We start from the raw sequence: 57,024 nt of genomic DNA, 5'->3' as shown, positions 1-57,024 counted from the left end.
ATGGAATCTTAAAACAAGAGTTTTTATTGGAGGAATATCAGGTCGACATCCAAACAATGCAATTATTGGTGAAAGATGCTGTGCGAATTTACAATACGCAAAGACCTCATTATTCTTGCCACATGAGGACTCCTGAGCAAATGCATGAACAGAAAGAGATTGAAATCAGATCCTATAAAAACAAAGATAGATGTCGGGCTAGCCCGACATCTATCTCATAAAGCATATTAATTTTGTCCTAGTAAAAGCTGTAACGTTATTTCAGGACTAGACATTTCCAAACTAAAGTTGGATGTTACCATCCTATACGAAACAAATGGAGCCGCTAAAACTGATTATCAGGTGATTGAAAACAAAGACAAAAGTATTGCTCAACTTGTCAGAACATTACGAAAAATGTACAACTCAGAGCAGATTCTATTTTGCTTTGAAGATACAGGCGTTTATTCGTTACCGTTGGCTTGTTGTTTAAGTGATAACACGTTGTCGTATTGGCAGGTTCCTGCCATTGAAATAAAGCGCAGCAAGGGTATCTGCCGTGGTAAAAGTGACAAGACTGATTCAAAAGACATTGCTCTTTACGCCTATTCACACATGCATAAATTTAGGCCAAGTTCGTTATCTCCAAAATCAATCCAGAAGCTGAGAATTCTGTTTGCAGAAAGAGAAAAGATACTCAGAAGTCTATCCTCTTTTGAACGGACAAAAGAAAACCAAGACTATGTACCCAAAGAAGTTTTTCAATGCGTGACAGCCATAAATCGATCGGTACTATCTCAGCTTCACAAGGCTTTGAAACTTACCGAAACTAAAATGATGGAAGTGATCGAATCCGAACAACAGCTAAAACAAAAATCCGAACTTTTACTTTCTATCCCCGGAATCGGCATGCAAACAGCCATTTATCTGATGATTGCAACAAAAGCTTTTGAGTCGTTTGATAATTGGCGGCAATTAGCCTGTTATGCCGGAGTGGCTCCTTTTCCGTATCAATCAGGAACCAGCATCCATGGACGAACTAAAGTGCATCCCCTGGCTGATAAAAAGCTAAAAAGCCTACTTAATATGTGTGCCATTGTTGCTGTTCGTTATGACAAAGAACTTAAAGCATATTATCAACGTAAATTAACTGAAGGTAAGCCTAAAATGCTTACAATAAACAATGTCAGATGTAAATTACTTGGACGTGTATTTGCCGTTATTATATCGTGAAAAGCCTTTTATTAATACATTCAAATTTGCATCCTGATTTTTAACTCAAAAACCTTGTTTTTTATCATAGAATGCGGCGTGTATCATTTTTTTATTTATTGATTTAAATAAACTGTCAATTGATTTGTCTTCAATGTCAAAATAATTTATATTGTCAACAACTTTCCTTGTTAAATTGTTTTCTTCTACATTCTTTCCTAATTTTTCCCAAGCTTCTTTCCAAATGCTATTTGTTTCTAGCTTTTTTAATTTTTTAGTGGTTTTTTTTAATGGTAGTATGTGTGTAATCTGTTCATAATCATCATAAAAATCCATTAAATCAATGAAGTTTTTTGTAGATAATTCATTGATTTCGCATAGAAATAGATTGTCTGCGTCTTCAACAAACTCTTTGTTGTTTCTTATGATATCTAAGGATTCTTTATTGCACTTTCTCGTCATGTATTCAAAACATACTAATTCTTTGACGTCATTAATAAACCCTGAAGTATAGTGCATTATTGCATCTTTTTCATTTATGTGTCCACGTTCAATAAGAATTGTTGCTATTTCACAAAATGATTGTTTCTCGGAAATATCCTCAGTTCCGTCAAATGGATAACGAAAAATTTCGCTCTTTAAAAAGAAAGCAACATCTTCATCTTCTTCAATATTTGTAACTTCAAGCAATTCAATTAAGAAATAGAGATATCTTCCTTGTGTCCAACAATTAAATGTAGTTTCTTGTGTATCATACTCAAAATATCCAATATTAGCATTTGTAAGTCTATGAAAGTCTTTTAAAATTTTATCTCTAAAAGATTTTGATAAAGTTGGATCAACTTTAATTATTTCTATTAATTCAAAATTGAATAATTGTTCAAAATATATTGCATTTTTTATAATCAAATTTAACCAGTAGGTTTTCTTCCAAATAAAATTATCTATAAAGTCAATAATTGATGGATTTTGAAATTCTATTAGTGTGTATTTTTCTTCAGTTAATTCGTCAACTCCATCTTTAAAGGAAAACAAAGTTCCTTCTAGGCTTCGTATAGTATATTCAAAATCATCGTAACTAAATGACTGATATTCTTGGCTATTTTCAATTATTGAATTTACAGCTTTCTCTAAGTTCTTAACAGGTAATTCACCTTCTATTAAAAACCGGATTATAATAATTAATTTATAAAGCTTGTTTGGGAAATTGTCGTATACATCTTGCCATACTCTCAAGGGGTTATTAAGATTCTCAATAAAATAAGAATAATAACTATTATCTTCAATTTGTATATTTCTGAGAATATTTTCATCTGTTAGTTTTTCAATTATTCTAGGGTTATAGTTTTTATGGTCAATTATTTTTTTGTAATCAGAGTTAAGTAAATTATTTATGTATTTAATTGGTAATCTGCTATTATTTATATAATTATACAATATCTCAGTTCTAATCCTTCTCGTAAATGAACTTAGCTCAATTATATGTTTTGTTATTGTATTACTAATTTCATTAATTGGAAACAAGTCCTTATGGGCTTGGCGTAGTATATATTCTCGGGAGGTGATAATTAATTTCTTATTTGTTGACTTTTCTATTTTCTTTATCAAAAAAAGAAGGAGTTGAGCGTAATCATTTTTTTTATCCAGTTTGATATGTCCTAAAAAATCATCAATATAGAAAATGCAGGGATCTTCATTGTAAAGTAAAGATTCTGCCTCCTGAATCTTTCTATATGATAAGCCGATTAATTGATATTTATTAAAATATAAATAATGAGAAATGACGGCATGAGATAATGTCGTTTTACCAATTCCAGGATTACCAGAGATAATTACAATATTATTGGATTCAAGGTGATTAATAACTTGGTCATATTGCTCTATCGGTACAAAATTTACAAGAGAGAAAAGTAGTTCCTCGCCAATAAATCTTGAATGATTTAGTATTCCTAAGTGAAATATTTTTTGATGAACATTGATGCTTTTCATCCATAATTCAGGGTATTTGAATTCAATATGATGGTTTATTGGTAAACTTAATAAATAGTTTAAGTCGCTTGTAGTCAAAATGTTATTTGGATTAACCTTGTTTTTAAATACTTCAACGATTTTATCTTTATTAGCGACAGTAAGGTCAAGTGATATAACAAGTAAATAAGTTGAAAATTTCATTTTTTTTATCTTGTCGTTTTCATTCTTTAGTACAGAGATAAGATTGTTGAAGTTTTTATACCTCTTGCATTGAACGATTAGCATATTATTCTTCGATTCAGAATATCTAAAATCTATCCCATTGTCTTTTCCCTCTGCAAAATTTTCAAATATTCCATATTGAGTTCTGAGCAAATCCCTTGAAATTTGTTCAAATCGTAACGGTGATAATAGCTCTGTAAAATTATAATTGTTCATGATAGGTTTCTTCTTGTTTGGTTTTAAATAGCGGCGAACATCGATGTATTTTGTTTTATTACTACTTAAATTCCTGAAATAAGGATCTTCATCCAATACTGAAATAAAAGAGGATGTGTTCACATACACAACCCGTGAAAATATTGAGTTGCTTCATGTCTTCTTTTATTTTTCATAGATAAAAATAGCTAAATTGACAGGATGAGGCGGATTGCTAACCCGTGTCCTCTCATTGTTTTTTATATTGGTATTAAGCTTTCAAAACTACAAAAAACATCTCATAAAACAGCTTTTAGGTTAAAATTGATTTTATAAAAACGAAAAATGAAAGGTGGCTGGATCTTTCTTCATGTCTTAATGGTTAATGCATATTAGATTGTTTGTCAATTGAATAGTTGGTTGCCAGCTTTGCTGTGCCTTTGCTTCTGGAGAATTATTTGATCTTTTCCGCTTGCGGTTTTCAAACCTTTCCTTACCTTTGCCGTCGCATTTGGTGATTGTTTCCTGAGCGGGAGACAATCCAAAAGGGAATCCGGTGCGTTTGTCGCATGAACTATTCCGGAGCTGTACCCGCAGCTGTAAATCCCATAAACGTATCTGAAATTCCATTGCCACTGTTTACTAAAACGGGAAGGCGTCAGATACGGGGATGAGCCAGAAGACCTGCCAATGTTTTTATCAACCGGAACTTCGGGAAAAAGGTTCTATGGGCATGTCTCTTACTTCCATTTGTAGTCATACTCCGAGCTGTTTCCCGAGCATTTATTTACTGTTTACACAATGCTTAAACGTTTATTGCTCCTCGGATTCGTCTTTTCATTCGGATATGCGATGGTATTGGCTGTACCTGCCAAACGAATCATTTCTCTATCTCCCTCATTAACAAAAAACCTGCAATATCTCGGTGATGAACAGGAGCTGGTGGGTTGTACCAGTTATTGCAAAACTACCCGCAAGGTGAATGTGGTGGCTACTGCTGTCAAGGTGAACGTGGAAAAGGTGGTGTCGCTAAAGCCCGATCTGGTGGTGGCTTCGTCGATGACTCCTCCCGAGACCGTAGCGCAATTGAAAAAGTTCGGTATTCAGGTGGTGATGTTCCCCATGCCGAAATCGTATGCCGAAATTTGTTCGCAGTTCAGGCAACTGAGCCGGTTGGTGGGGCGCGAAGCCGTTGCCAACAAGGTGTTGCAGTCGGTGCAGCAGCGCATCGACCGGGTGAAAGCCCGCAAAGCCGATGGACGGAAGATTTTTATCCAGCTGGGTGTAGATCCTCTGTTTGCCGTTATTCCCAATACTTTTCTGAACGATTATATCACGTTGGCCGGTGGCCGGAACATTGCCGAAGGCATGAGAACCGGTTCCATCACCCGCGAAGCCGTGTTGCTGAAGAATCCGTCGGTGATTTTTATTGTCACCATGGGAAATATCGACCGGGAGGAAAAACAGCGATGGGAGAAATTCTCTAATCTTGAGGCCGTGCGTACAAAAAAGGTGATTGTCATCGACTCCAACATGGCGTGCGTACCAACACCCGTCACCTTTGCTGAAACGCAGGAGCTGATGATGAAGGCGTTGAAATAGTAAACAGTAAACAGTACTCAGTCGGCTCAATCGTAAATTGTAAATGAATAAATTGTCAATGAACAAGAACGGACTTATACATATATACACGGGTGATGGCAAGGGAAAAACCACTTCGGCCATCGGACTGGCGACCCGTGCGCTGGGCCACGGACAGAAGGTGTGCTACTGCTCTTTTCATAAAGACCCGGAAAAATACGGCTACAACGAAATGCAGAGCCTGCGTAAACTGGGAGCTGATGTTTTCAATTTTGCCAAGGGACATCCGCATTTGAATCGTTCGTTGGACGAGAATGTGATTCGGCAGGAGACGCACGAGGCGGTAGCGAAGATCAAAAACGAATTTTTTGCTGCGGGTTACGACCTTATGATTCTGGACGAACTGAATATTTCGGTACGCGACAATTATCTGGAAGAGAAACTGTTGCTCGACCTGATCAAAGCAAAACCGTCAACGCTGGAACTGGTTATTACCGGTCGGGGAGCTACGGATGCCGTGATGGAGCTGGCCGATTATGTGAGCGAAATTAAAAAGATAAAACACCCTTACGATCAGAAGATTCGTAGCCGGGAGGGAATAGAGTTCTAAATACATTAGGTGTTACAATTGATTTGCAGATTTCAATAGCAGACCTCTCCCCAACCCCTCTCCCGAGAGAGAGGGGCTATGTATCTGAAAAGTGAGTTGTATCTTGTATCATCACTGTCGTGTTCCTCCTCGCCTTCGGAGAGGAGGTTAGGAGGAGAGGTCAGAACTGAAAATTTGTTGCTGAATTATCAATAATGAAGGTATTCAAACTATATCGTGTCGGTTTCCTGGTACTGCTGCTGGTGTTTCTGATAGCAGCCTCGGTTTGGTCGTTGCTTTCGGGCGACATCAACATCTCGTGGAAGCAGTTGCCCTACGTGTTGCAGCATTCGGACAGCATGGAGTATTCCGTGTTGATGAACCTGCGCGTTCCGCGTCTGTTGCTGGCTTTTGCCGTGGGAGCATCGTTAAGCTTGTCGGGTGTTATTTTGCAGGGTATTTACCGCAATCCGCTGGTAGAACCCTTTACACTCGGAATCTCGGGCGGTGCTTCGCTTGGTGTGGCACTGATAATCGTATCGGGAACGGCATTGTCGCTGGGTAGTTTTTTACTTCCGGTAGCCGGTTTTGCCGGGGCATTCGTTACCATCTTTCTGGTGTATGTGCTGGGAATGGGCAAGAGTGCAGCCAATATCAACCGAATGTTGCTCACGGGCGTCATGATCAGTTTTGTTTGCTCGTCGTTGCTGATGTTTTTGCTGTCGATATCGACCACCGAAGATATGCACAATATAATTTTCTGGACAATGGGTTCGCTGGAACAACCCGACGGAAGACTTATTCGCCTGATGTTGTTCGGTAGTGTCGGGGTCTTTTTGCTGACGCACCTGTTTGCTCATGCACTCAATGCCTTGCGTTTGGGTGAAGATGAAGCGATACATCTGGGCATCAATGTAAAACTGACGATACGGGTGCTGTTTGTGCTGGCATCGTTGCTGACAGGCTTGTGTGTCTCCATTGCCGGTATTATCGGTTTTGTGGGCTTAGTAATTCCACACCTGATGCGGCGTGCCGTAGGATCGGACTACCGTATTTTGCTCTCGGCAAGTTTTCTGGGCGGCGGTCTGTTTCTGATCGTTTGCGACGTGTTGGCCCGTACGCTGATTGCGCCCAACGAACTGCCGGTGGGTGTGCTGACGGGGATTACCGGAGGCATATTGTTTATCATTCTTTTAAGCAGAAAGGGTTCGGCATGGAAGAAATGAAAGAACCACTGTTGGAGATCGACAGCTTATGCGGCGGTTATAAGAGCTTTCGGTTGCAAGAGGTCGCGTTTACGCTCAATAAAGGCGATTTTGCGGGCATTATCGGACCGAACGGTTCGGGCAAAAGTACGCTGATCAAAACGCTGCTTGGAGATTTGAAACGTTCGTCGGGAACGATGTTGCTTGAAGGAAAAGAGCTGAGTGCAATGCCGGTACGACAAAAAGCGCAGGCCATTGCCGTGGTGACGCAACACATTGAGGATACGTCGATGTCGGTATTGGAATATGTATTGCTGGGGCGCTTGCCATACCGCGAACTGTTTCAGTTTTTTGAAAAGAAAGAAGATGTGGCGAGAGCCGAAAAATATATGGAGCTTACGGGTATTCTGAAATACCGTGATCAACCGCTCTCGTCGCTTAGTGGTGGCGAACGGCAACTGGCGGCAATGGCCCGGGCGCTCACGCAGGAGCCGAAGCTTTTGTTGCTCGATGAACCGACCTCGCAACTCGACATCAGCCATCAGGTGCAGGTGCTCGATCTGGTGCGGGAACTCAATTGCGAACTTGGACTGACGGTGCTGATGATTATTCACGACCTGAATCTGGCCAGCTCTTACTGCAACAGATTGTTGTTGTTGGACGGCGGTAAGCTTCATACGCAGGGTGCACCCGACGAGGTGTTGCAGTTCTCCATCATCGAAGAGGTATACAAAACCGTGGTCGTCACCCGTCCTAATCCCGTTACGGGACGACCGACCGTTTTTCTGGTGCCGCGTCATCAGATAGAAAAATTGAAAAAAGAAAGAGTAATAAACGAATAGTTTTTCTAACCTTTTCTAAAGTTTAGAACTTTAGAAAAGGTAGATAAAAAAATAAATCTGTTCCAACCAGCCGATTCCGGATAGTGCTGAGAGGAACCACATTCAATTCAACTAATTATTAAAAACAAATGAGAAAACTGTTACTATCGGTTGCGGTTTTGACGGCAGGAGCTTCGGCTTTTGCTGCCGGACTTAAACCTCAGGACGGCGATTCCATTCGCTCATATCAAATGAATGAAGTGGTTGTAAACGCTTCACGTTCCGGAACTTTACTGAAAAGTATTCCACAAAAAGTAGAAATTATATCGGGAAGTACGCTCAAGTCGCTTCCTAACGACAATCTTGCAGAAGTGTTGAAACGAGCTACCAATCTGGATATTATACAATATCCGGGGTTATCGGCTCAGGTTGCCATGCGTGGCTTTTCGCCCAGCGCTCACAATCGTAGTGTAGTGCTCGTGCTTATCAATGGTGAATCGGCAGGTACAACCAATCTGGCGACTATTGCGGTCGATAATGTGGAACGCATCGAGGTGATAAAAGGCCCGTATGCCGTTTTGTACGGTTCTGATGCCATGGGTGGTGTTATTAATATCATCACAAAAAAAGCAGGTAAAAAATCGCAGGGAAGTGCATCTGTCGAAGCTGGTAGTTTCGGTTATAGCAAGCTGGGGGCTAACTTTACCGGTGTGGCGAATGATAAGTTCAGCTACGGTTTGGGCTACAGTCGCCAGCAACAGACTAAAGATTACCGGATTGGCCAACATAATTTCCTGAAGATGACTGAAGTCGATAAGTTGATCCTTGATAAGGCTTCGTACGGCGATGCAATGGACAACACTCAGTACGAGCTGAACGTTGCTAATGCGTTTGCCGACTATAAGGTGAATCCGCAGTGGAAAGTGCGTGCCGAAGGTAGCTATACCTATGCTTACGATGTGGAGACTGCCGGTAATTACTGGGGTTCATACGGACAGAGCAAAAAGGACGTGAACCGCCTGAACCTCTATGCTTCGTTAGAACAGCAAAATGCATTGAACCGCTTCCGTTTTGCACCTTACTACACCAACGATAAAAATCCGAATTATTCGGACAACACTGACGCCGGATTTATCAACTTTACAAGCTCAACCAAAGAATACGGTTATCAGTTACAGGACGGTTATAAATTTGGTAACCTCAATTTTACAGTAGGCCAGGATATTAAGGTGTACGACTATACGTCGAATAACTATTCGGCCAAAGGCGTTGAAACAGCGCCCTATAAACCCGATAACCGCTTTACCAACATTGCGTTGTTCGGACAGGCCGTTTACAACTGGAATGGTTTGAATGTGAATGCAGGTCTGCGTTACGACCGTTTTAATTACCATATCGATGCCAATGCTGCGTTGAATGCTCCGGATGCCAATGCCCATTACAATACTGTCAATCCGTCGGTAGGTGCGCAATATGCTTTCGCTGATTTCAAGGCTCACGCTTCTTACGGAACCGCTTTCTATGTGCCCGATGCTTATCAGATGTCAGGTAAATATACCATGAAATATACTTATGGCGGTGTTACCTATTCGACCGATTATATCGGCAACCCTGATCTGAAACCGGAGAAATCGCGTACTACCGATTTCGGGTTGAGTTATACCTCTGCGGCTGCAGGTTTGAAGCTTGATGTTACCTATTTTCATACTTTGTACGACAACAAAATTGTGAACCAATACGTGACTGCCGGTACTACGTTTACGAATGCCAACCAATCAACGATGAACGGTCTTGAACTTGTTTCCGCATTTAACTTCGGAAAGTTTATTGACTCGAAACTGTTGCTCGAAGCGTATGCCAACTTCACCTGGATGTTGAAAAATAATTTTACACAGATGGTTAAAGGTCAGGAGCAAACATATGATATGCAGTTTGCCCGTAAAACCAACGGCAACTTCGGATTGAACTATCAGTACGGCAAAGTAAATATGCGCCTGAACGGACGTTTGATCGGAACCCGTCTCGAAAAAGATAACTTCAGTTACCTTCGTCCGGGCATCAAATCGACCGATTACTATACTCATGGAGGATATGCAGCTTCCGACAAAATGTTGCAGTTGCCGGCTTATATGGTGTTCGATTATTCGATCGGATATGCCTATTCGCAGAAAGTCAATTTTGGAATTACCGCTTCCAACCTGTTAGATGAAAACTATACAGAGAAAGACGGATACAACATGCCGGGCCGTAGTATTGTGGCAAAACTGTCGTATGCGTTTTAAGAGAAGAAAGAGCAAAGACAATCTGAGGGGGAGGTTGTGGAATAACGTTGCAGGTATTTATATGAAATATTCGTGTTAATGTTGTGACACAACCAACAGAAAGTTGCTGTCTTTATTCTTTAATCTTTACTCTTTGTTCTAAAAAGAAATATGAAAACAAAAATATATACTCTTGTCTTGCTGTTGCTTGTAACGCCGGTCGTTTTATTCGGAGGAAGTAAAAAGGTACAGTCGGTGAAAAAAGAGATCACCGTAGAGATCGACTATGGGAAAGTACAGGCTCTGAAAACGGTCAAAGTAGCCTGGTTTCCCGGCATCGCGGTGCTCGGCGCTTTGCAGGAAGCTGCTGAAACGGAAACCCATCCCGTTGGGTCGTATGTGTTTGTGACGGCGATCGATCAGGTAAAGGGTGAACGAGGCAAAATGGCCTGGTACTACCGCATCAATGATAAAGTACCGAAAAAGCTGGCGCTTTATCAGACGCTGAAACCCGGAGACACCGTAAGCTGGCGGTATGTAGAGGATGTCTGCTCGTGGAAAGTGGACAATCCGTCGAAAGGCAAGTAGATCTGTTTTTACGCAGAAGGCGATTTCAAAACTATAGAGAGTTTGCGCTTCCGGCACTTGACTTCAAAATATGGCAATCGACAGATTGTGAGTGTGTTTTGAAGAAAATGTTTCGGGAGCGCAAATTTGCCGTTTAAATCTAAAATAGGAAACAACTTAATCTGCTGAAGTCAGATTGTCTTTACTCTTTGTTCTTTTATCTATTATCTAAAACAAATATGTCTCATATCATTTTCATCACCGGAGGTGCCCGATCGGGTAAAAGCCGCTTTGCGCAGGAGCTGGCCGAACAGCGTAGTGAAAATCCCGTTTATCTGGCGACGGCACGTGTGTGGGATGATGATTTCCGCAAACGAATTGAGCGTCATCAGAGCGATCGTGGTCCGCACTGGATCAACATCGAAGAGGAAAAACACCTCTCGTCTACACCTGTCGAAGGCAAAACCGTGTTGCTCGACTGTATCACCCTCTGGTTGACGAATATCTTTTTTGATAACGGGTTCGATATGGAAAAATCGCTGGCAGAGGCCAAAGCGGAGTGGGGGCTTTTTGTGACCAAAGAGATGGATCTGATTGTGGTGAGCAACGAGTTAGGAATGGGTGTACATCCGGTGGAAGAGTCGGCGCGTAAGTTCGCTGATTTACAGGGCTGGATCAACCAGCATATTGCCGCCATGGCCGAAGAGGTTTACCTGATGGTGTCAGGCATCCCGGTAAAAATAAAACAGCAATAATAAACACAAAGATGCAAAGTCACGAAGAGGTAATCAATATTTTTAGTGACTTCGTGTTTGAGAAAAACAACATAAAATGACTTTAAAGGAACAACTTCAACACAAAATTGACCTCAAAACCAAACCGGTGGGGGCTTTGGGTACGCTTGAACAGCTTGCATTACAAATCGGTTTGATTCAGGACACGCTGACTCCCTCATTGAATAATCCATCTTTGCTGGTTTTTGCTGCCGACCACGGACTTTCCGACGAGGGCGTAAGTCCTTACCCGAAAGATGTAACATGGCAAATGGTAATGAATTTCGTGGCCGGAGGCGCTGCAATCAACGTCTTTTGCCGTCAGAACAATATTAACCTAAAGGTAGTGGATGCCGGTGTCGATTACGATTTTCCGGCAGGAATCCCTGTCGTGAATGCTAAAGTGGCCAAAGGGAGTCGCAATATGCGTCGTGAACCAGCCATGACTGCGGATGAATGCCGTGCAGCCATCCAAAAAGGACGTGACCTTGTGACTGCCGAAGCCTCAAAAGGCTGTAACGTGATTGGATTCGGAGAGATGGGTATCGGCAATACTTCGGCTTCTTCATTGTTGATGCATCGATTCCTGAATATCCCTATTGAAGAGTGTATTGGAGCTGGTACCGGTTCGCAGGGTGAACATTTTACCAGAAAAACGTCCATTCTGAAAGAGGTGTCGGAAAAGTATAATCCGCAGACACCCGAAGAAACGCTGGCAGTTTTCGGTGGATTGGAAATAGCCATGATGGCGGGTGCTATGCTCGAGGCTGCCGATCGGAATATGATTGTTCTGGTGGATGGTTTTATTGCTTCAGCAGCAGCATTGTCGGCGGTAAATATTCAGCCGGAAGCGCGTCAAAAAATGATTTTCTGTCATTCTTCAGACGAGCGCGGACACCAGATGATGCTTGACGGAATGCAGGCAGACCCGGTATTGCATCTTAATCTTCGGTTAGGAGAAGGAACCGGTGCTGCATTGGCTTATCCTTTGGTACAGGCCGCCGTCAATTTCCTGAACGAGATGGCCAGTTTCGAGGATGCCGGAGTATCGAATAAAGAATAAATTGTTGGTATAAATAAAATTGGGACAAAAAGTATCCGGAATCTTTATTCTCTCGCTAATGCGGGATCTACACTACGTTTCGATTTGCTCTTTGTTCTTTTGTCTGATTTGATGAAGAAACAATTACATATATTTCTCAATGCGATAATGTTTTATACGCGCATTCCGGTTCCGGTGAACGTGCAGTATTCCGATGAAATACTTAACCGTTCGACCCGTTATTTTCCTTTTGTAGGCTGGGTGGTCGGAGGCGTCGGAGCTGGTGTTTACTGGGCGTTGAGCTTTGTAATGCCGGACGCATTGTCCATTCTGCTGAGCATGCTGGCAACCATTTTCGTGACAGGAGCTTTCCATGAAGACGGTTTTGCCGACTTTTGCGACGGAATGGGCGGTGGTTATACACGGGAAAAGATACTGACTATTATGAAAGATAGTCGTATCGGTACTTACGGAAGCATAGGATTGTTGGGAGTGTTGGCAACAAAATTTACGGCTTTGCTGTCCATTCACGATGTTTCAATTCCAGTTGTACTTTTGGCCGGTCATTCGTTGAGTCGTTTGATGCCGGTAACGGTGATTTATACTTCGAAATATTCCAGAGAAGATTCTACCAGCAAAACCAAACCTATTGGCAAGAAAGGGAAAGACTATGATTTTGTGATGGCGTTACTTTTTGGGCTGGGCTTACAATGGCTGATGCCGCTCTCTTTTGTGGCTTGTATCATACCGTTCATGCTACTCACCACCTTTATTTTCAGGCGGTATATCACAAAAAAGATAGGCGGTTATACAGGAGATTGTCTGGGGGCTCTTCAACAAATTGCCGAAGTGGAATTTTATCTCGGATTTGTTATATATCAAACACTTATAAAATAGAAATATTAAATATTCGCAAACTTTGCATGTGCAAGAAACATAAAAGTGGAACATGATCGTTTTTTATGACTGGTAGAGAACTCACCCCGAAGGGATAAATAAAAAATACCAAACTGACGGAAAGCTGTTTGAGTGAGTAGGCCAATTACAGAAGGTTGTTAATGAGAAACTATTTCATGGCTGAGCGAACGAGTTCTTTCCGTCTATGTTTTTGCTTACTTTTTGCGCCAAAAAGTAAGGCCTGCCGCAGGCAAAGAACTAATTGAGTCCGGCAATAAAAATGAAGTAAAATCTCCAATCAAAGAAAAAGCCAATATGACTTTATTCTACACCTTAATGTAGACAGCATATAATGCAAACGAAAATTGAACACATAGCGTTGTTGCTACAGAATAAGACTTTTAATGGCTGCTTATAGCGGTTAAATATATACGATTTAGCTAACCAATGATAGATGAAATGAGCATAATCCGGGATACTCTAACCAGAATGAATATTCCCGATTTCAGCTAATTTTGTTTGATTTTTCAAATTTGATTTATGAAACAGACAGTTGTAAGACATACTAAAGTAGATGTTCCTGCAGGAATTTGTTACGGGGTGACCGATGTGCCTTTGGCGAAATCAGCGCCTGATGAGATAGCGCGTATAACCCGGGAACTGCAGAAGGAACAATTCGATGCCGTATTCACCAGTCCGCTTAGTCGGTGTCGTGTATTGGCAGAAGCAATCCGACCCGCACAAGAGTTGATTATCGATCATCGGCTGCTGGAACTCAATTTCGGAGACTGGGAGATGGTTCCCTGGCAACAGATATATGATCAGGAGTATGGGAAAAAATGGTTCGACGATTACATTCACCTTTCATGCCCCAACGGACAGTCGTATATGGATATGGCGAATGAGTTGAAATCTTTTATAAATGAGTTGCAACAACAAAATTATGATCATGTGCTGATTGTTGCTCATGCCGGCATTATCAGAGTCCTGATGAGTCTAACCCATCAACGAAATCCGCTGGAAATATTTGATATACAGGTGTCATTTGGCGGAATTTTTACATTCAATATTTAATGAAGAACGATCAAATAAACATCCCATTACCTGACGAGTCGTTACGGGCGAAAATTCAGCATAAGCTCGATAACAAAGCCAAACCGGTCGGATCGCTCGGTCGGTTGGAGTCGCTGGCCTTGCAGGTGGGAATGATTCAAAACACCCTGACGCCGGTACTTTCCAATCCGGTGATGCTGACCGTAGCTGCCGATCACGGAATAACCGCCGAAGGAGTAAGTCCCTGTCCGGTAGAGATAACCTGGCAGCAGGTACATAATTTTCTGAGTGGCGGAGGTGGCATTGGGTTGCTGTCGCGTGTCTATGGTATGGAGTTGTGGGTGGTCGATGCGGGAGTTAACTACCGTTTTGTACCGCATCCGCGTCTGGTCGATGCCAAAGTGGCGATGGGTTCCAAAAACTTTTTGCATCAGCCCGCAATAAACAGAGAGCAATGTATGCAGGCTTTTAACAACGGGCGTGACATCGTACGTCGTTTTGCCAAAGAGGGTAGCAATGTGATCGGTTTTGGCGAGATGGGAATCGGCAATACCACGCCTGCCTCGGCCCTGATGTCCATTATTTGCAATCTGCCCGTAGACGAATGTGTTGGCCCGGGTGCCGGTCTCAATAGTGAAGGGGTTCGCCATAAGGCAGATGTAATAAAAGCGGCTATCGAACGGCATGGCGTGTCGGATGATATCTTCGAAAATCTGGCACGTTTTGGCGGTTACGAGATTGTTACCATTGCCGGAGGAATGATCGAAGCGGCCATGAATCGCATGGTGATTCTGGTCGATGGGTTCATCACAACAGCAGCGATGCTCGTGGCAAAAGAGATTAATCCGGCTGTACTGAATTATGCCATCTTTGCTCATGAAGGCGAAGAGCAGGGTCATCGCAAAATGTTACGCCATATGAATGCTTCGGCTGTGCTTCAGTTGGGTCTCCGCCTGGGCGAAGGAACCGGTTCGGCTGTGGCTTATGGTGTACTGAAAGGTGCTGTTGCCGTTCTTTCAGAAATGACTTCGTTCGAAGAGGCACAGGTCATCAATACCAGCCATATCAGATTCAATTAATCTTTAACCATTAACCATTAATCATTGATGAAGTTGCGTCCCGTGATGTTTGTGGGTACTGGTTCGGACGTGGGGAAGAGCGTGATTAACGCTGCTTTTTGCCGCATCTTTTTGCAGGACGGCTATCGTCCGGCACCGTTCAAGGCACAGAATATGTCGCTCAATAGCTATGCCACACCCGAAGGACTGGAGATCGGTCGGGCACAGGCGGTGCAGGCCGAGGCGTGCGGCATTCCCTGTCGTGCCGATATGAATCCGGTACTTCTCAAGCCTACAAACCATACCTCTTCGCAGGTAGTGTTGAATGGTAAACCGATTGGAAATCAGTCGGCTTTTCAATATTTCAACAAAACCGACCGTATGGAGCTTTTCGATCAGGCGATGGCTGCCTGTAACCGTCTTTTGGTGGAGTACAATCCCTTGGTGATTGAAGGTGCCGGGAGTATTTCGGAGATGAATCTCTGGGATCGCGACATTACCAATATGCGGGTGGCAGAAACGCTGGATGCACCTACTTATCTCATTGCCGATATTGACCGGGGTGGGGTGTTTGCCAGTGTTTACGGCAGCATAAAGCTGTTGCCTGAAGCGCAGCGCAGGCTGATTAAAGGCGTTATCATCAATAAATTCAGGGGTGATATTGCCCTGTTTGAAGATGGCCGAAAAATGATGAAAGAGATCAGTGGGGTGCCGGTGGTGGGCGTGATTCCTTATTTCGACGATATTCATATCGAGCAGGAGGATTCGGTGGTGCTCGAGCATCGCAAAGAGAAGCAGGTTGGTGGCAAGGTGAATATTGCGGTGGTATTGCTGCGGCACATGTCAAACTTTACCGATTTCAACCGCCTGGAGCTGCATCCGGAGGTAAATCTCTTTTATGCGGCTCATCCCGACGAGTTGAAAGAGGCTGACATTGTGCTACTGCCGGGTTCTAAAAATACCATCGATGACTTGCGTTATCTGCGTCGTTCGGGCATGGCAAAGGCTGTGTTACAACATCACGAAGTAGGAAAAGCGGTTTATGGCATTTGCGGCGGTTACCAGATGATGGGTCTTTCGGTGGAAGATCCGCTGGGCATGGAGGGCGATATTGCCGCCGTGCCGGGACTTGGCATATTGCCGGTGTACACGGTGTTGACGGAAGAGAAAAAGACCGAAGCTTGCCGTTTTTCTTTTCTGGGTAGCGAAGCCGATTGCGAAGGCTATGAGATTCACATGGGCGAAACGATAGCCGAAATACCCAGTCCGCTTTGCAATACCGATAAAGGAGATGAGGATGGTTATTTTCTTTCGGGGAGGAGTTTCGGAACCTATCTGCACGGCTTTTTTGATAATTCCTGTACCATCGACTATATTCTTCGTCAGGTACCGGGATACGGAACGAAAGAAGCAACCTCAACCGATTACAGTGCGTTCAAAAACGAACAATACGACAAACTGGCGGCGCATGTGCGCAATTGTGTCGATATGGAGTACATTTATAAAACAATGCGTGAATGATTGAGGGACACGGCAACGATTTGTATCGATACGGAGATAAGGTAAAGAGCGATTTTAGCTCGAATGTTGCTGCGCGTCGGGTACCGGATGCTCTGCTTGCCTTTCTGGCAACACAATTGGAGACAATTGCGACTTATCCCGAACCGGATTCGGAAACTTTGCGAAACGCTTTAGGTAGCAGGCTGCATGTGGATGCCAATCAGGTGTTTGTGGCTAATGGTTCGGTGGAGGCGTTTTACACGATTGCCGCTGCATTCCGTCAGAGCCGGTCGCTGGTGCTGATTCCCTCTTTTGCCGAGTATGAGGATGCCTGTCGGATGCACGACCACACGATTTTCTACAAAAGCAATGAACAGTTGTGCGAAGCTGGAATTGTTTGTCCGCAATTGGTTTGGCTGGGTAATCCCAACAATCCCGATGGCCGGTTATATGCCGCAAAAGAGATAGAGGAACAGTTGCTGCAAAATCCCGATACCGTTTTTGTGGTAGATGAAGCCTACGGAGAACTCTGCTCCGGCTTTGAGTCGGTGATAGATTTGGTGAATCGGTTTGACAACCTGATCGTGGTGCATTCGATGACCAAACAGTATGTTTTGCCCGGTTTGCGACTGGGATATATGGTGACGAGCCGCTCGCTCGCTGCTCGTTTACGTTCATTCTCTGTACCATGGGCGGTAAATGCACTGGCTCAGAAGGTTGGAGTATACTTAATAAACAACGAAGAATTATATTTTCGAAACAAAGAAAATACTCTTCGTAGATCAATTGAGCTACAAAAACGGTTTTCTGCGCTTCCGGGGATAACCGTTATACCTTCACCCTGTAACTTCTTCCTGTTGCGTACAGATGGTTTGGAAGCTTCGGTAGTAAAGGAAAAATTGTTGAACGATTTTGGTCTGCTGGTACGCGATGCCTCCAACTTTCGCGGTCTCGACAATCACTCTATCCGTATCTCGGTGCAGACAGAAGAAGAGAACGAAAAGTTGTTTATAGCGATGGAGAAGATGATAGGAATTAGGAATCAGAAATCAGGATCTAAGAGCCAAGACAAATCATTAACCATTAACAATTAATCATTAACCATCACTTTCGGATGTTATCTCCTCTCTTACCTGCTTTCCTGCTCGATGCTTTTTTGGGCGATCCGCGACGGTTGCCACATCCTATTCGTTTGTTTGGAAATATCATTGCCTTTTTTGAGAAGCGCTGGAACCGTAACGGACATCGTCGACTGAAAGGTGTATTACTTACAGTGATGCTGGTGGCTGGTGTGTGGACAATCTTCTTCGTGGCGGAGCAATTATTGCAATCCTATCCGGTAGCGGCCTATCTCTTTGCTGTCGTTTTTATCTTTTACGGATTGGCCAACCGCAGTCTGATCAGCGAAGCGCTGGAAGTAGAAAAAGTGTTGAGTAACGAAGGTCTCAAAGCAGGTCGCAAGCGGCTGAGCTGGATTGTAGGACGGGATACGTCGCAATTGAATCCCACGCAGATTCGTACCGCTGTGCTCGAAACACTGGCCGAAAACCTGAGCGATGGAGTGGTGGCTCCTCTCTTTTATTATGCCATTGGCGGCGTACCGTTTCTGTTTGCCTACAAAATGGTGAATACCCTTGATTCGATGATCGGTTACAAGAGCGAACGTTACCGGCAGTTCGGTTGCTTTGCCGCCCGCACCGACGATGTCCTCAATTTTATACCGGCACGCATCACCGCCCTGTTGATGTTGTTGGTTACGTTCCGTTGGGATGTAGCTCCCTTTGTGCTGAAGTATGGCCCGAAACACGCCAGTCCCAATTCGGGCTATCCCGAATCGGCCATGGCGGGGATTCTGAAGTGCCGTTTCGGCGGACCGAACGTCTATCACGGAGTGTTGGTGGAGAAACCCTATATCGGGGAGAATTGGCGGGAAATTTCCGCGAAAGATATCCGCAAAGCGTGTGCCGTCAACTTCGCCGTGGCAACGGTGGCTGTGGTGGTTATTATCCTGTTACGGAGCTACGGAGCGTAACACCTCTTTGCCGAATGCCATACATTCGCTCCGTTTCAGGTTGTCGTACTCGTCCATGTTAAATGCCTGCAACTGTTTGCGCGCATCGGGTTCCATCAATCCCCAGGTGATGCGCCCGAGAAATACTTTGGAAGCAACATTGCTTACGCTGGCCAGTTTGGCGAGGTGGTTTTCGATTAGTTGCTGATACTGAACCTGAGTGACAGGCTGTTTCATATTACCGCATACGGCAAACAATCCTTTTATCTTGCCTTTCAGCTGCTCGTTGTGCTCTGTTAGGTAGCGTTGAAGTTCGGGTGTGGTTTTGCCTGCACGTATCGATCCGCCCACAATCACGTATTTGTAACCCGATAAATCGGGATTTTCTCTCACGTCAAATACTTTTGCAATACCATCCATTCCTTCCGAAATCCAGGCGGCGGCATCGCGTGACGAACCGCACCAGGTACCGTAAAGCACCGCCCATTCTGCTTTTGAAGTTGTGGGGTAAAAGTCCATTGCCCATATTTTACGGGGCAGTAACAAGGCTCCCATCGTTAGCAGGCCGCCTTTCAAAAAATCGCGTTTCTTCATGTGGTAAAAGGTTTATAAGTTGTTTTTTATTTCGTTGTTCTTCATTCTTCTGATACCGGAGGTACCCGATACGGCGTGTTGTATCATAGCGGCGGCTACCCGGTCGACATGTGTGGGTACGTATTGTTTCAGAAGTCCCATTTTGTTGAATACCGACAGAATCTTGGCAGATATTTTCTCCACAAAGCGGTCAGTGTCGGGGCGTAGCAGCAAACCGGGTTGCACGATAACAAGCTTCTCAAAACCGAGTAACTCGATGGCTTGTTCCAGTTCGCCTTTCATGCGGCTGTAGAAGATCGCAGATTTTGCATCGGCATTCTGAGCCGACATGAGCACAAAGGTTGTAATGCCATTCTGCCTGGCAATCTTAGCGAAGTTATATTGGTAATCGTAATCCACTTTCCACTGAGCCTCTTTGCTTCCGGCATCCTTTAAGGTGGTGCCTAAGCAGGAGAAAGCTACATCTCCGTTGATCTGTTCTGCATATTCGTGTAGCTTGTCAAAATCGACAATGACCTGTTTGAGTTTGGGATGCGTCTCTGCAGATGGTTTGCGCAGAAGCAACACAATCTCTTCAAAACGCTCATCGGCCAGTAGTCGCCTGACCAGATATTTCCCCGTGGCTCCCGAACCACCGATTACGATTGCTTTCATACGATAATAATTTTAATTTTTAATAGACGTATGGAACTCTATGTTGCTAAAGATTATTTCCCGATAGCTATCGGGAACTCTTCGTTATTATTGATACAAATTTACATTTTCTTTTTTAATTGAAAGTCGGGCAAACAAAAAGCCCGGAATCTTTGCAAATTCCGGGCTTTCATAACAAGTATCTTGTTTTATCAGATCTTCATATTCATTGCAGCGCGAACCTCTTCGAGGGTGGCGGTTCCCACTTCTCTTGCCTTTTGTGCGCCATTGAGTATCACCTGACGTACGTAATCCATATTGGATTCCAGTTCGATACGTTTCTGGCGGAAGGGGCGCAGGTATTCGTTGATCGATTCGGTGAGCATCTTTTTGAGTTGTCCTCCGCCTCCGTCACCGATTTTTGCTGCGACGGCTTCCGGTGTTTCGCCCGTGCACATAGAGATCAGTGATAAGAGATTGGCAATCTCGGGACGACGTTCGGGTTCGTAGGTGATGAAACGTTCCGCGTCAGTCTTGGCTTTTTTGATCAAAGCAGCCGTTTCGTCTTCGGTGGCGCTCAGCATAATGGCGTTGTTGCGGCTCTTGCTCATCTTCTGTCCGCCGTCCAGACCGAGAATCATTGGTGACTTGCTCAATAGCGGTTGCGGTTCGGAAAATACAGGATTGTTGGGCGCAAATTTATCGTTGAAGCGACGGGCAATTACGCGGGTCAGCTCTAAGTGAGGCAACTGATCTTTGCCGACCGGAACCACGTTTCCTTTGCAGAAAAGAATGTCGGCGGCCTGGTGAACGGGGTATGTGTACATTCCGGCGTTGATGCTCTTTAAGCCCGAAGCCTGAATTTCTTCTTTTACCGTCGGGTTACGGTTGAGTTCGGCGTTGGATACCAGCGTAAGGAACGGAAGCAGCAGCTGGTTCAATTCGGGAACGTAGCTGTGAGGGAAGATGAAGGTCTTGCCGTCGGTAGGATCGATGCCGGCTGCCAGATAATCAAGGGTCAACTGACGGACGTTCTCGGAAATTTTATCGAATGAATCGCGGTCGGTAAGCACCTGGTAATCGGCAATGACGATAAAGGTTTCAACGCCCAGGTTGTGCAGGCGTACGCGGTTTTGCAACGAGCCGAAAAGGTGACCGATGTGCAGACGGCCGGTGGGACGGTCGCCGGTAAGTACACGGTATTTTTCGGGATGTACGCTTAAATCCTCTTCCAGTTTTCTGCTTCTCTCAACGGTAGCCTCGTAGGTTCCCAGTTCCATTTTTTCTGTATCCGACATATTGATGTTGTTTTTCTTTGTATTTTAGGAAGTTATAATTTTCATTCTGTGTTGTTCCGGCTGCTTCAGCACGCTGCCGAATGCTTTCGCAAATTTACTGATTATTCTGAAAATACGGAGAAGAATGGCCGCTTAGTTTTACAATTCTCCCTTTTCAAACTTCTCTATCAATTCACCGCCTACACTCACATTGGTGGGGTGGTCAGGCAGGTTGCCGCGGGTGTACCAGGCAGCTTCGGCAATTTCGTTCTGATCGATGACTATCGGCTGGTTTTCGTCGGCTTCGGCTGTGAAACCTACCATTACCGACCCCGACAACGGCCAGGGCTGACTGGTGTAGTACCGAATGTTCTTCACATCGAGTCCTACTTCCTCTTTCACTTCCCGGCGCACGGTCTCTTCCAGCGTTTCGCCCACATCGGCATATCCGGCAATCAGTGAGAACCATCCGGGTTTGAAATTGGCGTTGTGTGCCAAAAGAATTTTATCTCCGGAAGTGATGGCAACGATAATGGCCGGTGAAATTTTCGGAAAGAATAGCGTGTGACATGCAGGGCACATCATTGCCCGTTCGTCGGATTTGTGTACGGTTTTGGTCCCGCATTTGCCGCAAAAACGATGTTCGGCATACCAGTTGCGCAGGTGATAGCCCACCACGCCGACCCAGGCCACCTCTTTACGGCTGGCGGTACGGAAGAAATTAATCTCCTGATAGGTGATGTCTGATTCTTTTGCCGATGGAGCATCCCACACAAGAAAACACGACACCTCGTTAAGGGTGAATAAAAAGGTAGCCTCCGTTTGGTCGGTGATGTTGGTGAAATCTTTTTTCTGCGGAAGCTCGAGACCGTTGTTGTCGCTTTTCAGTAACAGCGTATTGTCTTTGTAATGAAGAACGAAGTCTTTGTCTTCTATTGTTTTGCCGGCTACAAAATGGTTGTCGAAGCGGTGCGGAAATATGTCCTGAATCATACTGATAATAGAATTTGCAGGGGCGACGATTTGCCCCGGAGTAGAGTGCAAATTTACGCTTTATTTTCTAAAGATGCAGTGATAATTTATAATCGCAAACCGGCAATTTTTGCTTGAAAAGAAGTCTGATTTCAGGCATATCCGAAAAAAGATAAGAAAACGATGTTTCTTCTTGTTGTTGAAAATATTATTAACTAAAAATAGATATTTGTAAAAAGAAATTTGTAGATTTGAAGCGAAAATGGAACTGTTCATGGTGAGTGTCTGTAGTTTGCAACTGTCAGAAGCAGAATTTGCAGAATGATTGAATTTACAGAATGAGTTCAAAATAAATACTGATTAATGGAAAAAGATCAATTGACCTATACTATTATTGGTTGTGCTATTAAAGTTCATAATGCTTTGGGAAATGGCTTTCAGGAAGTTATTTACCAACGCTGTCTTGCCATTGAGTTGAGACGGGCAGGCTTGGACTTTGAAAGAGAAAAAGAGCAAAGTATCTTTTACGATGGAATCAATGTCGGTACCCGTAGAGCAGATTTTGTTGTTGAAAATAAGGTGATTGTTGAGTTAAAAGCGATGATTAACCTTGAAGATGTGCATCTGGCACAGGCAAAGAACTACGTTGTGGCATATAACTTTGCAAAGGGATTGTTAATCAACTTTGGAGCCACAAGCTTGCAGTATAAATTGATCTTTAATCAGCATTTTCGCTAATGCACGAATTCTGCAAATTATACTTTAGAAAGCTAATTGATGTGTAAATTGACAGTATTATATGCCTTTATGTGTAGGATGTAATATTCAGAAAGATATATTATTTATAGACAAATCAACATTATGAAAGTGAAAAGCTTCAACATTATCTTCAAAAAAGAGACAAAGAGAGAAAAGAAAATATGCCTATACGCAATCTCAAGTGAAAAAGCGATCGCTTTAGCAAGAGAAATGGATATAAATGATATAGTCAGAATTGAAGAGAAGCAAATACAACCAGATGACAGAAGGTTTGCTTATGCAAAAGATTTGGGCGTAAGTTTTCCTGAATCTTTTACAATTGAAGATTTATCGACTTTAATTGAAAATAAAAAAAATGATGATTCGGATATTCCAGATTTAGGTCTAATTACTTTTGCAAAAAACAAGAATGTTATTTTCAACAAATATATAGGTGACAAAACCCTAAGAACACTGATATTTAAAAAATTGGAAAACGAAGACCAAATTGCATATTTTGCTTTTTCTATATATAAATGGTTGTCAGATGATAAACATACTAATTTGGAAACACATAGATATAAAGAGAAATTTTATGAATTTGCAAAAGTAAATATAACTGATGAACAGTTTTTAAAGTCCATGAAAAAATATATTGGAGATGATCTTACTCAATTTGGTGTTGTAAATTATGTTGACAATGATGGTGATTTGTTAGATAGAGGATCTGTTTCATCCATAAATACAATTGCCTATAAAAAAGTTGCAGAATATTTACATAATGAATTTGGAATTATGAAAACGAAAAGTATAAAGCAAAAATTAGAAAGCCAATATGTGCAACAAACCAAAAACAAAGGTTGCTTAGTATTTTTTCTTGTAGGCTTATTTATTCCAGTTATTGTTATGTTGGCTAAACTTACATTGTGACTCCTCTTTCCGTGCAATTGGTTTTTCTCTACGAAAGAATTCGTCCAGTAGCAAGTCATTAATGCCTGAATTCTGTTAATTCAATCATTCTGTAAATTCTGATGCGGACAATTGACGTGGTCGTTTGATAATTATTTGGTCTACAATGATAATTTGCCTCTTTTTGTTGTATATTTTCACCGTAAATTGACAACAAAACCGAAAGGAGGCAACACACCATGAAAGCGTCTATACCATTAATCATTACCATTAGCCGTCAGTTGGGCTGCGGAGGAGCAGTCATTGGTCAGCAGGTGGCCGCAAAGCTGAATATCCGTTATGTCGATCGCGAGATTATCAGCCGGGCGGCGCAACGACTCTCCGTCGTGGAAAAAGAGATTGACGAAAAGGATGAGAAAATTCAATCGTTCTGGAAGTCATTCTTTCAATTGAATGCTCTGGCATCCGATGCCCCTCTCCCTCCCGATATGCGTATCACCACTACGGGAGAAATTTTCAAGGTAGAAAGCGATATTATCCAACACATTGCAAAGGAGCAAGCCTCAGTAATTATTGGGCGTTGCGGATATTATATTCTGAAAGATCATCCCAATGTAATTACGGTTTATCTCCATGCCGACAAAGCTTACCGTGTGGATCGCATTGCCCGTCAGACAGGCATGACCGACAAGGAAGCTCTCGAAATGATAGAAAAAAACGACAAGGAAAGGGGAAACTACATTGAAACGTTTACAGGTAATAAATGGCATGATGCCCGCCAGTTCGATCTTTGCATCGACACAGGCAAGACCGGAGTGGACAATGCAGTGGAACTCATTCTCAATTATGTAATCATGGTTCATTCGTAGCCTGTTTGGAGGTAAAATAACTTCTTGTTATCTTTGTTGACAAGTGATACCCGCCTTGCAAATTGCATTCAGCGTATACGGCGGGTATTGTTGTGTTTGGTGAATAGATTACCGGCACTCGTTCAAATCAACAGAATATCTCTTTTTATGCGAAATTACCTCCTTTCTATTATCATGGCATCGGCAATTGTGTTGAGCGGATGCACACAGTCAGGCAAATCTACTCCTGTAGCAGGCAATGCCGATAAGAATGGCTTGTCGGATGCGGCACCGAAAAAGCAGGAACCGGTTGACTCCATAGCTTACAACAAGAAACTGGCGGTGCTGGCAAACGGCGACACTACCGGAAGATGGCCGGTGAAACATTTGTCTTATCCCATGAAAGGAGCTATTTTGCCGTATAATCGTATTGTGGCTTATTATGGTAATCTCTATTCAAAGCGCATGGGCGTGCTGGGCGAATATGCTCCGGACACGATGTGGACGATGTTGCGCAAAGAGATGAAAGCCTGGGAAGCTGTCGATCCGTCAACTCCTGTAATACCGGCAATTCACTACATAGCGGTAGTGGCTCAGGGTAATCCCGGCAAGGACGGGAAATACCGTATGCGGATGCCTGCCCATCAAATTGACTCTGCGCTGACTATTGCAAAAATGGGCAACGCCATTGTATTTCTGGATATACAGGTGGCGCTCAGTCACCTGAAAGATGAAGTGCCTTTGCTGGAAAAATACCTGAAAATGCCGCACGTACATTTGGCTATTGACCCTGAATTTTCTATGAAAGATGGTAGTTTGCCGGGTAAAAAGATAGGAACGTTCGATGCTGAAGATGTCAATTACTGTTCGGAATATCTGGCCGATCTGGTCAAGCAATACAACCTTCCGCCGAAAATTCTGATTGTACACCGCTTTACACAGGGCATGGTGACCAACTACAAGCAAATCAAACACCATCAGGAAGTTCAGATGATAATGAACATGGACGGGTGGGGCGCTCCTTACCTGAAATATGACACTTATCGTCAGTATATCTTCCGTGAACCGGTGCAGTTTACGGGCTTCAAATTATTCTACAAAAATGATATCAAAAATCCTCCGCATCACATGCTGACACCGCCGGAGCTGATCAACCTGCGCCCCAAGCCGATTTATATTCAGTATCAATAATTCACTGTTTGCGAGTTCGGAAAATTGATTCGGTAACCATTTTTTGCAGAAACAAGGAACGATTCTTCCATAAAATAGTTAGATTTGGGGAAGCGTAAGAATAGGTCTGTGCGACTATTGTTCAGGCCGGAATAACGATACGGATATGGTTATTGAAGATTTCAACAGGATAAAAGAACAGTTGGGTTTTGAAGAAGGTATTCACGGAAAAGAAGAATACTTCAACTCGGTAGTACTGGTGCTTCTCATGCCGATAAACGGTGAATACCATTTTGTGTTTCAGAAGCGTGCCGCCAATATTCGGCAGCCCGGCGAAATTTGTTTTCCGGGCGGCAAAATAGACGAAACAGATACATCGCTGGAACAGGTTGCTTTGCGCGAAACCTACGAAGAGATGGGTATTCCGGCAGACAAAATTGAAATCATTGGCCGAATCAATACGCTGGTGGCTCCGATGGGAGTGACAGTAGATGCCTTTGTTGGTATTGCGGATGTCAGTTTAGAAGAGCTTGCCGTAAACGAGAGCGAAGTGGAACGGGTAATTACTCTTCCCGTTACCTATTTCCTTGCCAATCAACCGGATCGGTATAACGTAAAAATTGAGGTGCATCCTACCACTGTCGACGACAAAAGCGGTAAAGAAATAGTTCTATTGCCTGTGGAAGAACTTGGGTTACCGGCTATCTATAAAAATCCTTGGGGAAATTATCTCTACAAAGTATTGGTGTATAAAACCCACGAAGGTGTAATTTGGGGAATCACTGCCCGCATTGTCCACGAAGTAGCCCGAAAAATAGAAAGAATAATAAACTGACGAGTCAAACCCTACCCCCTGTCGGGTACTCCTCTTGAGATCAATGGGATATCAATCTGCGATTGTAGCAATAAGTCGTAGAATAGAGCTAAAACTCAGCGAACAGTGCTGTCCCCTTTAGATAAAGGGGACGAGCGAAGCGGAGGGGTTTGATAGTTTAATATACAGTGTCTTCTGATATTCCCTCCAATTCTCTACAGTTAATTACATCTTCTCTTTCTTCTCAAAAGTCTTTTGCATAGCCTTAATCAAACCCTGAGGTGTCCAGGCCGGAGCAACCATTCTTCTGACAGTTTGCAGTGGATAAACGGAATCACGTTTTGAAATCAGTGTAAACGAGAGCTTCATTTGCTTGTGTAACTCCTCTGCAGCCTGATGGTTCCATATTCCGTAAGGATAGGCAAAATATTCTACCGGCTTGCCAGTAATTCCTTCCAGTCCTTTTTTCGGATCGGTAACTTCTTTCTTCCAATCAGCCGCTTCCTTGTATTTGGTGACCATGGTATGATCCCAGGTGTGCAATCCGACGGTGTGACCTGCCTTGGCCAGTTGAGCGATCTGCTCCTTGCTCATGTAGTTCTTCTTGTTGTAAGTTATCGTCATGATGAAGAATACACCCCTGAAACCATGTTTTTCGAGTACGGGAGCCGCAATCAGAGCATGCTCCACACGCGAATCGTCAAAGGTAATCATCACCGGTTTTGATGGCAATTTCTCATTATGTGCCAGGTATTCATACAGCTGATCGGGTAAAATGGCATGATAACCGCTGTCAGCCAGCGCACTGATCTGAGCTTCGAATTGAGCAGGACTAACCGTGTAATCATCTTTGCGCCCGTCTTCAATGCGATGGTAGCAAAGAACAGGTACTTCCTGTTTAGCAAGTATTTCGGAAGCACTATTGATGGTCTTGTTTTGAGACTGGTGACTTTGCGGCGATAGAGGCGCAGAGGATGAGTTACTACCGGCACTACGGTTACAAGATACAATGAAACATCCTGCGAGCAGGATTAAGATAACAGAAAGGATCGATTTATGCATTGTACGAAGACTTTAATTAGGACAAAAATAGCGGATTTTACCGGTAATTTTCAAAGTTACATTTATTTCGTTTATGAGATTTTCTAATATTTATGCAAAGTGTTTATTTGTAGAGTGATAGTTCACTTGCTAAATGTTCTGAAATAGTATAAAAACGGTATGAGCAAAGAACAAAACAACACAATACACGCGAAATTTGCTGCGTTATTTAAGAAATTATTATCGGCGATACATTTTAAATTTCAGTAAAACACATCTAAAAGTAACATTTATGAAGAAGTTGTTATTTTTCATGGCCTTTGCGGCCACTTTGCTCGTAACATCGTGTACCAATACGGTGAATGAGCCTGGCGCACGAACAGTGTCAGTTTATCTGACCGACGATCCGATGTTTCATCGTCCGGATATGCCCTGGCTTCGCTATAAGTCAGTAAATCTTGATGTCAAAGCGATTCAGTATATCGGAAAGGATTCTATCTGGAAAGATGCGACTTTTACCGAAGCTGTTTATAACATCAAAATGCTGGCGAACGGCGACAGTGCGCTGCTCTCAAAAATCAATATTCCAAGTGGCGAAACGGTACGTCATATTCGTTTTGTTTTGGGTAAAAACAATTCGGTAGTTTTGTCTGATGGTACCACCAAACAGTTGATCATTCCTTCTAAAAGTGATAGCTCTTTGGTAGTCAAAGCATGGGAAACGGCTCCGACCGGTAGCTACAGTATTATGCTCGACTTCGATATTGCACGTTCTATCATCAGAGACAGAAGTGGAAATTATATTCTGATTCCTAAGATGAGAGGCTTTATAATGGAATGTACACAAAGCATCGAGGGCTTTATTTTACCGCGTAAATTACTCACCAAGGTGTTTGTGGTCAACGGAACGGATACGATTTCTACTCTCTCGGATACGCTCCGGATGAATTATTTCAAGTTAAACGGATTTGTCCCTGGTTCATACACGGTTAAATTTATGCCGGTTGACAGCGGATATGTAACATTGACCAAAACAGTAACTCTTTCGGGTCACAACAGAGCGATGCTTGGCGAAGTGAAAGTAACTCATTGATGCTTATAAAGTCCCGGACTTATTGGTTCGGGACTTTATAAGTGCACATTTAAACTTCGTAGCGTGGATTCAATCCAATAATTGAATTTGAATTTCAAAACAAATAACTTATTCGGCTCCAAAATAGTAATAAACATCTAAAATTCAATTCGTATGCAAAAACAGATTTTTATAGCGCTTTTCGCGTTGATGGGGATATCGGCAGGAGTGGTTGCTCAGACGGCAACACCGGAAATTAACCGTACTCAGACAGAGCAGCAGCGAAGAATTCACGAAGGCGCAGCTACCGGTCAACTGACACGTCATGAAGTAAAAAAGCTTGAAAAACAGCAACGTAAAATCGAACGGGATAAACTGAAGGCAAAGTCTGATGGCGTTGTAACACGTCACGAACGCCGACACATACAAAAAGAACAGGAAAAAGCTGCCCGCAAGATTTACAAAGAGAAACATGATGCTCAGGTACGCCGCTGATTTGCCTGTGTATCTATAGTTCAAAAAATATGATTGTCCGGATAATAACGCCACGATTCATCGGGGTGTAAACGCGAAGATAGTCAATATATTCCCTGAACCGCGTAGCGGTATCCCGTTTGCAGGAAAACGCTTACAGCGTTATGTAAAAACTGCTACCTTTCTCCCCGTCGGGATTTATCCCGACGTTATTATTGGGACAACACCTCCGGTGTTTAGCGGTCGCTTTGCGGATAATCATATAAAAAAATAAGCCACGATGATTGCAAATCTTCGTGGCTTATTTTTTGTGTTAGCGTATCAGGTTTTCCAATTGGCTGAAGCATTTTTTGCCTTGCAGATAATACATCCGTAAAAGGCTTTTGGTGAGCACGCCTGAAGGTTTGGCAACCGTTGCGAGGCGCAGGTTGGTTTCCCGTTTGGCCGCAAGATCTTTACGGAGGGCTTTATAATCTTTTCGGGCTTTAGGAACCTGTAAAGCGTGCTTGAATTGCCCCGTCAAAAGCATTTGCATTGCAGCCACATAGTCGAGCACAAAGCGAGGTAAAGCAATCTTTTGCAATTCTTCGTCGGTCATATTTTTGTATAACATGCTCCAGTTATTGCGGAAATTGAGATAGGTCTTTCGGCTGTTTTTAGCACTCATGCTGCCCCCTCCAAGGTGATAGACGGTGCTTTGCGGAATACATAAAATAGAACGTCCGCGGCTTTTCAAACGCCAGCACAAGTCGATCTCTTCCATGTGAGCAAAAAAGGTATCGTCGAAGCCACCGGCATCAAAGAATTCTTTGGAGCGTATGAACAGGCAGGCACCTGTTGCCCAGAAAACTTCCCGTATGGTGTCGTATTGACCTTTGTCTTCTTCCAGAGATGAGAACAAGCGTCCACGGCAAAAGGGGTAGCCCAGCCGGTCGATGAAGCCGCCGCAGGCTCCGGCATGTTCAAAGCGAGCACGGTCGTTGAGAGCCATTATCTTAGGCTGGCAGGCTGCAACTTCCGGTTGTTCATCCATTATCTTTTCCAGATTCTCCACCCAACCAGCTGTGACTTCCACATCAGAATTGAGCAAAATAAAGTATTCGGCTTCAATTTGAGCCAAAGCTTTGTTGTAGCCTCCGGCAAAACCATAATTTTTGTCGAGCTGAATCAGGCGCAACTGCGGGTATGTGCTTTTCAAAAACTGAATAGAATCGTCTGTAGAACAATTGTCTGCAATTACAATCTCGGTATCGGCGGTGGTGGTGTGTTGCACTACCGACGGCAGAAAACGTTCCATGTGGCGTTTTCCATTATAATTCAGTATAACAATGCTGATTTTCATTCTTTTTCTCTTTTGTGTTTCCAGCGTTTATGTGACCAGAGGTAAAAAGCCGGATCACGTTGTATGGTTTGCTCTACTTTACGAATAAAGCGTTCACATATTTCATAGGGTTGCAAAGAAGCCGGATCGCTCTCAATAATCGACAGTGTAGCTTTGTAATAACCCCGTTTTACAACCTGACAATCAATATAATATACTGAAAAATCAAGTTGTCGGGCTATTTTATCCATGCCTGTAAGTACCGGTGTATCCTGATGGAGAAAGTTGCTCCAGTATTCCAGATTGTTTACCGAAGGCGTTTGATCCGAGACCATGGCAACAACGTGAGGCTGTTTGCTTTGCTTGATCCGTATCATCGCTCTTAACGTGTTGTTCTTCGCAATATTGAATGTGCCGAATCGTTCCCGCGCTTTAATGAAAAGCTCGTCGATGCCGGGGTTTTTTAACGGACGGTAAACAGCTGCCAGTGTTACACCCGGGCGAAACCGGCGTTCAAGCGTTGAGAGCCAGTCCCAGTTGCCATAATGACCAAGAAGCAGAATGATGTTTTTCCCTTTGTCGAGTTGTTCGTAAAACAGATCAAAATTGTCGATTGTTATCCGTTTGTCTAACTCTTTTTCTGAGATGCGGGTCATCTTTATCAGTTCAACGCCATAATCACAAAGGTGGCGATAGAACTTATTTTCTATAGCTTTGAGTTCTGCGTCATTTTTCTCAGGAAATGAATTGCGAAGATTCATTCTTACAACATTCAGGCGGTAGCGAACAACTTTGTGAACAAAGAATGCTGCAATATCCGAAATCAGGTAAAGCACAGGTAACGGCAAACATGCAAGTGTTCCTGCAAATGCGTAGAAAATGTAATAACCTAATGTATCGCTAAGTTTTTTCATCAGCCAACTCCGATTTATTTGAGGGGTATGGTATATCCGATATTGTAAGTGAAGCCCCAGACGGTGCCACCTGTGATGCCATATCCGGGAACATACCATGGAGAATAGGTTTGGGCGCCGGTCGATAATCCCATTTTCAGGCGTCCGCTCCATCCCAATGTTATGTTTTTGAATACATTGAGCCTGACTCCGGCTACAAACTCACCCCATTTTGCAGAGGCTTTCAGATCGTTGGCATTTGTCACAGTGCCGGTTTTCCAGTATTCGTCTGCCAAAGGAAGGTTACGAATGTCATAACTGAAAGGCGAAAAACCGAAACGCAGTCCGACAAACAGGGTAGATTGTGCGATTTGTTTCGGATTGTTTGTTTTCAAAAGATTGACGTTGATCCCGATACGGTTGTACATCCCCTTGGCGATATATTGACCTCCCTCGTCGGCAATATGATTGATATTGGCATAACCAATTTCCCATACAGGAAACCATTTGTTGCGGAGGTTCAGGTCAGCGGAAGCTTCGAAATAGGATACTCCCGAGCTTTGTAATTTGCTGATAAAGGGGCCGGCAACGTCAGCCTGAACCGATATTGCCCTGAGCAAGGGCTGTGGTTCTGCCTTTTTTGCTACAGGCTTCTTGGCTGCCTGCTTTACCGGAGGTTTACGATCTTTGTTTTGTTGACCCATAACTCCCGGAATACAAACGATCAGCACCAACAAGCTAAAAATATATCTGGAGATTTTCCCGTTTTGTAGTGCTGACATTATCGTATTTTACTTTTATTCGTTTTACTTTGTGCTGAGTGTAAGATAATTTGGTAGAATCCAGTTTGTGCGTCACCAAGCAACCACATTCGAGCGACAGATACTTTTGGATATTAGCGTGAATTACAGTCAGCGTATCGTAAATGGTGTTGAACCGGATGACAAACCTGCTGGTATCGTTCATCTTCTGCAAAGGCATACTGATAGAAGTCACCGACTTGGAGTTAGAATACAGCAAAGAATCATTTCCCAAACCTTTTACCCAAATACTGTCAACGGTAAACGTTTTGGTAGTGTCGTTCTTAATTGTGTAAAAATTAGACGTCATTACTACATAACGATTTTCGTGACAGCTGTTGTCGTTGGTGCAGGCTATATAAGCAGCGGCCAAAAGCAAGAATAAGGCTATAGAAAGCAGTTTGTTCATTCGTTTAACGATATTCCACCAGATCAGATAAAGGTTTGCGTTGTTTTTCTTCCACCACTAAGTCGTCTGGGTTGGAAGGATAACCAACCGGAATTAAAGCAATGGGTTCCATGTGTTTTGGGATAGACAATGCAGCCACGCATTTGCGTACGTCGAAATTGCATATCCAGCAAGTACCTAATCCCTGATCGGCAGCCGCCAGAGTGAGGTGTGTAATGGCAATGGCCACATCCACATCGCAATAGTCTTTTTCGTCGGAAGAACGTTTCCACGATCTGTTGTGGTCGCCGCAAACAACGATACATGCCGGCGCAGTGCTGAACCATTCGCGTGGATAGCAATCCTGTAACTGGTTAAGCAGAGCTTTGTCTGTTACTACAATCATTTTCCACGGTTGGAAATTTACAGCCGAGGGTGCGATACGTGCTGCTTCAAGCAGATATTCAATCTTTTCCTGTTCTACGGACTGTGCCTTGAAACTACGCACAGAATGACGTTTGCGGGCAAATTCTATAAAGCTCATATGATATTCAAAATTAAAAGTTGCAAGTTCAAAGTTAGAAAATTTATCCTGTTCGGTAAAGACAAATTATTGATGGGCTATTTTTTTAAGCGCAGCTTCGGTAGCATCCAGTAAGGGTTGTGTCGAAATCTCTTTACCTACAGCTCCTTTCATCCATATCTGTGGCGTAAATCTTCCCTGAGAATAGATTCGTTCTATTTCAGAAGCCAGTGTTTCTTTTGTGAAATGTTGCTCTAGTTGGAACTGGATCAGAAAGCCAAAAGGATAGTTTGAAAGGTATAGAGGATCATTGATCATGTGCGAATAAATGCCCAGAATAGGGGAGTCTTTATCTCCGAGTACCGGTGCATAAAAACGGTTCCATACGTCTTTAGCGCATTGTACTACGGCATCTCTCAGTTCGTTTGCCGTAGCATCAGGATGTGCGTAAAGCCATTGCCATGTGTGCAAATCAACAAGCGAAACTCCCATAATTTCGTAAACATCCCAGAATGTATCGAGTGTTTGAAGTGCTTCAAGGTTTTCAACTTTGCCTGAATATCCCAGTAGGTCTAAATCGCGTTTTTGGAAAACAAAGGCAAGCGCCTCTGTATGAGCCGTGTTTGGGATGCCACGCAGCATGTAATCGTCAACGTCATGCAGACTAATGGTTTGTTCCACGTTATGTCCGAACTCATGAGTGGCAATGTTATAGCCTTTATAATCCATTCCGTTAGCTCCCACGCGGGTACGCAACCGTACTTTTTCGGATTTGGATTCCGATCCCATGGCATGACCTGATCCTCGTGCCGGATCTATAGCAACGTTTTGCGCAATGCGGTGTGCTTCATTTTCGCTAAAACCAAGTTTTTTCAGAATATTTGCCATGTCAGCACCATAAGCCTGTGCTGTCGGATATAACTTCTGCGTTTTAGCGGTCAGTTCATCTTCCGGGATAACGCTTCTTACCTTGAACCCGTCGTACCAGATGTCGAACGGTTGCAGTTTACGTCCCAGTCGCTTGCTGATCACCGCTGCAACTTCTTTCACTTGCGGCGACGACAGGTATGAAGTGAAAAGCTGTTCAACCTCTGAAGAAGAGATTTCCATTCCATGATCGAACGAGCGTTGTATGTAAGTCGGGTAGAGCGGGCTATAGGCGTCTGCTGCTTTCTGAGCCTTGAATTGGTTCAATAGGATGCTGTAACGTCGGTTACCTTCAGCAGCAAGAGTAATTTCTTTACCATCTTTCCATGTCTTATTCTGGTAAGGATTCCATTCATATGCAGGGTTGTTGATAACGTCGGCAGGAATGGTTTGATCCACAATGTGTTTCATTACAGAATAGATCATCTGTTGTTTTTCAAGGCCGCGTTTTTTGTCAGCATAATCCGATTTGAGTTCGTCACGCAGGTTCCAGTGACTAAGCAGTTTCATCGAAGCCGGGAATAATTTCTCCCCTTTGTTGTTTACGAGATGCCCCATCATGATGTTGTACTCGGCAATGTAATTCTCTCCTGCCATTGAGGCAGCCGAAATGTTTTGATTGAGCGCTGCCGGTACACGTTCGATAAACATGTCACCCATGCGTGCATAACCCCATTGTTCTCGGTTCCACAGTTTACCGGCCTCATTTTTCTCTTGAAGTGAGTAAAACGGAAAATTCAGCATGGTGATGAAAGCAATCTTGTTGGCAAACATATCATCCTGAAAGTGTGCAGCGACATCGTAGCCGGCAAAAAGTTCGTCGACCGGCGTGATGGCTGGACCATCAATGTGAACCGGCATCTTCAGGTGGACGTCCATCGTGCTGTAACCGCCTGTCAGCGTTTCAAATGCTGTTGATAGTTTCGAATATAAGGCTTTTTTTGTTTCCGGTGTGGATGCGTAATTATCATTGCAGAAACGTGTGAAATCAGCTTCGGAGCCATCCTGTAAAGTCCAGAAAGATGCAGTCTGGTGCACACCCTTCACCATTAGGTCATTGTTGCCAAATTTGCTAACCATGCCGGTAATGGTGGTTTCAACGGTTTTGGGAGAAATAGCTTTAGAGTTGGCAGCCATAGACGATACACAAACAGATGTCAGTAGTGCCATAACGATGAGTTTAAACAGGTTCTTTTTCATTCTTTTCAGGCTTGGTGACGGCTAAATGCCGGCTGGAGATTATCCTAAACGTTCATTCATCTCTTTTTTCAACATATCGAGAGCGATGTCGAGAGTCGTTCCGCTGGCAGCGTTATAGGTTTCAATAATAAGTTGTGCCAATGCTATACCTGATGATCCGGTCGGCAGTCGTGTGGCGCAACTGTTGACCAGCTGCAGCATACTTTCTTTGGCATTTCTCACCATAATCCAAACGTCGTTGCCGACATACAGCTGTTGCGACACATTGTGCTCGTATTCGTTACGTATAATTTCGAGTAACTGGCTTTGAAGTGCGGCAGCAGTCATCGATGCGCAAGGTTGTCGCATGGCAAGATTATCCGGAATCATTCTTTCAATGAAAAGCGTGAGCCGTTCGTAGGCCTGCAATCTCGCCGGAGTGATAAGTTCTGCAGACGTGCGTAAAAACTCGTAACGACGGCGTTTCTCGTTTTCGTTGTGCAGTTGCTTAAGAACAACGTATGTGGCAAATACTACCAGTACTGCTGGTAAGGTATATTTTAGTATGTCGAGAAAAATGTCCATCTGATTTACTATTTAATCATTTACGATTTACAATTTGTCAAAGCCCCTGGACTTTTCGTCTTCAAATCTTAAATCGTCTTTTCGATATTGTAATTGTTACGTTCGGCAGAGTTTCTGGAAATGAGCTCGCCTAAAAATCCGGCAAGAAACATCTGCGTACCTAAAATCATGGTGGTGAGTGCCAGATAAAAGTAAGGTGTTGATGTAACAAGCGGTGACCGGGTTCCTGTTGAAAGAGCGTACCACTTCATGCCTCCGACAACCAGCACGGCAATAAATCCGAGCAGAAACATTACGGTGCCCCAAAAGCCGAAAAAGTGCATTGGCCGTTTGCCGAATTTTGCCAGAAACCAGAGCGAAAAGAGATCGAGGTATCCATTTACAAAACGGTTCAATCCGAATTTAGAAGTACCGAATTTGCGGGCCTGATGTGAAACTACTTTTTCCCCGATTTTCTTGAATCCGGCAACTTTCGCCAGATAAGGAATATAGCGGTGCATTTCGCCATATACCTCAATATTCTTGATCACTTCGCTTCGGTAAGCTTTGAGACCGCAGTTCATATCGTGCAGTTTCAGGCCGGTTACCTTGCGGGCAGTAGCGTTGTAGATTTTCGAAGGAATATTTTTAGTCAGAGTACCGTCATGACGCTTCTTTTTCCATCCCGATACCAGATCATACTTTTGGTTAACAATCATATCGTAAAGTTCGGGGATTTCTTCTGGACTGTCTTGCAGGTCGGCATCCATAGTGATTACAACATCACCCTGGGCTTTGTCAAATCCGCAAAACAGAGCCGGTGATTTCCCGTAGTTGCGGCGGAATTTGATGCCTTTGACAACATCGGGAGCCTTCTTTTGCAGTTGTTCGATGACTTTCCACGAATGATCGGTACTGCCGTCGTTGATAAAGATTATTTCGTAACTATAGTTATGTTTCGTCATAACTCTGGCAATCCAGTCAAAAAGCTCCGGAAGCGATTCTTCTTCGTTGTAAAGAGGTACTATTATTGAAATATCCATATTTTTATATCGAAATGGGTGTGATTTTTATGTGTTATTGGAATGGGTTTGCTTTGCGTTGAACAAAACCTGCGATGATGAGCGAAATGATGCATCCACCTAAAATGAAGGATACAAAAAAGTCGCTTATCACATAAAAGTGTGGTTGCATAATCTTGTCAATCATGTTTATGTTCTCAACCGAGACATTAAATTTTTCATACATCACTTTCGCAGCTTCTGCGGCCTGAGCGAGAATGTCCTGATTAATAAAGCGGAAATACACAAACTGAACCAGTTCTACTATCATGCCTGAAAAGAAGTAAAGTCCGCAGCCGAGACCCCATGCAGCGCCGAGACTAATGACCCCGTTCAGCTGTTTGTCCCGGTAATTTTTGATAACATAATAGATTAATACAGGTATACCAAACAGCATGATGAAAGATATGACCGAGAACAGAGCGAGATGAGTTAATCCTAAAAAGAATCGTAAACAAATATAAACTCCTAAGTACAAGCCATATTGCATGGCATATTTTGTTTTGCTTGGTTCCATTTATTGAATCAGTATCAGTGTCGTTTAAATAAAAAAATCCCTACTTTTTAACGTACAAAAGTAGGGAAAATTTTTTGCAATTAAAGTGGTTTTTCTTGTCTGTCGGCTGAATCCGTTATTGCATGGCCATACTAACCGGATCTGCGTGAATGGCCGCCATTCCGCATTTCCTGACACATTTACCACATTGAATGCATTTGGAACGATCAATCACTGGTAAACCGAATCCGGCTTGAGTGATGGCTCCTGTGGGGCATATATTTATCAAGGGGCATCTATGGTTTTGAGGACATAGATTGCTGTCGATTATCAAAGCCATATTTTTTATTTTACTGCTTCAGCCTTTTTCAACAAGACTTCATTGATTGCCTGTTTTAGGGTCTCTTTAGGTAGCGCTCCCATTGCCATTTGAGGTTTTTCTCCCATCGGGCAGAATAGAATGCTGGGGATGCTTTGTATTCCGAATAAGGCAGCAAGCTCTTGTTGTTCTTCTGTGTTTATTTTGTAAAAGTCGACTTTGCCGGCGTATTCATGCGAAAGCTCTTCCATGATGGGTGAAAGCATTTTGCAGGGACCACACCAATTGGCATAAAAGTCTATGATACACGGTTTGTTACCCAGAAAAACCCAGTCTTTGGGATTTTTCTCGAAGTTCATCACTTTGGTAAGAAAATCTGCTTTAGTTAGTTCTATTGTTCCCATTTTATTTTCTGTTTGTTTGTTGTTCACTGTTTTTGTTTCTTTTTTTGCACTGCACGATAGCGTCGTGAATGCCAATATGATGCTGAATAATAATGTGCGGGTCATGTGAATTCGTTTTTGAAATTATTCTGTTGTATCAGGTTTTTCTTTGTCTTTCTTTTTGTCCGGCTTACCCATGCTGAATAGCAGACCTCCCATGAGTGCTCCGTATAGCGTGCTATTGACCGGCGAGCTGGTGATGGGGCAGTGCCCGGACGTACATCCTACGAAATTCCAGTAAAGAAATCCTCCTATTGCTCCGACGGCAATACCGGCAACTATCAGTATGTTCTTTTTTATGAATTGAAGAATTTTTTGTCTCATTGTGTATATTGTTTAGAAAATATCAGATGATTTGGAGCTAAATGAACTGTTTGAGTATTTCAGGAACACAGAGTTGATGCTGTGTTATTTGTTTCTGCACTTTGTCGCCTGTTTCGGTCAGTACAAAAAACATATTCCTTTTGTCTGATTTGCCTAGTTGGCGTTCTAAAAGGCCTTTATCTTCAAGCGACTTGATGACTTTGGATGTCTGTGAACATTGCATTCCAGCCGCTTCTGCAATCTCGGAAGCACACAAGGATTGATTGTTCAGCGTACAAAGAGTCATCGCCTCATTCAGATTTAACCCGAATTCTTGTATCAGTTGTTGCTCGCATTCTCCGATGGCTTTGTAAATGTTACGCAGCGTGCATATACAATTTGCTCTTTGTGTATCGTTCATTTCTCTTCTATTTTGATGCAAAGGTAAAATGATAATTTCCAAAATAAATAATTTCCAATGGAAAATAATTATAAAAAAATAAAACAGAACAGCTACGAATAGATATTCTGTTTTATTTCAATGAATTATATTATAGAGAATTGAGAATGCTTTTTACTTTTTCTGAAATCAATCTGCCTTCAGCTTTACCGGCCAACTGTTTGCTTGCAACTCCCATTACTTTACCCATTTCTTTCGGGCCTGTAGCGCCAACCTGTGCTACAATAGCCTGAATGGCAGCGGTCAATTCTTCGTCACTCATTTGCTGTGGAAGATAAGCTTCGATTACGGTGGCTTCAGCCAGTTCGGTTTCAGCTAACTCAGGACGGCCTTGTTCTGTGTAAATAGAAGCAGAATCCTTACGCTGTTTTACCATCTTTTGCAGAATTTTCACTGCCTGTTCGTCCGTAAGTTCTCCATCTGATCCTTTGGCTGTTTTTGCTTCAAGAAATTCTTTCTTAATTCCACGGAGAGCTTCCAGTTTTACTTTTTCTTTGGCAAGCATTGCAGCCTTAATATCATCACTCACTTTTTCAAAAAGTCCCATAACGTTTATTTTTCAGGTTAGTATCCTTGTGTAACGGATTAAAATTATTTTTGTTTGCGCAGATATGCAGGCGTATTCTCAATTTCAGACAAAGTGTCGTCATTGTCAATATCTTCCAGCATGAAGCTCAATTGCGACATGTCTTTTTTTATTGTGTTGCCGTAGAACCTGTCCATTTGCTTGTTGGAAGCCGGTTGCAGTGGTTCTGCCTGAGGAGTAGGGGTCGGAGTTGCTGCCGGCGCAGGCGTGGGCGATGGTTTAGGCGCTTCCACTACAGGCGCTGTCGCAATCACAGGACGAATTATCTCCAGTTCCGGCTCTTTCGACTTCTTTGCAAAATGAAGTTCTTCGATATTCTTGTCTCCAATCATATCGGGAATCTGATCGATGCCGAAACCGGTAGCTATAATTGTAATTTTTACCTTGTCTTCCAATCCGTCTTCGAAACTTGCACCCCAGATCACTTCCATATCCGAACCGGTAGATTCCATGAAGCGGTTGATTTCGGCCACTTCTTCCATCTTGATTTGGTTCGAGTTGGAACAATAGACATTCAGTAATATTTTCTTAGCACCACGTATATCGCTGTTGTTGAGCAGCGGAGAGTGAAGCGCATCCTCTATGGCACGGCTTACACGGTTTTCACCTTCTGCAAAACCGGTGTTCATGATGGCAACGCCACCTTCTTTCATGATGGTGTATACGTCGGCAAAGTCAACGTTGATATACCCGGGAACGGTAATGATTTCGGCAATTCCTTTTGCGGCATTGGTCAATACATCATCGGCCTGAGCAAATGCATTCGACAGTTCAAGGTCGGGATAGATCAAACGGAGCTTTTCGTTGTTGATTACAAGCAGAGCATCAACGTATTTTGCCATTTCGTCCACGCCGTCCAAAGCCTGAGCGATTTTCTTCTTGCCTTCGAAAGCAAACGGGATAGTTACGATACCTACCGTCAGGATGCCCATGTCTTTAGCTACCTTTGCAACAACAGGCGCAGCTCCTGTTCCTGTTCCGCCACCCATTCCGGCAGTGATAAAAACCATTTTGGTGTTGGAACTAAGCACTTTTTCAATATCGGCTAACGACTCCATTGCTGCATCTTTTGCGCGTTCGGGACGTCCGCCGGCACCCAGTCCTTCGGTAATTTCCGCACCAAGCTGAATTTTAATGGGCACGGGCGACTTTTGAAGAGCCTGATTGTCGGTGTTGCATACAATGAAGGTTACGTCGGTGATGCCACGGTGAAACATGTGGTTTACCGCGTTACCGCCGCCACCTCCTACACCGATTACTTTAATGATAGAAGTGGTTTCCATCGGAAGGATGAAATCAATTAAGTCGTTGTCCTGTCCCATAGTATTGTTGAGTTATGATTTTCAATTCGTTAGAATTAATTCTTGTTTTCGTTCGAAGATTCCTCTTCTTCGCTGAATAAGTTTATTAAGCTGTTGGCAACTTTGCCTCCGATTTTATTGAAAACGTTGTTGCGCTTGATTTTAGGCGGTTTAGCTGGCTTTTGCGGTTTTTCCGGCTTGCCGGTCTCAATAGCTTTTTCTTCTTCCTGATAGGCACAGTCCATATCAGCCGACAATAGGAGCCCGACCAACGGAGAATAACGAATGTCATAATAACGTTCGTTGGTGCCGTCTTCCAGATGCAGGTTGTGTGTCCCGAGACGAACCGGTAGTTGTGTTTTTTGTTGTATGAGGGCATCCAGGTTTTGCAGTTTGGACGCATTCCCGGTAATAATAATGCCAGCTCCCAAATGTCCGGCTAACCCTGATTTTTGAATATGTACAAAAATCAGATCCAGAATCTCGCCCGCACGTGCTTCGGTAACCATAGCGAGCGTTTGAAGCGGTATCCGTTTCGGCTCCATCCCCGGTATTTCCGATTTTATAGTGATGCGCTGCGATGGATTTACTGTGGATCGTATTGCATTGGCAAACTGAATTTTGATTTGCTCGGCAATATTTTCCGGTAGTTCGAGACTGGTAATATCTTTGGTGATATTTTTTCCGCCTAACGGAATTACCGATAAATAACGCAGGTAACCGTGGTGGAAGATTGCAAGCGAGGTACAATGAGCCCCGAAATCGACTAATACACAGCCCTGCTCTTTTTCAATGTTGGATAAAAGAGCGTCTGCCGTCGTTACAATTTGAATAGGGGTGTTGACCAGCCCGTATCCGGTTCGTTCTATACACCGCTCAATATTGGTTTTGAGTTCAGGTTTGCCTAATATAACGCGGTAGTTTGCCACGATCTTTTCGCACAGACAACCAATTGGTGATGGTTCAATTTCATCATCAACTCTGGTTTCCTGCATGTAGACTTCGTAAATGGCGCCTTGTTCAGTTTTTGCGTCTCTAACTTCACTAATCATTTCGTGAAGGAGTACGTCTGTAACTTCAGCACCGCTGTTCAATTGACGCCCGTTGGATGCTTTGAGCGTTTTAAGTGAACGCCCGTTAAGCCCTACATATATCTGCCCGATATCTCGTCCAATGCGGTTTTCCAAAAGCTTGAGTAAGCGGTTTACGACAGCACTGGCACTACTGGGGTTGATAATTTCCCCATAGCGGACACCTTCCGAATTGCCGGTTTCGACACCCAGAACTCGTAGCTGACCTTCTTCGTTTTTCTGAACGGCCATTGCTGTAATTTCGGAACTTCCGATATTAAGGGCAACGTATATATTGTTTGTATCCATAATCTTTTTCTTCCTTACCTTAATTCTTATTGTATTGGTTCGCTACCTTCCACTTCCTGCTTTACGGGAACGGGTTCATCCGATTTCTTTGAACAAATCACTTTGTCCCTGTATTGCAAATCTATATAGGAATATCGGTTCCATCCGATCGTGTTAAAAGCTTTGTTGTAAAGCTCCATCAGTTTCCCAAGCTTTTGTTCGTATCGGTCTACAGATCCTAAGTTGATAATATAGTCACCGACTCTGGGAACTAACTCCACTGTAGAATCGTTTTGTACATAAATTTGTTCAATCTGAGCGTTCCAAAACTCATTCCCCTGAAGAAAGCGAATGAAAGGGAATAGCTTGTAGCGGATATATGTTTGACTCACAGTTCCCGAAACGATAGGTACGTATGTGGAATATCCGGGTACAAATGGCATTTTGTGAAAATCGTTGTCCAAATAGTAATTTTCGGTAGTCATCACATGTACGATAGGCTGTCGTTGCCAGACGCTGATTTTGACATTTCCGTCAAGTGTTTTGTAGCAATCTACCTTGTCAATGTACGGGTTTTTCCTGATTTCGCGTTCAATTTTTCCGATATCGATATGTTTCATCGTTTGACCGACCAGATTTAGATTGCGGCTCTCAAGCAATCTGAATACTTCTTTTGAGGTGATGAATCCAATTTTTGAGCTGTCTTCCACAGTAACCTGCACACCATGACAAACCTCAGTCGATAATCTGCCTGAAAACGAGACTCCGGCAAAAATCAAGTAGGAAACGACTAATAAACAGCCGATTGAAATGAATACTATTTTCCAGCGAATTTTCATAATATAGGAGACAAAGATAGAAAAAAGTCTATTGTGAGAGATGTTAATATTAAGAAAAAACAACGTTGAAGTCATTTTTCTTGTTGGCTCATTTTAAATAAAACCGTATTGAAAGATAAAGTCTTTTGTAATTGGAGGTTGCCTCCATTTTAGTTTTGCTATCGTAAATCGAAAAACATTCGTACTTTTGTGCCTTAATTAATTAAATGCGTATTTCCTTTCAGATGGAATTCAGATATAATACATTCAGCTATTTTATAGTTTTAGTTTTCAGTGTTTTGCTGATAGCTTGTGCGAACAGGGGAATGGGTCCTACCGGCGGACCTAAGGATATTACTCCTCCGGTTTTGTTGAGAAGTGTTCCTGCTGTGCAACAAACAAATGTAACAGCGAAACATATTGATCTTTATTTTGACGAAATAGTTCAATTAACGAATCCGTCAGAAAAAGTCGTTGTTTCTCCGGCGCAGATTGAACCGGCAACGATTAAAGCTATCGGTAAGAGAGTGTCGATTGTGTTGAACGATTCACTCAAGGCAAATACGACCTACACAATTGATTTTGGAGAATCTCTGGCTGACAATAACGAGAAGAATGTACTGAAAAATTTTGCATTTAGTTTCTCCACAGGTGCGTCTATTGACACGATGCAGATTGCCGGTACGGTTCTGGATGCTCATACGCTCGATCCAGTTCCGAATATTATTGCCGGAATTCATGGAAATTTGAATGATTCTGCTTTTACGCATATTCCATTGCTGCGAGTTGCAAAAACCAGTGAAAAAGGAACGTTTTCAATCAAGGGGGTTCGCAATGGAAAGTACCGGGTGTTTGCTTTGAATGACCAGAACGGTAATTTCTTCTTTGATCAGCCGGCTGAAGGTGTAGCGGTGTATTCCAATCCTGTTCAGACATCTTCTAAAATGGATGTGCGAAACGATACTATTCGAACAGATTCTGCTAAGATTGATACCATAATGAAAGTGAACTATGTCCGGTTTTTGCCGGATACGCTTGTTTTGCGCTATTATAAAGAAGAGTTTTCGCGTCAGCGCTTAGTGAAGAGCGAACGGTTAACTCAGGATAAGATAACTCTCTTTTTTGGTGCGAAAAATGATACGCTGCCTGTTCTTAAGCCATTGAATTTTAAATGGAAGCAACCTCCGTTGTTGCAACGTAGTATAAAAAATGATACGTTGTCTTATTGGATTAAAGATACAATTGCGGCAAAGATGGATACGCTTAAAATGGCATTGTATTATCACAAGTCAGATTCGGTGGGCAACCTGATTGCCACCACAGATACTCTTTTGTTCAAATTTCATCACCCCAAAAAAGCTTCTGCAGCGACGAACAGCAAAGCGGGGAAAGAAACTAAGAAGAAAGTTGAAACATGGAGAATTAATTCCGATTTGGGACAGGATGTAGATATTGATAGACGCATTTATTTCAAATTTGAGTCGCCGGTGGTGAAGATCGATTCATCCAAACTGCATTTTTACGTGAAGGTGGATACGCTTTGGAAGCCTGCGGTCATGCATCTTAAACGGGATGATGATGTCGGATTGATTTATTCCATGTCATATCCATGGAAACCAGATACCCACTATAAACTGGAGATGGATTCGGCGATGTTTACCAACTGGAAAGGCTTGGTGAACGATACTTACAAGCAAGCGTTCAAAGTAAGGGCTTTGGAAGATTATGCGTCGCTTATAATCAACCTTGCTCCGTTTACAGAGCATACAGTATTGGAGTTGCTGAATAATAAAGATGAAGTGGTAAGAACCCTAAAGGCAAAACCGAGCCAGAATACATTCAGTTATTTACTCCCTGGCGATTATTACCTGCGAATGTATATCGACGCGAATGATAACGGACACTGGGATACCGGTAATTACAAGCAGAAGCGTGATCCGGAACAGGTCTATTATTTCCCTTCAAAAATCACATTGCGGGCCAATTGGGATATTGAGCAGGACTGGAATCCGACAGAAATTCCACTTGACAAGCAAAAGCCAAGAGAAATAGTAAAAAAGCCCGAGAAATCAGGTAGCAGCGGAGGCCGCTAATTGATATAAAACAAACCCCGAAGAAATTCAACAGATTCTTCGGGGTTTGTTTTATATGGTATAATCAATATCAGAAAGCGATCGGTTTGAGCTTTAGTCCCGTGTTTTCGGGAAGCCCGAAAATCAGGTTCATGTTATGGACGGCCTGTCCCGAAGCCCCTTTCAACAGATTGTCGATAACGGATATTATCAGCAACTTATTGCCATGTTTTTCCAGGTGCAACACACATTTGTTGGTGTTGATCACTTGTTTCAAATCCGGGTTACTGTCAGCAACAATGGTAAACGGATGGGCAAGATAATAATCGCTGTATAATTTCTTTGCTTCTTCGATAGTGAGATCGCATTCGGTATAAACCGTTGCAAAGATTCCTCTGGCAAAGTCTCCGCGCACAGGGATGAAATTAATCGGAGCTTCAAATGATGATTGTAATTGCTTTATCGACTGTGTTATTTCGGCAAGATGTTGGTGCTCAAATGCTTTGTAAACCGAAATGTTGTCGTTCCTCCAACTGAAGTGTGTGGTAGAACCCGGTTTCACCCCGGCTCCGGTAGAACCCGTAATGGCGTTCACATGTACTTCGTTCAATAAACCGTTTTTTGCTAAAGGTAATACCGCCAGCTGAATCGCGGTAGCAAAGCATCCCGGATTAGCAATATGTTGAGCTTTGACGATGTCATCATGATTAAGCTCCGGGAGTCCGTACACAAAATCGTGGTCATCTCTTTTTGCCCGGTAGTCGGTCGACAAGTCAATGATTTTTAGGCTTGCCGGCAATTCATGACTGTCAATGAATTTCTTTGTATCGCCATGCGCTGTGCAGAAAAAAAGCAGGTCTATTGCCGGTAACAATTCCAGACTATCGGTAAAAACAAGGTCGGTTTCTCCGAGCAAACCGCTGTGTACTGCCGTAATTTTGTTTCCGGCATTGCTTCCGCTGTGTACAAACGTAATTTCTACTTCAGGGTGATTGATAAGCAATCTGAGCAATTCTCCGGCTGTGTAACCGGCTCCGCCAATTATTCCAGTTTTTATCATAGTGTTGGTATTATGCGTATATAAAAAAGATATTTTTCCGGTACATTATTGCAGCTATCCATAGAAAGAGCAGAAGATATGTAACAGCGTAATAGCTGAATTTCTTGTTTTTATGTCGGATTGTGTACATCAGTATCCAGTTGATAAACACTCCGCCCATTAATTCAAAAAGATGTAACCGCATTTCCGGAACACGTCTTAACCCGTTCTTTGCGGCTCTTTTGTCCCATGAAAACAAAATGCAGCTAAGCACATTGATGATCCCTAAATATAAAATAACATATTGACTCATTAGTCGTTGAGTAGATCCGGTCTGAGGAGTTTAGTTCTTTCCATGGACTGTTGAAATTGCCATTCGTGAATTTTTCTTTCATGGCCCGACAGCAGAATTTCCGGCACTTTCCAGCCATTAAAGTCAGCCGGCCTTGTATAAACCGGTGGCGCCAGTAAGTTGTCCTGAAATGAATCAGAAAGGGCAGATTGTTCATCTCCGATAGCGCCAGGAATTAAGCGAACAATGGCATCAGTCATTACCGCGGCTGCCAATTCGCCACCCGTCAATACATAATCCCCGATGGATATTTCTTTGGTAATCAGGTGGTCTCTTACGCGTTGATCGATGCCTTTATAGTGCCCGCACAAGATAAGCAAATCGCCTCCCATCGAAAGCCTGTTGGCCAAGGGTTGTGCAAATTTTTCCCCATCCGGCGAAGTATAAATTATCTCGGCATAGTCGCGTTCTTCCTTTAGTGCTGTGATTGCTCTGAAAATCGGCTCTACCTGCATTACCATTCCGGCACCTCCTCCAAAAGCATAATCATCCACACGGTGATGTTTCTGGTCCGGCGAATAATCACGCAGGTTATGCACTACAATTTCAACTAAACCGTTGTCTTGGGCACGTTTTACAATAGAATGATTCAGAGGACTTTCTAATAATTCGGGAAGGACTGTGAGTATATCAATGCGCATATCTGCAATTTTGTTGCAAAAATAGCGATTTTTTGACGGGAAAGCAATTTCCTAAGTAGGATGCCATTCCAATTCAGAATTTGAGTGTAACTTGCTCTCTAAATTGATTTAAAAAGAAAAATCTCTAGCAACAATGCTTATGGATCGTTTATGAGCATTGTTGCAAGAGATTGAAAGAGTGGTTTACAGTAAATCGGTAAACCAATGCAGGTATGCGAATTGAGAACTGAGACTTACCAATAAAAACAGACCGGCCAACCAAAGCAGCAGAGCCACCCATTTTGACGTCGAAGATAGATGTGCGTCGCCCGATAGTACTTTTATGGCAATGTAAAACAGCATGTAGACAGGGACTCCGATTAAAACCAGAAGTGCCACAAGTACCATAGCAATGTTACCGGTGCTCAAAAAGCATGCGCTGACAGCTTCATTCGGGAAGTGGACAAAAAACCATGATGGTTCAATTAGTGAGAGAATTAATGCAATCACCAGTCCCATAACTATAATAGCTCCGGTCAGGCCTACAACGCCAGCAATAAAAGCAAACAACCCTTTGAAAAATCCACGGGCAACACGGTTCGCTGTTGAACCAACCTCTTGAACTCCGTGCTGAAATTCGTTTGATCGTACGTATCCTTCTACGTTGTCTTTTACACGGTAGGCTTCAGCTTTAATTTGCTCTTTTTTTTTATCAATATTTTCGGGTTTCACATAATCCTGAAACCGTTCTTTTACCTTGTTGGCTTCTGCTTTTATGTTTTCAATTGTTACATCAATTCCGTGCATCTCCATGCGTTGAGCAGTGGTTTCTGCTTTAGGAATAACAATCCAAAATAAAAGATATACAGGGACAAAAGTGCCAGCACTGGCTAATAATAATAAGCCGAAGAGAATTCTCAGCCAAACTACATCAATTCCTAAGTAGATAGAAAGTCCGCTTAAAACACCACCTAACAGTGCTTTTTCGGGGTCCCGATAAATACGTTTCGAAGATGAATGATAATAAGTTGAAGCAGATTCTTTCTTTTCCTCAGATTCGGGCTCTTCTTCTCCATAATCGGAGGGTCTTCCCATTATCCCGATGATCTCATTTACGAGTTCAATGGTAACCACTTGCCCTGATTTATTGAGTCGCTCTGTAAAGAGTTCGGCAATTCTCGCTTCAATGTCAGTCATAATCTCCGACTGTCCGTTTTCTTCCTGCAAGTGCTTAGATACAGCTTCAAGGTATTCGCTCAAAGCTTGGTATGCATCTTCATCAATTTGGAAAACAGTACAGTTCAGATTGATAGAAATTGTCTTTTTCATAATGGCGGTAGTTTTTTAGTCTTGCTGACTTTTTATATATGCAAAATTAATTCTTGTCTTTATAAAATATTCTTTAGTTGTTGACATTGTTACGAATTGCCGAAATTGTTTCGGATAATTCGTCCCATGCTTTTTCCAGTTCCAGTAAGAATAGTTCTCCCTTTTCTGTTAGTGAATAATATTTTCGGGGAGGACCCTGCGTGGATTCTTCCCACTGATAAGCTAGCAGATCACTATTTTTTAATCGCGTGAGTAACGGATAAAGGGTTCCTTCAACTACAATGATTTTGGCTTCTTTGAGTGCTGTGATAATATCTGAAGCATATGATGGCTTTTTGTCCAGAATTAACAGAATGCAATATTCAAGAATGCCTTTTCTCATTTGAGATTTTACATTATCTGCGTTCATGTTGTTCTTATGTTTGATATTTAATCGAATAAAGTTTTATATGTCTCCGTTGATTTCTTTTTACAGTACAAAGATAATGCAAAAAATAGTACATTGCAATACATAGAACTATATTTTTCCATTTGAACGCGAAAATGAGTCAATTGTAAAACTTTGCAAAATGTTGTTTGAAACTTATAAATGGACTTGCTTTGCTCGTTTTTTATGTATAAATTTGCGCCCATAAATGAATAAAAATTCACAATGGGAAAGAAAGACCGTTTAGACAAAATCAAGGAGATTATCGTTTCTTTCAATATCAGCAGTCAGGATGAACTGCTGAATGTCTTGAAAACAAGTGGTTTCGATTTGACTCAGGCCACGTTATCCCGTGATTTGAAGCAGCTGAAAGTTGCAAAAATTCCGACAGTAAGTGGTTATCGTTACTCTCTCTCGAGTAAAGTGGTAGAGTACGGCCGCGCAAAAAGTAACACAAAATCGACAAACCGTATTCCCGGAGGCATCCTTTCTATTGACTTTACCGGCACAATGGGGGTGATAAAGACAAGTCCCGGTTTTGCCAGTGCTTTGGCTTGGAGTATTGATAATTATGCAGATAACCGGATTTTGGGAACTATCGCGGGTGATGATACAATTTTTCTGGCTCTCAATGAAAAATCGTCCAGAAGAGAAGTCCTTTCCCTATTATCAGAACTTTTTCCTGAAATAAAAGCAGAAAAAACGACGTAAAAAACAATTGTTCATTGAAAAACAGAGGGCAGTTTGTAGCTACCTGAGTTATTATCAAGTTTCATTCCTAAAATGTAAAATATAAAATGTCAGAAGGAGCAAAAGTTGAAATTGTGGTTGCCAATGAAAGCCATTTAGGGTATGTTAATACCATATTGGACACGATTAGTGCAGCAGCCGCAAAAAGAGGAACCGGTATTGCTAAGCGTTCGCCCGAATATATTGAAAAGAAAATATTGGAAGGAAAAGCTATAATAGCATTAACCGAAGATGGTGAGTTTGCGGGTTTTTGCTACATCGAAAGTTGGGGCGATAAGCAATTTGTCGCTAATTCAGGTCTTATTGTTGTTGAAAAATTCCGAGGACAGGGATTGGCAAAAGCCATTAAGAAAAAATCGTTTGACTTGTCGAGAGAAAAATTTCCAAACGCAAAATTGTTTGGATTGACGACAGGACTGGCGGTTATGAAAATCAATTCTGAATTGGGTTACAGACCTGTGACTTTTTCAGAACTGACACACGACGAAGCCTTTTGGAAGGGTTGCGAAGCATGTGTGAATTTTGATATCCTGAAGCGCAATAACTATAAAATGTGTTTGTGTACAGGTATGCTGTATGATCCGGAAGAACATGCTACAGAAAAGAAAACACAGAGTGCATGGAAAAAAGTGTTTTCTCAGCTTTTCCCCAAACCCAAAAAGAAGACCGACAAGAAGGTGGTGAACGTAAAGTCAAAAGAATAAATAATTATCCTTCGCTTGCGAAGATACGATATAAAATATTATAGTATGAAAGAAAAATTAGTTTTGGCATTTAGTGGCGGGTTGGATACTTCGTTTTGTGCCAAATATTTATCAGTAGAGAAAGGCTATGAAGTTCATACGGCAATTGCAAATACCGGCGGATTTTCAGATGTGGAGTTGAAAAGTATTGAAGAACGAGCCTTTAAACTTGGGGCAGCTACTCACGCAACGCTTGATGTTACCAAGGAATATTATGAAAAAAGCATCAAATATATGGTATTCGGGAATGTACTTCGTAATGGTACATATCCTATTTCCGTAAGTTCTGAGCGTATTTTTCAGGCAATTGCAATTATTGAATATGCAAAGAAAATAGGTGCTAAATATGTAGCACACGGAAGCACTGGTGCTGGTAACGACCAGGTTCGTTTTGATCTTACATTTCAGGTTTTAGCCCCTGAAATTGAAATTATTACTCCGACTCGTGATATGACCCTTACTCGTGAATATGAGATTAATTATCTGAAGGAACACGGTTATGTGGCAGATTTTACAAAAATGGAATACTCCATTAATAAAGGCCTGTGGGGAACCAGTGTGGGTGGCAAAGAGACATTAAAATCGGATCAGACATTGCCGGAAGAAGCTTACCCAAGTCAGATTACAAAGAACGATGGAGAATTACTGACGATTGATTTCAATAAAGGCGAAATTTGTGGAGTAAACGGAGTGGCTTTTGAAGATAAAATTGAAGCCATTCGTGCTGTTGAAGCTGCCGGAGCTGCATATGGAGTCGGTCGTGACATGCACATCGGAGACACTATTATCGGAATTAAAGGTCGCGTAGGTTTTGAAGCAGCCGGAGCTCTTTTGATCATTAATGCTCATAAAATGCTTGAAAAGCATACGCTTACCAAGTGGCAACAATATTGGAAAGATCAGTTGGGTACCTGGTACGGCATGTTCCTGCATGAAGCTCAGTATCTCGAACCTGTAATGCGTGATATGGAGAAGTTTTTGGAGAGCACTCAGCAAAATGTAACCGGCACAGTTAAAATACAGTTGCGCCCTTACAGCTACACGTTGATAGGTGTTGAAAGTTCGTTTGACCTTATGAAAACGGATTTTGGAGAATATGGCGAAGTGAATCGTGCGTGGTCAGCTGATGATGTAAAAGGCTTTACCAAGATTCTTGCTAACCAAATGAAGATTTATTACAACGTACAAAAAAGAAACGAAAAATAATAACTCAGAAAATTCGTGCAAAAATCAGCAGCTTTTCCAGGAAAACTGCTGATTTTTTTTGTCAAAGCGATAAAATCGTTGGTCTGGGATAAGAACTCCACGAAAAAAATAGTATGTTTGCTTAAACTTAATAATTCGATTATGAGTTCACGCGTTAAATTAACTATTCAAGGTCTTATAAGCAGTAAAACGCAATACAATACTTATGCGTTGGTTTTGGGGGATGAGAGCCGCAAACGTCGTATTACAGTGATCATAGGACATGCTGAGGCGGAATCTATCGCATTGCAATTGCAAAATATAAAAACCCCACGTCCAATGACACATGACTTGATGTTGAATGCTTTATCCGGATTTAAAATTGAATTGGTGGAGGTAAATATTCACCATTTTGAAAAAGGGATATTTCATTCGGAACTGCTTCTTCTGAGTAATGAAAAGACACTTGTTGTTGACGCCAGAACATCCGATGCCGTTGCATTGGCAATACGTGCGTCGTGTCCCATATTCATAGAGAAGGACTTGTTCGATCAATATTCCATATCGTTAGACGAAGAAGAAAAAGAAGCGGAAGTAGTAGAAGAGGCCGATCAGGCTACTTATGAGGAACCATCGCTTGAAGAACTTGAAAAACGCTTACAACATGCTATTGCCAACGAACAATATGAAGAAGCAGCCCGTCTTCGGGACGAGATAAACCGCAAAAGAAATCCTAAAGATCCCAATCAATAAAATTTAGTAATGAAGAAAAATTCGATTCTGCTGCTTGGCGCTTTAATGAGTGCCATGAGTATTCATGCAGTATCTATAGTTCGTGTGACTATAGAAAACCCATCAGTATGGGAACAAAATAATGTCCCGGTAGTTGTGCCTGTCAGCAAATTAAGTGCTAAAAGCGGAGAAAAAATTGTTTCTGCTGCAGTTGTTGTGAATAAAAAGCAAATAGCTTCTCAGTTAGATGATCTGAACCGTGATGGTTCTGCTGATGAACTGGCCTTTCTGGTCAATTTGAAACCGAAACAAAAACTCACAGTGTCGGTGAAAGTGGCGGCAGATAGTTCTCTTTATAAGCAATTTCAGGAGAAAACACATGCTCAAATGTGGAGAAAAAACAAGCAAACCAAAGCGATAATTCCAACTATTGAAGAATCATCAACGACAGGGAATTTATATCAAAGTTTGCATCATCATGGGCCTGCTTTCGAGTCGGAATATATGGCATATAGATTATATTTTGATGAAAAACAGACTGTTGATTTATATGGTAAGAAAAAACATCGTCTGGAGTTGATGGATACGAAATGGTATCCTACGGACAAGCAAATTGCCGAAGGATATGGAGATGATATACTTTGGGTAAAAGCAACTGCCGGTTGTGGAACACTGAAAGGCTGGGATGGTGCAAAAGCGACTCATATTTCCCCTGTAAGTAATCGTACCGGGCGTATCATTGTAAGTGGTCCCGTACGCTCTATAATTGAAATGGAAGCGGATGGATGGCAGTATCAGGGTAAATCTATTGATATTAAACAGCGTTACATTATTTATGCCGGTCATCGTGACATTGAAGTGCAGGTTTCGCAAAATGCAACAACAACTTTGTGTGCAGGAGTTCAAACATTCTTTGATTCTTATGAAAAATTGACAGATACAAAAGGAATAGCCGCAATTTGGGGTACTGGCCTCCAATACCCGGTGACGGACAATCCGAGAACTAAACCACAAACTGTAGGATTGGCGGTATCTGTTCCTTCTGCCGTATTGAAAGAGTCAACGCAGGACAAAGATAACTTATTGCTTTTGCTTGAAGGGAAAAATTTCACCTACCATATTACAGCTGCCTGGGAGCAGGAAGAAGGTGGTTTTAAGCAGTCAAAGAGCTTCTTTGATTACGTAAAGAAATGGAATCAGGAACTACAAAATCCGGTAAAAGTGACAGTTCTTTTTTATTAACAAACAATGTTTTATACATAAATGGCCTGGTGGATAACTCCATCAGGCCATTATTTTATTCAGCTTCCTTTATGGGTATTTTGATGCTGAGAGTGTCTTGATTTATGTTTTTGTAGATCAGCGTCTGATAAATCAAATTGTTATTATTCAGAAGTTTAATTCGGTGTATTCCTTTGATCCATAGTGATGTGTCAAAGTCAAGATGGATTTCATTTAGAATGTTTTCGAAGGCAGAGCTATATACAATATGTCCGTATTCACTCTCCACAACTATTCTGAATATGCACCTTTCATCAGGTGCATGGAAAAGCTGACTTTTCCCAATGTTTTCAGTCATATTTATGAGATGTACTTGAGAAAATGCCAATTATCTTTTATAATCAGCAAAAATTAATAAGATTCCCTTCACTGTATACATAAACAAAAAGAAGCTAAGAATCAGGATGCCATTTCTGATTTTTATCTCTTCTCATTTTAGACAAAACGATCGACAGTTTGAATTAATTTTCTGCTTGCTTCATACTTTCGAGAACGCTTTGCCTGGTTTTTGGAAGGTAGCAGGAGCGACATCTCGTCGATCCCGCCTACACTAACCAAAATCTAATAACCAAAACTCTAAAAAGAGCAAAGATTATTGGGAATAATGTCTTGAAAAAACTCTTTAAATTTCTCTATGATTATTGAATGCAATTAAAATCCTCAAGGTTTTATTGGAGGATTAGTAGGATCATCATCTCCATCACCAAACACAACAGTGCCTTTGAAACATCCGAAGGTTAGGGTGAGAAGAACAAAACGTAATGTCTGTATTGTTTTCATAAACAAATTAATGATTATTGTTTCTGTAAAATTATTGGTTATTCGTTGATATTTGATTAAAAAACGGCAAAAATAGCATACCTATTTAAGAATTATTACATAATTCATAATGTGCAGTATACTAATGTTATATGTCGTATATTGGGCTTTTCTAGATACCTATTGATAAAATAGGCCACTTTTGCAAGGGGAAAACAGGCTTAAAAATTGGCGAGAAATTCGGTTAAATTAACTTCGTGTGGAATATTCAGTTTCTTTCGCAAGATGGTTCTCCGCATGTTATAAGATTTTGGGAGGATATCTAAAAGTGATGCTATAGATATATTATCGAATCCTGCCAGTAGCAGGCAGCAGATTAAAATATCGCTTTCGAGTAAATCGGGGAATGAAGTGGCTAACCGTTTTGAAATATTATTGTAAAGCAGGTCTACATTCTCGATAGTGTTTTTATAAAGAGCAGAGAGTGCTTCGTTTTGTTGGGTGACAAATTCTTTTTTTGTTTTGGTATTTTTGAAAACATCATCTTCTTTAATGAATGTAGATGCATTTTGCTTCAACAGGCTAATTGCCTTCAGGGCGTTTTGTTGTATATCAAACTGCTTTGTGAGAATGGTATTTTTTTCCTGTTCTTTTTTGACAAGTGCTTCTTCTTTAGATGTTAATAGCCGTTGTTGAATCAATAATTTTCGATGCTGACGATTTTTGAAGATGAATAACAACATGGCTACGCAGCTCAAAAGCAGAAGTAAAATAAGAATCAGAATATTTTTTCTTTGATTGTTGATAGTGAGAGACTGATTTTCACTTTGGTATTTTTGGTAGTTGTACTTTTTTTCTAATCCGGCAAAACTCTCAGAGAGGGACTTTTTATTCAGAGAATCAAGGATAAAAGCGTATTTCTTTTCGTATGTAAGAGCATTTTTGAAATCTCCCCGTTTTTCATGCAGGGTTTCCCATAATTCATAGTAGAATTTGATCCTATCCTCAGAAGGTGAGCACTTCGATAAATAGTAATGCGCAGAGTCTAATGCTCCGGTTTTAATATAAATTGAAGCCATGTTTATCCATTTGTTATAATCATAGCAGTCTGATGTCTTTGTGGATAAACGTGAATATTGAAGAGCTTTGGGATAGTCACCCATTTGATAATAAGTATAGCTGAGTTGTATGTATGCAGAAGATAATAAAAGGGGTTCATTTGTGTGTTTTGCAAGCTCCTCTGCTTTTAGATAATAAGCTAAAGCTCTATCAACACGTTTTGACATAGAACTGTTTACTCCCATATTTAATAAACAAATAACCGCGTTACGAGTGTCTTTTTGTTTTTGAAATGCCCGATAAGCCATATTTGTATAGCGATACATACTGTCCAGTTTATGCTGGCTCTTATACATTAATGATTTCGCATCCCACACGCAAGCCTGAAGCTTAAGGTTTTTACTGTTAATGGCATATTCCTGAGCTTTGAATAAGGCATCGGCTTCTCCTTGCGCGTTTCCCTTGCTTTTTTCGCATCTTGATAATAAATACCATGCGTAGCCGGCATTTACAGGGTCATTATTCCCAAAATAATTTGTTGCGTAACGGATTAGAGTGTCCGATGAAACTTCTATGTCGTTTTTTAAAAGAGCCTTATTCCAGAGTATAGCAAACAACGCTTTGTCTCCATTTGCGAGTTGTTTGTAGTTGGTAATTTTTTTGAGCAGCTTGAGCGCACTGTCGGGTTTTATTTGCATAAGGCTGTCAGCCTGTGTAAGTAAAAGCTTTTGTTCATGTGTAGAATGACTACATGACATGACTAACAGTGCATACATAAAAAGCAGGCACAGGAAACGGTACATTAAGCAGAATGGTTTAAATGGTTATTAATTTTGGCGGAACAAATTTAGTGAAAAAAATGTTTTTGAAAAATTATATCAGGGAATGATATAATTTACCTTGTTGGGTATTCCTTTCTTTCATTCTGCGTTGTAGTTTTACAACGAATTCGTAATTTTTTACTTTCCAATCTGGAGCTAAAAGTAAATGGTAGGGAGACAGAGACGTAAACCGTTCAATAGATATATCGGGATGAAGTAATTCCAGAAAATCAATACACAAATCAATATACTCATCAACTGAAAACAGACGGAACCATTCCGGATGTTTTATATATTGTTGAGCCATTGCAGTTCCTTTGATTAGCTGAAGTTGATGCAGTTTAATGGCGGTAAGTGGTAATTTTGATAAGTGCAAGGCGTGTGAGAGTAGGGTAGGCCGGTCTTCGCCGGGAAGTCCCAGTATAAGGTGTGCGGCTGTGTATATACCTCGTTCCGCGGTTGCACGAATGGCATTTTGCGCATTTTCAAATGTGTGACCGCGATTTATAAAGTTGAGAGTTTTATCGTTGGTCGATTCCACGCCATATTCAATCATTACGTAGCATTTGCGAGATAGTTTTTGAAAATAATCGAGAAGTTCTTCATTAACGCAGTCAGGTCTGGTGCCAATTACAA

General features: G+C 42.2%; 59 protein-coding genes and 1 riboswitch (1 of these 60 cut by a window edge). Of the genes, 29 read left to right on the top strand and 30 right to left on the bottom strand.

Features of this window, described 5'->3' with window-relative positions; genetic code table 11:
* A partial coding sequence (locus tag F8N35_RS12710; protein WP_293053650.1) for an integrase core domain-containing protein occupies positions 1–221 on the top strand: 221 nt, incomplete at its 5' end.
* A 37-nt stretch (positions 222–258) separates the two neighbouring features.
* Positions 259–1,212, top strand: a complete 954-nt coding sequence (locus F8N35_RS12705) for a transposase (protein ID WP_363928387.1) — start codon at positions 259–261, stop codon at positions 1,210–1,212.
* A gap of 45 nt (positions 1,213–1,257) precedes the next feature.
* Here the strand turns inward: F8N35_RS12705 and F8N35_RS12700 are convergent, their stop codons facing one another.
* On the bottom strand, positions 1,258–3,723 hold the full coding sequence (locus F8N35_RS12700; protein ID WP_293053648.1) for a restriction endonuclease: 2,466 nt from the start codon (positions 3,721–3,723) through the stop codon (positions 1,258–1,260).
* A gap of 351 nt (positions 3,724–4,074) precedes the next feature.
* Positions 4,075–4,286: riboswitch (cobalamin riboswitch) on the top strand.
* Between the two features lie 94 nt (positions 4,287–4,380).
* Here F8N35_RS12700 and F8N35_RS12695 point away from each other — a divergent pair.
* The 14 genes from F8N35_RS12695 to cbiB all read left to right on the top strand — a co-directional run bounded on the left by F8N35_RS12695 (position 4,381) and on the right by cbiB (position 18,958).
* Positions 4,381–5,181, top strand: coding sequence for a helical backbone metal receptor (locus F8N35_RS12695; RefSeq protein ID WP_293053646.1), 801 nt, complete (start codon positions 4,381–4,383; stop codon positions 5,179–5,181).
* A gap of 58 nt (positions 5,182–5,239) precedes the next feature.
* Complete coding sequence (locus F8N35_RS12690; protein ID WP_293053644.1) at positions 5,240–5,770, top strand: cob(I)yrinic acid a,c-diamide adenosyltransferase; 531 nt, start codon at positions 5,240–5,242, stop codon at positions 5,768–5,770.
* A gap of 194 nt (positions 5,771–5,964) precedes the next feature.
* Positions 5,965–6,975 carry an iron ABC transporter permease gene (locus F8N35_RS12685; RefSeq protein ID WP_293053642.1) on the top strand — a complete coding sequence of 337 codons (1,011 nt, stop codon included), beginning with the start codon at positions 5,965–5,967 and terminating at the stop codon, positions 6,973–6,975.
* Complete coding sequence (locus tag F8N35_RS12680) at positions 6,963–7,796, top strand: ABC transporter ATP-binding protein (protein WP_293053640.1); 834 nt, start codon at positions 6,963–6,965, stop codon at positions 7,794–7,796. The genes F8N35_RS12685 and F8N35_RS12680 overlap by 13 nt, the downstream gene beginning before the upstream one ends.
* A 128-nt stretch (positions 7,797–7,924) precedes the next feature.
* A complete protein-coding gene (locus F8N35_RS12675) occupies positions 7,925–10,057 on the top strand; it encodes a TonB-dependent receptor (RefSeq protein WP_293053638.1) in 2,133 nt (710 codons plus the stop codon).
* Between the two features lie 150 nt (positions 10,058–10,207).
* Positions 10,208–10,624 (top strand): DUF4430 domain-containing protein, encoded by a 417-nt coding sequence (locus F8N35_RS12670; RefSeq protein ID WP_293053636.1) that lies wholly within the window; start codon positions 10,208–10,210, stop codon positions 10,622–10,624.
* Between the two features lie 218 nt (positions 10,625–10,842).
* Positions 10,843–11,358 (top strand): bifunctional adenosylcobinamide kinase/adenosylcobinamide-phosphate guanylyltransferase, encoded by a 516-nt coding sequence (gene cobU / locus F8N35_RS12665; protein WP_293053634.1) that lies wholly within the window; start codon positions 10,843–10,845, stop codon positions 11,356–11,358.
* Positions 11,359–11,434: 76 nt separating this feature from the next.
* Complete coding sequence (cobT, locus tag F8N35_RS12660; RefSeq protein WP_293053632.1) at positions 11,435–12,439, top strand: nicotinate-nucleotide--dimethylbenzimidazole phosphoribosyltransferase; 1,005 nt, start codon at positions 11,435–11,437, stop codon at positions 12,437–12,439.
* A 111-nt stretch (positions 12,440–12,550) separates the two neighbouring features.
* Positions 12,551–13,315 carry an adenosylcobinamide-GDP ribazoletransferase gene (locus F8N35_RS12655; RefSeq protein WP_293053630.1) on the top strand — a complete coding sequence of 255 codons (765 nt, stop codon included), beginning with the start codon at positions 12,551–12,553 and terminating at the stop codon, positions 13,313–13,315.
* Positions 13,316–13,855: 540 nt separating this feature from the next.
* Positions 13,856–14,389: an alpha-ribazole phosphatase gene (gene cobC, locus F8N35_RS12650; protein ID WP_293053628.1), complete on the top strand. Its 534-nt coding sequence runs from the start codon at positions 13,856–13,858 to the stop codon at positions 14,387–14,389.
* Positions 14,389–15,447: a nicotinate-nucleotide--dimethylbenzimidazole phosphoribosyltransferase gene (gene cobT, locus F8N35_RS12645; protein WP_293053626.1), complete on the top strand. Its 1,059-nt coding sequence runs from the start codon at positions 14,389–14,391 to the stop codon at positions 15,445–15,447. Before cobC ends, cobT (F8N35_RS12645) begins: the two co-directional genes overlap by 1 nt.
* 27 nt (positions 15,448–15,474) lie before the next feature.
* Positions 15,475–16,947 carry a cobyric acid synthase gene (locus F8N35_RS12640; protein ID WP_293053624.1) on the top strand — a complete coding sequence of 491 codons (1,473 nt, stop codon included), beginning with the start codon at positions 15,475–15,477 and terminating at the stop codon, positions 16,945–16,947.
* Positions 16,944–18,020, top strand: coding sequence for an aminotransferase class I/II-fold pyridoxal phosphate-dependent enzyme (locus F8N35_RS12635; protein WP_293053622.1), 1,077 nt, complete (start codon positions 16,944–16,946; stop codon positions 18,018–18,020). The genes F8N35_RS12640 and F8N35_RS12635 overlap by 4 nt, the downstream gene beginning before the upstream one ends.
* A gap of 20 nt (positions 18,021–18,040) precedes the next feature.
* Positions 18,041–18,958: an adenosylcobinamide-phosphate synthase CbiB gene (gene cbiB, locus F8N35_RS12630; protein WP_293053620.1), complete on the top strand. Its 918-nt coding sequence runs from the start codon at positions 18,041–18,043 to the stop codon at positions 18,956–18,958.
* Here the strand turns inward: cbiB and F8N35_RS12625 are convergent.
* The 4 genes from F8N35_RS12625 to nudC form a co-directional block, all read right to left on the bottom strand.
* On the bottom strand, positions 18,938–19,531 hold the full coding sequence (locus F8N35_RS12625; protein WP_293053618.1) for a flavodoxin domain-containing protein: 594 nt from the start codon (positions 19,529–19,531) through the stop codon (positions 18,938–18,940). The two genes, cbiB and F8N35_RS12625, sit on opposite strands and share 21 nt — an antisense overlap.
* 12 nt (positions 19,532–19,543) lie before the next feature.
* The gene (locus F8N35_RS12620) at positions 19,544–20,185 is read right to left on the bottom strand and encodes an NAD(P)H-binding protein (protein ID WP_293053616.1); all 642 of its coding nucleotides are present in this window, start codon (positions 20,183–20,185) and stop codon (positions 19,544–19,546) included.
* Positions 20,186–20,376: 191 nt separating this feature from the next.
* Complete coding sequence (gene trpS / locus F8N35_RS12615; protein ID WP_293053614.1) at positions 20,377–21,462, bottom strand: tryptophan--tRNA ligase; 1,086 nt, start codon at positions 21,460–21,462, stop codon at positions 20,377–20,379.
* Between the two features lie 138 nt (positions 21,463–21,600).
* Positions 21,601–22,434: an NAD(+) diphosphatase gene (nudC, locus tag F8N35_RS12610; RefSeq protein ID WP_293053613.1), complete on the bottom strand. Its 834-nt coding sequence runs from the start codon at positions 22,432–22,434 to the stop codon at positions 21,601–21,603.
* A gap of 342 nt (positions 22,435–22,776) precedes the next feature.
* Between nudC and F8N35_RS12605 the strand changes: the two genes are divergently transcribed.
* The 5 genes from F8N35_RS12605 to F8N35_RS12585 all read left to right on the top strand — a co-directional run bounded on the left by F8N35_RS12605 (position 22,777) and on the right by F8N35_RS12585 (position 26,913).
* The gene (locus tag F8N35_RS12605; RefSeq protein ID WP_293053612.1) at positions 22,777–23,151 is read left to right on the top strand and encodes a GxxExxY protein; all 375 of its coding nucleotides are present in this window, start codon (positions 22,777–22,779) and stop codon (positions 23,149–23,151) included.
* 123 nt (positions 23,152–23,274) lie between these two features.
* Positions 23,275–24,081 (top strand): hypothetical protein, encoded by an 807-nt coding sequence (locus F8N35_RS12600; RefSeq protein WP_293053611.1) that lies wholly within the window; start codon positions 23,275–23,277, stop codon positions 24,079–24,081.
* 218 nt (positions 24,082–24,299) lie between these two features.
* Positions 24,300–24,929 (top strand): cytidylate kinase-like family protein, encoded by a 630-nt coding sequence (locus F8N35_RS12595; protein ID WP_293053610.1) that lies wholly within the window; start codon positions 24,300–24,302, stop codon positions 24,927–24,929.
* 147 nt (positions 24,930–25,076) lie between these two features.
* Positions 25,077–26,099, top strand: coding sequence for a hypothetical protein (locus F8N35_RS12590; RefSeq protein WP_293053608.1), 1,023 nt, complete (start codon positions 25,077–25,079; stop codon positions 26,097–26,099).
* 145 nt (positions 26,100–26,244) lie between these two features.
* Entirely contained in the window at positions 26,245–26,913 is a 669-nt protein-coding gene (locus F8N35_RS12585) for a CoA pyrophosphatase (RefSeq protein WP_293053606.1), read from the top strand.
* A gap of 204 nt (positions 26,914–27,117) precedes the next feature.
* On the opposite strand, the gene F8N35_RS12580 is transcribed toward F8N35_RS12585, so the two are convergent.
* Positions 27,118–27,954, bottom strand: coding sequence for a polysaccharide deacetylase family protein (locus F8N35_RS12580; RefSeq protein WP_293053603.1), 837 nt, complete (start codon positions 27,952–27,954; stop codon positions 27,118–27,120).
* A 271-nt stretch (positions 27,955–28,225) separates the two neighbouring features.
* Between F8N35_RS12580 and F8N35_RS12575 the strand changes: the two genes are divergently transcribed.
* Together F8N35_RS12575 and F8N35_RS12570 are read left to right on the top strand one after the other, a co-directional pair.
* Positions 28,226–29,026: a DUF4382 domain-containing protein gene (locus tag F8N35_RS12575; RefSeq protein ID WP_293053600.1), complete on the top strand. Its 801-nt coding sequence runs from the start codon at positions 28,226–28,228 to the stop codon at positions 29,024–29,026.
* A 153-nt stretch (positions 29,027–29,179) separates the two neighbouring features.
* The gene (locus F8N35_RS12570) at positions 29,180–29,500 is read left to right on the top strand and encodes a hypothetical protein (RefSeq protein ID WP_293053597.1); all 321 of its coding nucleotides are present in this window, start codon (positions 29,180–29,182) and stop codon (positions 29,498–29,500) included.
* 292 nt (positions 29,501–29,792) lie between these two features.
* On the opposite strand, the gene F8N35_RS12565 is transcribed toward F8N35_RS12570, so the two are convergent.
* The 17 genes from F8N35_RS12565 to F8N35_RS12485 form a co-directional block, all read right to left on the bottom strand.
* Positions 29,793–30,821, bottom strand: a complete 1,029-nt coding sequence (locus tag F8N35_RS12565; RefSeq protein WP_293053594.1) for a glycosyltransferase family 2 protein — start codon at positions 30,819–30,821, stop codon at positions 29,793–29,795.
* Entirely contained in the window at positions 30,818–31,714 is an 897-nt protein-coding gene (locus tag F8N35_RS12560) for an acetyltransferase (protein ID WP_293053593.1), read from the bottom strand. The genes F8N35_RS12565 and F8N35_RS12560 overlap by 4 nt, the downstream gene beginning before the upstream one ends.
* A 14-nt stretch (positions 31,715–31,728) precedes the next feature.
* A complete protein-coding gene (locus F8N35_RS12555) occupies positions 31,729–32,475 on the bottom strand; it encodes a DUF6048 family protein (protein ID WP_293053590.1) in 747 nt (248 codons plus the stop codon).
* Complete coding sequence (locus F8N35_RS12550; protein ID WP_293053587.1) at positions 32,432–32,902, bottom strand: DUF6452 family protein; 471 nt, start codon at positions 32,900–32,902, stop codon at positions 32,432–32,434. Before F8N35_RS12550 ends, F8N35_RS12555 begins: the two co-directional genes overlap by 44 nt.
* A 4-nt stretch (positions 32,903–32,906) precedes the next feature.
* A complete protein-coding gene (locus F8N35_RS12545; RefSeq protein ID WP_293053584.1) occupies positions 32,907–33,425 on the bottom strand; it encodes a nitroreductase family protein in 519 nt (172 codons plus the stop codon).
* Positions 33,426–33,491: 66 nt separating this feature from the next.
* On the bottom strand, positions 33,492–35,501 hold the full coding sequence (locus F8N35_RS12540) for a hypothetical protein (RefSeq protein WP_293053581.1): 2,010 nt from the start codon (positions 35,499–35,501) through the stop codon (positions 33,492–33,494).
* A gap of 69 nt (positions 35,502–35,570) precedes the next feature.
* Positions 35,571–36,095, bottom strand: a complete 525-nt coding sequence (locus tag F8N35_RS12535; protein ID WP_293053578.1) for a hypothetical protein — start codon at positions 36,093–36,095, stop codon at positions 35,571–35,573.
* Between the two features lie 68 nt (positions 36,096–36,163).
* Entirely contained in the window at positions 36,164–37,117 is a 954-nt protein-coding gene (locus tag F8N35_RS12530; protein WP_293053575.1) for a glycosyltransferase family 2 protein, read from the bottom strand.
* Between the two features lie 34 nt (positions 37,118–37,151).
* Positions 37,152–37,652: a DUF4199 domain-containing protein gene (locus F8N35_RS12525; protein ID WP_293053572.1), complete on the bottom strand. Its 501-nt coding sequence runs from the start codon at positions 37,650–37,652 to the stop codon at positions 37,152–37,154.
* Between the two features lie 115 nt (positions 37,653–37,767).
* Positions 37,768–37,971, bottom strand: a complete 204-nt coding sequence (locus F8N35_RS12520; protein WP_293053569.1) for a 4Fe-4S binding protein — start codon at positions 37,969–37,971, stop codon at positions 37,768–37,770.
* 5 nt (positions 37,972–37,976) lie between these two features.
* The gene (gene trxA, locus F8N35_RS12515; RefSeq protein ID WP_293053567.1) at positions 37,977–38,459 is read right to left on the bottom strand and encodes a thioredoxin; all 483 of its coding nucleotides are present in this window, start codon (positions 38,457–38,459) and stop codon (positions 37,977–37,979) included.
* A gap of 18 nt (positions 38,460–38,477) precedes the next feature.
* Positions 38,478–38,717 carry a DUF6132 family protein gene (locus tag F8N35_RS12510; protein WP_293053564.1) on the bottom strand — a complete coding sequence of 80 codons (240 nt, stop codon included), beginning with the start codon at positions 38,715–38,717 and terminating at the stop codon, positions 38,478–38,480.
* A gap of 37 nt (positions 38,718–38,754) precedes the next feature.
* Positions 38,755–39,117 carry a winged helix DNA-binding protein gene (locus tag F8N35_RS12505; protein WP_293053561.1) on the bottom strand — a complete coding sequence of 121 codons (363 nt, stop codon included), beginning with the start codon at positions 39,115–39,117 and terminating at the stop codon, positions 38,755–38,757.
* Positions 39,118–39,247: 130 nt separating this feature from the next.
* Positions 39,248–39,703, bottom strand: coding sequence for a GatB/YqeY domain-containing protein (locus tag F8N35_RS12500; protein WP_068705585.1), 456 nt, complete (start codon positions 39,701–39,703; stop codon positions 39,248–39,250).
* Positions 39,704–39,747: 44 nt separating this feature from the next.
* Positions 39,748–41,064 carry a cell division protein FtsZ gene (gene ftsZ / locus F8N35_RS12495; RefSeq protein WP_293053556.1) on the bottom strand — a complete coding sequence of 439 codons (1,317 nt, stop codon included), beginning with the start codon at positions 41,062–41,064 and terminating at the stop codon, positions 39,748–39,750.
* A 35-nt stretch (positions 41,065–41,099) separates the two neighbouring features.
* Positions 41,100–42,422 carry a cell division protein FtsA gene (ftsA, locus tag F8N35_RS12490; protein WP_293053553.1) on the bottom strand — a complete coding sequence of 441 codons (1,323 nt, stop codon included), beginning with the start codon at positions 42,420–42,422 and terminating at the stop codon, positions 41,100–41,102.
* A 26-nt stretch (positions 42,423–42,448) separates the two neighbouring features.
* Positions 42,449–43,240: a cell division protein FtsQ gene (locus tag F8N35_RS12485; RefSeq protein ID WP_293053550.1), complete on the bottom strand. Its 792-nt coding sequence runs from the start codon at positions 43,238–43,240 to the stop codon at positions 42,449–42,451.
* Between the two features lie 224 nt (positions 43,241–43,464).
* Here F8N35_RS12485 and F8N35_RS12480 point away from each other — a divergent pair, with 224 nt between their 5' ends.
* Positions 43,465–45,312, top strand: coding sequence for an Ig-like domain-containing protein (locus F8N35_RS12480; RefSeq protein WP_293053547.1), 1,848 nt, complete (start codon positions 43,465–43,467; stop codon positions 45,310–45,312).
* Positions 45,313–45,382: 70 nt separating this feature from the next.
* On the opposite strand, the gene argC is transcribed toward F8N35_RS12480, so the two are convergent.
* The 5 genes from argC to F8N35_RS12460 all read right to left on the bottom strand — a co-directional run bounded on the left by argC (position 45,383) and on the right by F8N35_RS12460 (position 49,040).
* A complete protein-coding gene (gene argC / locus F8N35_RS12475; protein ID WP_293053544.1) occupies positions 45,383–46,351 on the bottom strand; it encodes an N-acetyl-gamma-glutamyl-phosphate reductase in 969 nt (322 codons plus the stop codon).
* A 10-nt stretch (positions 46,352–46,361) separates the two neighbouring features.
* The gene (locus F8N35_RS14580; protein WP_363928385.1) at positions 46,362–46,643 is read right to left on the bottom strand and encodes a DUF1294 domain-containing protein; all 282 of its coding nucleotides are present in this window, start codon (positions 46,641–46,643) and stop codon (positions 46,362–46,364) included.
* Positions 46,643–47,323: a tRNA (guanosine(37)-N1)-methyltransferase TrmD gene (gene trmD / locus F8N35_RS12470; protein WP_293053542.1), complete on the bottom strand. Its 681-nt coding sequence runs from the start codon at positions 47,321–47,323 to the stop codon at positions 46,643–46,645. The genes F8N35_RS14580 and trmD overlap by 1 nt, the downstream gene beginning before the upstream one ends.
* Positions 47,324–47,506: 183 nt before the next feature.
* A complete protein-coding gene (locus F8N35_RS12465) occupies positions 47,507–48,631 on the bottom strand; it encodes a PspC domain-containing protein (protein ID WP_293053540.1) in 1,125 nt (374 codons plus the stop codon).
* Between the two features lie 73 nt (positions 48,632–48,704).
* Positions 48,705–49,040 carry a PadR family transcriptional regulator gene (locus F8N35_RS12460; protein ID WP_293053537.1) on the bottom strand — a complete coding sequence of 112 codons (336 nt, stop codon included), beginning with the start codon at positions 49,038–49,040 and terminating at the stop codon, positions 48,705–48,707.
* 243 nt (positions 49,041–49,283) lie between these two features.
* Here F8N35_RS12460 and F8N35_RS12455 point away from each other — a divergent pair, with 243 nt between their 5' ends.
* The 5 genes from F8N35_RS12455 to F8N35_RS12435 all read left to right on the top strand — a co-directional run bounded on the left by F8N35_RS12455 (position 49,284) and on the right by F8N35_RS12435 (position 53,710).
* Complete coding sequence (locus F8N35_RS12455; RefSeq protein WP_293053534.1) at positions 49,284–49,769, top strand: hypothetical protein; 486 nt, start codon at positions 49,284–49,286, stop codon at positions 49,767–49,769.
* 86 nt (positions 49,770–49,855) lie between these two features.
* Entirely contained in the window at positions 49,856–50,512 is a 657-nt protein-coding gene (locus F8N35_RS12450) for a GNAT family N-acetyltransferase (protein WP_293053532.1), read from the top strand.
* A gap of 45 nt (positions 50,513–50,557) precedes the next feature.
* Positions 50,558–51,757, top strand: coding sequence for an argininosuccinate synthase domain-containing protein (locus F8N35_RS12445; protein WP_293053529.1), 1,200 nt, complete (start codon positions 50,558–50,560; stop codon positions 51,755–51,757).
* Positions 51,758–51,898: 141 nt separating this feature from the next.
* On the top strand, positions 51,899–52,489 hold the full coding sequence (locus tag F8N35_RS12440; protein ID WP_293053526.1) for a bifunctional nuclease family protein: 591 nt from the start codon (positions 51,899–51,901) through the stop codon (positions 52,487–52,489).
* Between the two features lie 9 nt (positions 52,490–52,498).
* Entirely contained in the window at positions 52,499–53,710 is a 1,212-nt protein-coding gene (locus F8N35_RS12435; RefSeq protein ID WP_293053524.1) for a DUF4861 domain-containing protein, read from the top strand.
* A 1,019-nt stretch (positions 53,711–54,729) separates the two neighbouring features.
* On the opposite strand, the gene F8N35_RS12430 is transcribed toward F8N35_RS12435, so the two are convergent.
* A complete protein-coding gene (locus F8N35_RS12430) occupies positions 54,730–56,370 on the bottom strand; it encodes a tetratricopeptide repeat protein (protein ID WP_293053521.1) in 1,641 nt (546 codons plus the stop codon).
* A gap of 70 nt (positions 56,371–56,440) precedes the next feature.
* On the bottom strand, positions 56,441–57,024 hold the 3' portion of the coding sequence (locus tag F8N35_RS12425) for a TIGR01212 family radical SAM protein (RefSeq protein WP_293053518.1). Its footprint extends 343 nt past the window's final position; 584 of the gene's 927 nt are visible here — the last part of the coding sequence; its start codon lies off the right edge, out of view; its stop codon occupies positions 56,441–56,443.

Origin of the sequence: Paludibacter sp., assembly GCF_009712605.1 — a bacterium.
In the GTDB taxonomy this organism is placed as follows: domain Bacteria; phylum Bacteroidota; class Bacteroidia; order Bacteroidales; family Paludibacteraceae; genus Microbacter.
The sequence above is the reverse complement of the archived record's forward strand: the minus strand, read 5'-3'. Positions and strand labels throughout refer to the sequence as shown.

Bases quoted from the DNA above. Each gene is read 5' to 3' on its own strand.
- F8N35_RS12695 (WP_293053646.1), top strand. From the start codon at position 4,381: ATGCTTAAACGTTTATTGCTCCTCGGATTCGTCTTTTCATTCGGATAT.
- F8N35_RS12690 (WP_293053644.1), top strand. From the start codon at position 5,240: ATGAACAAGAACGGACTTATACATATATACACGGGTGATGGCAAGGGA.
- F8N35_RS12685 (WP_293053642.1), top strand. From the start codon at position 5,965: ATGAAGGTATTCAAACTATATCGTGTCGGTTTCCTGGTACTGCTGCTG.
- F8N35_RS12680 (WP_293053640.1), top strand. From the start codon at position 6,963: ATGGAAGAAATGAAAGAACCACTGTTGGAGATCGACAGCTTATGCGGC.
- F8N35_RS12675 (WP_293053638.1), top strand. From the start codon at position 7,925: ATGAGAAAACTGTTACTATCGGTTGCGGTTTTGACGGCAGGAGCTTCG.
- F8N35_RS12670 (WP_293053636.1), top strand. From the start codon at position 10,208: ATGAAAACAAAAATATATACTCTTGTCTTGCTGTTGCTTGTAACGCCG.
- cobU (WP_293053634.1), top strand. From the start codon at position 10,843: ATGTCTCATATCATTTTCATCACCGGAGGTGCCCGATCGGGTAAAAGC.
- cobT (WP_293053632.1), top strand. From the start codon at position 11,435: ATGACTTTAAAGGAACAACTTCAACACAAAATTGACCTCAAAACCAAA.
- F8N35_RS12655 (WP_293053630.1), top strand. From the start codon at position 12,551: ATGAAGAAACAATTACATATATTTCTCAATGCGATAATGTTTTATACG.
- cobC (WP_293053628.1), top strand. From the start codon at position 13,856: ATGAAACAGACAGTTGTAAGACATACTAAAGTAGATGTTCCTGCAGGA.
- cobT (WP_293053626.1), top strand. From the start codon at position 14,389: ATGAAGAACGATCAAATAAACATCCCATTACCTGACGAGTCGTTACGG.
- F8N35_RS12640 (WP_293053624.1), top strand. From the start codon at position 15,475: ATGAAGTTGCGTCCCGTGATGTTTGTGGGTACTGGTTCGGACGTGGGG.
- F8N35_RS12635 (WP_293053622.1), top strand. From the start codon at position 16,944: ATGATTGAGGGACACGGCAACGATTTGTATCGATACGGAGATAAGGTA.
- cbiB (WP_293053620.1), top strand. From the start codon at position 18,041: ATGTTATCTCCTCTCTTACCTGCTTTCCTGCTCGATGCTTTTTTGGGC.
- F8N35_RS12625 (WP_293053618.1), bottom strand. From the start codon at position 19,531: ATGAAGAAACGCGATTTTTTGAAAGGCGGCCTGCTAACGATGGGAGCC.
- F8N35_RS12620 (WP_293053616.1), bottom strand. From the start codon at position 20,185: ATGAAAGCAATCGTAATCGGTGGTTCGGGAGCCACGGGGAAATATCTG.
- trpS (WP_293053614.1), bottom strand. From the start codon at position 21,462: ATGTCGGATACAGAAAAAATGGAACTGGGAACCTACGAGGCTACCGTT.
- nudC (WP_293053613.1), bottom strand. From the start codon at position 22,434: ATGATTCAGGACATATTTCCGCACCGCTTCGACAACCATTTTGTAGCC.
- F8N35_RS12605 (WP_293053612.1), top strand. From the start codon at position 22,777: ATGGAAAAAGATCAATTGACCTATACTATTATTGGTTGTGCTATTAAA.
- F8N35_RS12600 (WP_293053611.1), top strand. From the start codon at position 23,275: ATGAAAGTGAAAAGCTTCAACATTATCTTCAAAAAAGAGACAAAGAGA.
- F8N35_RS12595 (WP_293053610.1), top strand. From the start codon at position 24,300: ATGAAAGCGTCTATACCATTAATCATTACCATTAGCCGTCAGTTGGGC.
- F8N35_RS12590 (WP_293053608.1), top strand. From the start codon at position 25,077: ATGCGAAATTACCTCCTTTCTATTATCATGGCATCGGCAATTGTGTTG.
- F8N35_RS12585 (WP_293053606.1), top strand. From the start codon at position 26,245: ATGGTTATTGAAGATTTCAACAGGATAAAAGAACAGTTGGGTTTTGAA.
- F8N35_RS12580 (WP_293053603.1), bottom strand. From the start codon at position 27,954: ATGCATAAATCGATCCTTTCTGTTATCTTAATCCTGCTCGCAGGATGT.
- F8N35_RS12575 (WP_293053600.1), top strand. From the start codon at position 28,226: ATGAAGAAGTTGTTATTTTTCATGGCCTTTGCGGCCACTTTGCTCGTA.
- F8N35_RS12570 (WP_293053597.1), top strand. From the start codon at position 29,180: ATGCAAAAACAGATTTTTATAGCGCTTTTCGCGTTGATGGGGATATCG.
- F8N35_RS12565 (WP_293053594.1), bottom strand. From the start codon at position 30,821: ATGAAAATCAGCATTGTTATACTGAATTATAATGGAAAACGCCACATG.
- F8N35_RS12560 (WP_293053593.1), bottom strand. From the start codon at position 31,714: ATGAAAAAACTTAGCGATACATTAGGTTATTACATTTTCTACGCATTT.
- F8N35_RS12555 (WP_293053590.1), bottom strand. From the start codon at position 32,475: ATGTCAGCACTACAAAACGGGAAAATCTCCAGATATATTTTTAGCTTG.
- F8N35_RS12550 (WP_293053587.1), bottom strand. From the start codon at position 32,902: ATGAACAAACTGCTTTCTATAGCCTTATTCTTGCTTTTGGCCGCTGCT.
- F8N35_RS12545 (WP_293053584.1), bottom strand. From the start codon at position 33,425: ATGAGCTTTATAGAATTTGCCCGCAAACGTCATTCTGTGCGTAGTTTC.
- F8N35_RS12540 (WP_293053581.1), bottom strand. From the start codon at position 35,501: ATGGCACTACTGACATCTGTTTGTGTATCGTCTATGGCTGCCAACTCT.
- F8N35_RS12535 (WP_293053578.1), bottom strand. From the start codon at position 36,095: ATGGACATTTTTCTCGACATACTAAAATATACCTTACCAGCAGTACTG.
- F8N35_RS12530 (WP_293053575.1), bottom strand. From the start codon at position 37,117: ATGGATATTTCAATAATAGTACCTCTTTACAACGAAGAAGAATCGCTT.
- F8N35_RS12525 (WP_293053572.1), bottom strand. From the start codon at position 37,652: ATGGAACCAAGCAAAACAAAATATGCCATGCAATATGGCTTGTACTTA.
- F8N35_RS12520 (WP_293053569.1), bottom strand. From the start codon at position 37,971: ATGGCTTTGATAATCGACAGCAATCTATGTCCTCAAAACCATAGATGC.
- trxA (WP_293053567.1), bottom strand. From the start codon at position 38,459: ATGACCCGCACATTATTATTCAGCATCATATTGGCATTCACGACGCTA.
- F8N35_RS12510 (WP_293053564.1), bottom strand. From the start codon at position 38,717: ATGAGACAAAAAATTCTTCAATTCATAAAAAAGAACATACTGATAGTT.
- F8N35_RS12505 (WP_293053561.1), bottom strand. From the start codon at position 39,117: ATGAACGATACACAAAGAGCAAATTGTATATGCACGCTGCGTAACATT.
- F8N35_RS12500 (WP_068705585.1), bottom strand. From the start codon at position 39,703: ATGGGACTTTTTGAAAAAGTGAGTGATGATATTAAGGCTGCAATGCTT.
- ftsZ (WP_293053556.1), bottom strand. From the start codon at position 41,064: ATGGGACAGGACAACGACTTAATTGATTTCATCCTTCCGATGGAAACC.
- ftsA (WP_293053553.1), bottom strand. From the start codon at position 42,422: ATGGATACAAACAATATATACGTTGCCCTTAATATCGGAAGTTCCGAA.
- F8N35_RS12485 (WP_293053550.1), bottom strand. From the start codon at position 43,240: ATGAAAATTCGCTGGAAAATAGTATTCATTTCAATCGGCTGTTTATTA.
- F8N35_RS12480 (WP_293053547.1), top strand. From the start codon at position 43,465: ATGGAATTCAGATATAATACATTCAGCTATTTTATAGTTTTAGTTTTC.
- argC (WP_293053544.1), bottom strand. From the start codon at position 46,351: ATGATAAAAACTGGAATAATTGGCGGAGCCGGTTACACAGCCGGAGAA.
- F8N35_RS14580 (WP_363928385.1), bottom strand. From the start codon at position 46,643: ATGAGTCAATATGTTATTTTATATTTAGGGATCATCAATGTGCTTAGC.
- trmD (WP_293053542.1), bottom strand. From the start codon at position 47,323: ATGCGCATTGATATACTCACAGTCCTTCCCGAATTATTAGAAAGTCCT.
- F8N35_RS12465 (WP_293053540.1), bottom strand. From the start codon at position 48,631: ATGAAAAAGACAATTTCTATCAATCTGAACTGTACTGTTTTCCAAATT.
- F8N35_RS12460 (WP_293053537.1), bottom strand. From the start codon at position 49,040: ATGAACGCAGATAATGTAAAATCTCAAATGAGAAAAGGCATTCTTGAA.
- F8N35_RS12455 (WP_293053534.1), top strand. From the start codon at position 49,284: ATGGGAAAGAAAGACCGTTTAGACAAAATCAAGGAGATTATCGTTTCT.
- F8N35_RS12450 (WP_293053532.1), top strand. From the start codon at position 49,856: ATGTCAGAAGGAGCAAAAGTTGAAATTGTGGTTGCCAATGAAAGCCAT.
- F8N35_RS12445 (WP_293053529.1), top strand. From the start codon at position 50,558: ATGAAAGAAAAATTAGTTTTGGCATTTAGTGGCGGGTTGGATACTTCG.
- F8N35_RS12440 (WP_293053526.1), top strand. From the start codon at position 51,899: ATGAGTTCACGCGTTAAATTAACTATTCAAGGTCTTATAAGCAGTAAA.
- F8N35_RS12435 (WP_293053524.1), top strand. From the start codon at position 52,499: ATGAAGAAAAATTCGATTCTGCTGCTTGGCGCTTTAATGAGTGCCATG.
- F8N35_RS12430 (WP_293053521.1), bottom strand. From the start codon at position 56,370: ATGTACCGTTTCCTGTGCCTGCTTTTTATGTATGCACTGTTAGTCATG.